This is a genomic window from Mesorhizobium sp. NFR06 (assembly GCF_900115245.1).
Classification (GTDB): Bacteria; Pseudomonadota; Alphaproteobacteria; order Rhizobiales; family Rhizobiaceae; genus Mesorhizobium.
The window spans coordinates 220,865-274,856 of record NZ_FOVT01000006.1 but is presented as its reverse complement, the minus strand read 5'-3'; the positions used below and the strand labels follow the sequence as shown (position 1 = coordinate 274,856).

At 64.8% G+C, this 53,992-nt stretch carries 57 protein-coding genes, 2 tRNA genes and 1 pseudogene (1 of these 60 only partly in view); 31 read left to right on the top strand and 29 right to left on the bottom strand.

Going from position 1 to position 53,992, the window contains the following annotated elements; all coding sequences use genetic code 11:
* Positions 1-53: 53 nt before the first annotated feature.
* A complete protein-coding gene (locus F3H96_RS13990; RefSeq protein WP_149802305.1) occupies positions 54-839 on the top strand; it encodes a GGDEF domain-containing protein in 786 nt (261 codons plus the stop codon).
* Between the two features lie 10 nt (positions 840-849).
* Here the strand turns inward: F3H96_RS13990 and F3H96_RS13985 are convergent, their stop codons facing one another.
* Complete coding sequence (locus F3H96_RS13985) at positions 850-1,269, bottom strand: hypothetical protein (protein WP_149802304.1); 420 nt, start codon at positions 1,267-1,269, stop codon at positions 850-852.
* Between the two features lie 303 nt (positions 1,270-1,572).
* Here F3H96_RS13985 and F3H96_RS13980 point away from each other — a divergent pair, with 303 nt between their 5' ends.
* Positions 1,573-2,385: a sterol desaturase family protein gene (locus F3H96_RS13980; RefSeq protein WP_149802303.1), complete on the top strand. Its 813-nt coding sequence runs from the start codon at positions 1,573-1,575 to the stop codon at positions 2,383-2,385.
* A gap of 266 nt (positions 2,386-2,651) precedes the next feature.
* On the opposite strand, the gene F3H96_RS13975 is transcribed toward F3H96_RS13980, so the two are convergent.
* On the bottom strand, positions 2,652-4,733 hold the full coding sequence (locus F3H96_RS13975) for an ATP-dependent helicase (RefSeq protein WP_149802302.1): 2,082 nt from the start codon (positions 4,731-4,733) through the stop codon (positions 2,652-2,654).
* 71 nt (positions 4,734-4,804) lie between these two features.
* Complete coding sequence (locus F3H96_RS30535; protein ID WP_188131391.1) at positions 4,805-4,972, bottom strand: hypothetical protein; 168 nt, start codon at positions 4,970-4,972, stop codon at positions 4,805-4,807.
* A gap of 141 nt (positions 4,973-5,113) precedes the next feature.
* Between F3H96_RS30535 and F3H96_RS30530 the strand changes: the two genes are divergently transcribed.
* On the top strand, positions 5,114-5,290 hold the full coding sequence (locus F3H96_RS30530; RefSeq protein WP_188131390.1) for a hypothetical protein: 177 nt from the start codon (positions 5,114-5,116) through the stop codon (positions 5,288-5,290).
* Positions 5,291-5,508: 218 nt separating this feature from the next.
* On the opposite strand, the gene F3H96_RS13970 is transcribed toward F3H96_RS30530, so the two are convergent.
* Entirely contained in the window at positions 5,509-6,477 is a 969-nt protein-coding gene (locus tag F3H96_RS13970; protein ID WP_149802301.1) for a LysR substrate-binding domain-containing protein, read from the bottom strand.
* A 112-nt stretch (positions 6,478-6,589) separates the two neighbouring features.
* Here F3H96_RS13970 and F3H96_RS30525 point away from each other — a divergent pair, with 112 nt between their 5' ends.
* From F3H96_RS30525 to F3H96_RS13940, 4 genes are all read left to right on the top strand, one after another.
* Entirely contained in the window at positions 6,590-7,423 is an 834-nt protein-coding gene (locus tag F3H96_RS30525) for a hypothetical protein (protein WP_188131389.1), read from the top strand.
* On the top strand, positions 7,417-8,565 hold the full coding sequence (locus F3H96_RS31105; protein WP_244620004.1) for a DMT family transporter: 1,149 nt from the start codon (positions 7,417-7,419) through the stop codon (positions 8,563-8,565). The genes F3H96_RS30525 and F3H96_RS31105 overlap by 7 nt, the downstream gene beginning before the upstream one ends.
* Complete coding sequence (locus tag F3H96_RS13945) at positions 8,546-8,767, top strand: hypothetical protein (protein WP_149802300.1); 222 nt, start codon at positions 8,546-8,548, stop codon at positions 8,765-8,767. Before F3H96_RS31105 ends, F3H96_RS13945 begins: the two co-directional genes overlap by 20 nt.
* A 353-nt stretch (positions 8,768-9,120) precedes the next feature.
* Positions 9,121-9,564 (top strand): MucR family transcriptional regulator, encoded by a 444-nt coding sequence (locus F3H96_RS13940; RefSeq protein WP_149802299.1) that lies wholly within the window; start codon positions 9,121-9,123, stop codon positions 9,562-9,564.
* 243 nt (positions 9,565-9,807) lie between these two features.
* Here F3H96_RS13940 and F3H96_RS13935 read toward each other — a convergent pair whose 3' ends face one another.
* The 3 genes from F3H96_RS13935 to F3H96_RS13925 all read right to left on the bottom strand — a co-directional run bounded on the left by F3H96_RS13935 (position 9,808) and on the right by F3H96_RS13925 (position 11,582).
* A complete protein-coding gene (locus tag F3H96_RS13935; RefSeq protein WP_149802298.1) occupies positions 9,808-10,008 on the bottom strand; it encodes a hypothetical protein in 201 nt (66 codons plus the stop codon).
* 294 nt (positions 10,009-10,302) lie between these two features.
* Entirely contained in the window at positions 10,303-11,013 is a 711-nt protein-coding gene (locus F3H96_RS13930; protein WP_188131388.1) for a lysozyme inhibitor LprI family protein, read from the bottom strand.
* 224 nt (positions 11,014-11,237) lie between these two features.
* Positions 11,238-11,582: a hypothetical protein gene (locus F3H96_RS13925; RefSeq protein WP_149802296.1), complete on the bottom strand. Its 345-nt coding sequence runs from the start codon at positions 11,580-11,582 to the stop codon at positions 11,238-11,240.
* 50 nt (positions 11,583-11,632) lie between these two features.
* Here F3H96_RS13925 and F3H96_RS13920 point away from each other — a divergent pair, with 50 nt between their 5' ends.
* Together F3H96_RS13920 and F3H96_RS13915 are read left to right on the top strand one after the other, a co-directional pair.
* A complete protein-coding gene (locus F3H96_RS13920; RefSeq protein ID WP_149802295.1) occupies positions 11,633-13,510 on the top strand; it encodes an ABC-F family ATP-binding cassette domain-containing protein in 1,878 nt (625 codons plus the stop codon).
* Between the two features lie 233 nt (positions 13,511-13,743).
* The gene (locus tag F3H96_RS13915) at positions 13,744-15,849 is read left to right on the top strand and encodes a molybdopterin oxidoreductase family protein (RefSeq protein WP_149802294.1); all 2,106 of its coding nucleotides are present in this window, start codon (positions 13,744-13,746) and stop codon (positions 15,847-15,849) included.
* 120 nt (positions 15,850-15,969) lie between these two features.
* Here F3H96_RS13915 and F3H96_RS13910 read toward each other — a convergent pair whose 3' ends face one another.
* On the bottom strand, positions 15,970-18,723 hold the full coding sequence (locus F3H96_RS13910) for a sel1 repeat family protein (protein WP_149802293.1): 2,754 nt from the start codon (positions 18,721-18,723) through the stop codon (positions 15,970-15,972).
* Positions 18,724-18,913: 190 nt separating this feature from the next.
* Between F3H96_RS13910 and dapB the strand changes: the two genes are divergently transcribed.
* From dapB to F3H96_RS13890, 4 genes are all read left to right on the top strand, one after another.
* Positions 18,914-19,690: a 4-hydroxy-tetrahydrodipicolinate reductase gene (dapB, locus tag F3H96_RS13905; RefSeq protein WP_149802292.1), complete on the top strand. Its 777-nt coding sequence runs from the start codon at positions 18,914-18,916 to the stop codon at positions 19,688-19,690.
* Positions 19,691-19,886: 196 nt separating this feature from the next.
* Complete coding sequence (locus F3H96_RS13900; RefSeq protein WP_244620013.1) at positions 19,887-20,873, top strand: ABC transporter substrate-binding protein; 987 nt, start codon at positions 19,887-19,889, stop codon at positions 20,871-20,873.
* Between the two features lie 110 nt (positions 20,874-20,983).
* On the top strand, positions 20,984-21,793 hold the full coding sequence (locus F3H96_RS13895) for an ABC transporter ATP-binding protein (protein ID WP_149802291.1): 810 nt from the start codon (positions 20,984-20,986) through the stop codon (positions 21,791-21,793).
* Positions 21,794-21,803: 10 nt separating this feature from the next.
* On the top strand, positions 21,804-22,682 hold the full coding sequence (locus F3H96_RS13890) for an ABC transporter permease (protein ID WP_149802290.1): 879 nt from the start codon (positions 21,804-21,806) through the stop codon (positions 22,680-22,682).
* Between the two features lie 15 nt (positions 22,683-22,697).
* Here the strand turns inward: F3H96_RS13890 and F3H96_RS13885 are convergent, their stop codons facing one another.
* Positions 22,698-24,062: a sensor histidine kinase gene (locus tag F3H96_RS13885; protein ID WP_149802289.1), complete on the bottom strand. Its 1,365-nt coding sequence runs from the start codon at positions 24,060-24,062 to the stop codon at positions 22,698-22,700.
* Complete coding sequence (locus F3H96_RS13880; RefSeq protein WP_149802288.1) at positions 24,059-24,736, bottom strand: response regulator; 678 nt, start codon at positions 24,734-24,736, stop codon at positions 24,059-24,061. Before F3H96_RS13880 ends, F3H96_RS13885 begins: the two co-directional genes overlap by 4 nt.
* A gap of 471 nt (positions 24,737-25,207) precedes the next feature.
* On the opposite strand from F3H96_RS13880, the gene F3H96_RS13875 reads away from it, so the two are divergent.
* From F3H96_RS13875 to F3H96_RS13860, 4 genes are all read left to right on the top strand, one after another.
* Entirely contained in the window at positions 25,208-25,453 is a 246-nt protein-coding gene (locus F3H96_RS13875) for a DUF680 domain-containing protein (protein ID WP_149802381.1), read from the top strand.
* Positions 25,454-25,501: 48 nt separating this feature from the next.
* A complete protein-coding gene (locus F3H96_RS13870; protein WP_149802287.1) occupies positions 25,502-25,708 on the top strand; it encodes a DUF680 domain-containing protein in 207 nt (68 codons plus the stop codon).
* A 282-nt stretch (positions 25,709-25,990) separates the two neighbouring features.
* A complete protein-coding gene (locus tag F3H96_RS13865; protein ID WP_149802380.1) occupies positions 25,991-26,233 on the top strand; it encodes a DUF680 domain-containing protein in 243 nt (80 codons plus the stop codon).
* 60 nt (positions 26,234-26,293) lie between these two features.
* A complete protein-coding gene (locus tag F3H96_RS13860) occupies positions 26,294-26,536 on the top strand; it encodes a DUF680 domain-containing protein (RefSeq protein WP_149802286.1) in 243 nt (80 codons plus the stop codon).
* Between the two features lie 110 nt (positions 26,537-26,646).
* Here F3H96_RS13860 and F3H96_RS13855 read toward each other — a convergent pair whose 3' ends face one another.
* The 3 genes from F3H96_RS13855 to purM are packed head-to-tail and all read right to left on the bottom strand — an operon-like array spanning position 26,647 to position 28,960.
* Positions 26,647-27,165 carry a histidine phosphatase family protein gene (locus F3H96_RS13855; RefSeq protein ID WP_149802285.1) on the bottom strand — a complete coding sequence of 173 codons (519 nt, stop codon included), beginning with the start codon at positions 27,163-27,165 and terminating at the stop codon, positions 26,647-26,649.
* 8 nt (positions 27,166-27,173) lie between these two features.
* Positions 27,174-27,881, bottom strand: coding sequence for a phosphoribosylglycinamide formyltransferase (gene purN / locus F3H96_RS13850; RefSeq protein WP_149802284.1), 708 nt, complete (start codon positions 27,879-27,881; stop codon positions 27,174-27,176).
* Entirely contained in the window at positions 27,878-28,960 is a 1,083-nt protein-coding gene (gene purM, locus F3H96_RS13845; protein WP_149802283.1) for a phosphoribosylformylglycinamidine cyclo-ligase, read from the bottom strand. Before purM ends, purN begins: the two co-directional genes overlap by 4 nt.
* A gap of 360 nt (positions 28,961-29,320) precedes the next feature.
* Here purM and F3H96_RS13835 point away from each other — a divergent pair, with 360 nt between their 5' ends.
* The 4 genes and pseudogenes from F3H96_RS13835 to F3H96_RS31100 form a co-directional block, all read left to right on the top strand.
* Entirely contained in the window at positions 29,321-29,944 is a 624-nt protein-coding gene (locus F3H96_RS13835) for a CDP-alcohol phosphatidyltransferase family protein (protein WP_149802282.1), read from the top strand.
* Positions 29,850-31,100, top strand: coding sequence for an AI-2E family transporter (locus F3H96_RS13830; protein WP_244620003.1), 1,251 nt, complete (start codon positions 29,850-29,852; stop codon positions 31,098-31,100). The genes F3H96_RS13835 and F3H96_RS13830 overlap by 95 nt, the downstream gene beginning before the upstream one ends.
* 2 nt (positions 31,101-31,102) lie before the next feature.
* Positions 31,103-31,807 (top strand): DnaA regulatory inactivator HdaA, encoded by a 705-nt coding sequence (gene hdaA / locus F3H96_RS13825; RefSeq protein WP_149802281.1) that lies wholly within the window; start codon positions 31,103-31,105, stop codon positions 31,805-31,807.
* Positions 31,808-31,945: pseudogene (locus tag F3H96_RS31100) on the top strand (VapC toxin family PIN domain ribonuclease); the annotation flags it as partial. It lies immediately after the preceding gene.
* Positions 31,946-32,207: 262 nt separating this feature from the next.
* On the opposite strand, the gene F3H96_RS13815 reads toward F3H96_RS31100, so the two are convergent.
* The 4 genes from F3H96_RS13815 to F3H96_RS13800 form a co-directional block, all read right to left on the bottom strand.
* Positions 32,208-32,930: an LCP family protein gene (locus tag F3H96_RS13815; RefSeq protein ID WP_149802280.1), complete on the bottom strand. Its 723-nt coding sequence runs from the start codon at positions 32,928-32,930 to the stop codon at positions 32,208-32,210.
* Between the two features lie 67 nt (positions 32,931-32,997).
* A tRNA-Pro gene (locus F3H96_RS13810) sits at positions 32,998-33,074 on the bottom strand.
* Positions 33,075-33,247: 173 nt separating this feature from the next.
* Entirely contained in the window at positions 33,248-34,423 is a 1,176-nt protein-coding gene (locus F3H96_RS13805) for an NAD(P)/FAD-dependent oxidoreductase (RefSeq protein ID WP_149802378.1), read from the bottom strand.
* Positions 34,424-34,558: 135 nt separating this feature from the next.
* Positions 34,559-35,524, bottom strand: a complete 966-nt coding sequence (locus F3H96_RS13800) for an NAD(P)H-dependent oxidoreductase (protein WP_149802279.1) — start codon at positions 35,522-35,524, stop codon at positions 34,559-34,561.
* Positions 35,525-35,824: 300 nt separating this feature from the next.
* Between F3H96_RS13800 and F3H96_RS13795 the strand changes: the two genes are divergently transcribed.
* Positions 35,825-36,130, top strand: a complete 306-nt coding sequence (locus F3H96_RS13795; RefSeq protein WP_041009755.1) for an ETC complex I subunit — start codon at positions 35,825-35,827, stop codon at positions 36,128-36,130.
* A 44-nt stretch (positions 36,131-36,174) separates the two neighbouring features.
* Positions 36,175-36,251: transfer RNA gene (locus tag F3H96_RS13790), tRNA-Arg, on the top strand.
* Positions 36,252-36,381: 130 nt separating this feature from the next.
* Here the strand turns inward: F3H96_RS13790 and F3H96_RS13785 are convergent.
* Positions 36,382-37,158: a hypothetical protein gene (locus F3H96_RS13785; RefSeq protein WP_244620002.1), complete on the bottom strand. Its 777-nt coding sequence runs from the start codon at positions 37,156-37,158 to the stop codon at positions 36,382-36,384.
* Between the two features lie 256 nt (positions 37,159-37,414).
* Entirely contained in the window at positions 37,415-38,074 is a 660-nt protein-coding gene (locus F3H96_RS13780) for an FkbM family methyltransferase (protein WP_149802277.1), read from the bottom strand.
* A gap of 166 nt (positions 38,075-38,240) precedes the next feature.
* Between F3H96_RS13780 and F3H96_RS31515 the strand changes: the two genes are divergently transcribed.
* Entirely contained in the window at positions 38,241-38,834 is a 594-nt protein-coding gene (locus F3H96_RS31515; RefSeq protein ID WP_149802276.1) for a CatB-related O-acetyltransferase, read from the top strand.
* 10 nt (positions 38,835-38,844) lie between these two features.
* Positions 38,845-39,810, top strand: coding sequence for a glycosyltransferase (locus F3H96_RS13770; protein ID WP_149802275.1), 966 nt, complete (start codon positions 38,845-38,847; stop codon positions 39,808-39,810).
* Positions 39,811-40,108: 298 nt separating this feature from the next.
* Here F3H96_RS13770 and F3H96_RS13765 read toward each other — a convergent pair whose 3' ends face one another.
* The gene (locus tag F3H96_RS13765) at positions 40,109-40,351 is read right to left on the bottom strand and encodes a DUF982 domain-containing protein (RefSeq protein ID WP_149802274.1); all 243 of its coding nucleotides are present in this window, start codon (positions 40,349-40,351) and stop codon (positions 40,109-40,111) included.
* Between the two features lie 280 nt (positions 40,352-40,631).
* Between F3H96_RS13765 and F3H96_RS13760 the strand changes: the two genes are divergently transcribed.
* On the top strand, positions 40,632-40,916 hold the full coding sequence (locus F3H96_RS13760) for a hypothetical protein (RefSeq protein WP_149802273.1): 285 nt from the start codon (positions 40,632-40,634) through the stop codon (positions 40,914-40,916).
* A gap of 26 nt (positions 40,917-40,942) precedes the next feature.
* Here the strand turns inward: F3H96_RS13760 and F3H96_RS13755 are convergent, their stop codons facing one another.
* Together F3H96_RS13755 and F3H96_RS13750 are read right to left on the bottom strand one after the other, a co-directional pair.
* Positions 40,943-41,188, bottom strand: coding sequence for a DUF982 domain-containing protein (locus tag F3H96_RS13755; protein ID WP_149802272.1), 246 nt, complete (start codon positions 41,186-41,188; stop codon positions 40,943-40,945).
* A 114-nt stretch (positions 41,189-41,302) separates the two neighbouring features.
* Positions 41,303-41,497 (bottom strand): hypothetical protein, encoded by a 195-nt coding sequence (locus tag F3H96_RS13750; protein ID WP_149802271.1) that lies wholly within the window; start codon positions 41,495-41,497, stop codon positions 41,303-41,305.
* 424 nt (positions 41,498-41,921) lie between these two features.
* On the opposite strand from F3H96_RS13750, the gene F3H96_RS13745 reads away from it, so the two are divergent.
* Complete coding sequence (locus tag F3H96_RS13745; protein WP_149802377.1) at positions 41,922-42,281, top strand: metalloregulator ArsR/SmtB family transcription factor; 360 nt, start codon at positions 41,922-41,924, stop codon at positions 42,279-42,281.
* A gap of 389 nt (positions 42,282-42,670) precedes the next feature.
* Here the strand turns inward: F3H96_RS13745 and F3H96_RS13740 are convergent, their stop codons facing one another.
* The 5 genes from F3H96_RS13740 to F3H96_RS13720 all read right to left on the bottom strand — a co-directional run bounded on the left by F3H96_RS13740 (position 42,671) and on the right by F3H96_RS13720 (position 47,877).
* Positions 42,671-43,477, bottom strand: a complete 807-nt coding sequence (locus tag F3H96_RS13740) for an ABC transporter permease (protein WP_149802270.1) — start codon at positions 43,475-43,477, stop codon at positions 42,671-42,673.
* Positions 43,478-43,482: 5 nt separating this feature from the next.
* The gene (locus F3H96_RS13735) at positions 43,483-44,316 is read right to left on the bottom strand and encodes an ABC transporter permease (protein WP_149802269.1); all 834 of its coding nucleotides are present in this window, start codon (positions 44,314-44,316) and stop codon (positions 43,483-43,485) included.
* 25 nt (positions 44,317-44,341) lie between these two features.
* Positions 44,342-45,454, bottom strand: coding sequence for an ABC transporter substrate-binding protein (locus F3H96_RS13730; RefSeq protein WP_149802268.1), 1,113 nt, complete (start codon positions 45,452-45,454; stop codon positions 44,342-44,344).
* Positions 45,455-45,526: 72 nt separating this feature from the next.
* On the bottom strand, positions 45,527-46,621 hold the full coding sequence (locus F3H96_RS13725; protein WP_149802267.1) for an ABC transporter ATP-binding protein: 1,095 nt from the start codon (positions 46,619-46,621) through the stop codon (positions 45,527-45,529).
* Between the two features lie 359 nt (positions 46,622-46,980).
* Positions 46,981-47,877 carry a LysR substrate-binding domain-containing protein gene (locus tag F3H96_RS13720; RefSeq protein WP_149802266.1) on the bottom strand — a complete coding sequence of 299 codons (897 nt, stop codon included), beginning with the start codon at positions 47,875-47,877 and terminating at the stop codon, positions 46,981-46,983.
* A gap of 94 nt (positions 47,878-47,971) precedes the next feature.
* On the opposite strand from F3H96_RS13720, the gene F3H96_RS13715 reads away from it, so the two are divergent.
* From F3H96_RS13715 to F3H96_RS13705, 3 genes are all read left to right on the top strand, one after another.
* On the top strand, positions 47,972-49,555 hold the full coding sequence (locus F3H96_RS13715; RefSeq protein ID WP_149802265.1) for an amidohydrolase: 1,584 nt from the start codon (positions 47,972-47,974) through the stop codon (positions 49,553-49,555).
* A 24-nt stretch (positions 49,556-49,579) separates the two neighbouring features.
* Positions 49,580-50,512 (top strand): dimethylarginine dimethylaminohydrolase family protein, encoded by a 933-nt coding sequence (locus tag F3H96_RS13710; protein ID WP_149802264.1) that lies wholly within the window; start codon positions 49,580-49,582, stop codon positions 50,510-50,512.
* A 167-nt stretch (positions 50,513-50,679) separates the two neighbouring features.
* Complete coding sequence (locus F3H96_RS13705) at positions 50,680-51,402, top strand: 3-keto-5-aminohexanoate cleavage protein (protein WP_149802263.1); 723 nt, start codon at positions 50,680-50,682, stop codon at positions 51,400-51,402.
* Positions 51,403-51,449: 47 nt separating this feature from the next.
* On the opposite strand, the gene F3H96_RS13700 is transcribed toward F3H96_RS13705, so the two are convergent.
* On the bottom strand, positions 51,450-52,508 hold the full coding sequence (locus tag F3H96_RS13700) for a Gfo/Idh/MocA family oxidoreductase (protein ID WP_149802262.1): 1,059 nt from the start codon (positions 52,506-52,508) through the stop codon (positions 51,450-51,452).
* Positions 52,509-52,603: 95 nt separating this feature from the next.
* A complete protein-coding gene (locus F3H96_RS13695) occupies positions 52,604-53,386 on the bottom strand; it encodes a ThuA domain-containing protein (RefSeq protein ID WP_149802261.1) in 783 nt (260 codons plus the stop codon).
* Positions 53,387-53,591: 205 nt separating this feature from the next.
* Between F3H96_RS13695 and F3H96_RS13690 the strand changes: the two genes are divergently transcribed.
* Positions 53,592-53,992, top strand: partial view of a DUF4239 domain-containing protein gene (locus tag F3H96_RS13690; RefSeq protein WP_149802260.1) — the 5' portion only. It continues 355 nt past the right edge of the window; the window shows 401 of its 756 coding nt (coding positions 1-401); the start codon lies at positions 53,592-53,594; its stop codon lies off the right edge, out of view.

Here is a 53,992-nt window from a genome sequence, read left to right as displayed (position 1 = left end):
CGGTTCGTTTGCCTTCCCGCGCCAAGATGCCGCCATGCATGGGAGCAAATGACATGCGCATCGATTTATCCCCCACGAGTTGGGGCAGGGTCGTGGTGGTCACCGCCGCCGGCACCGCCTTTTTTATTGCCGCCGCCTTCTTCGTCGATTCCTTCAATTTCCCCTCGCTGTCGCCGCAGGCGCTGCTTTGGGCGCAATTGACGGATCTTTTCCTGCCGCTTGTGCTTGGCGGCTCGTTCCTGTTTTTCCTGATGTGGAAGATGCGCCAGCTGGCGATCACGCAGAAGGAGCTCAGCGTCATTGCCGCGACCGACAGCCTGACGGCGGTCTTCAACCGCGGCGCCTTCTCGATGCTGGTCGAGGCCTATCTCAAGCAGGCGCGCAGCCAAACCGTCGCTCATGCCGGCGCGCTGTTGATCGTCGATGCCGACCATTTCAAGTCGATCAACGACCGCCTCGGCCACGATTGCGGTGACCAGGCGCTCCGCTTGATCGCCGCGACGATCAAGGGGCAACTGCATGGCGCCGACATCGTCGGGCGCATCGGCGGTGAGGAATTCGTGGTCTTCCTGCCCGGTGCCAATGCCGCGCGCTCCTTTCTGGTCGCCGAATCCATCAGGCGCAGCATCCGCGAGGCCGAGTTTGCACCCGGCGGACGGCCCTGGCCGCTTTCGGTGAGCATCGGCGGCATCGCCTTCAGCGGGCCGACAACCTACCACGACATGTTCCAGGTCGCCGACCGCCACCTTTACAAGGCCAAGTCCAACGGCCGCGACCGCGTGAGCTTCGAGAGCCCGCGCAGCATGCTTGGCGGCGACGACGCCGGCACGGTCCACTGAACGATCGAGCTTACCGCCGGCTGCGGTTGAGCAACGGCCTGTGCTGGCGGATCAACTGGCGCTCGATGTCGACATAGGGTCTGATCAGGCCCGCCGCGGTCGGCGTCGGCTCCGGCTGATGCACCACCGCCGTCAGCATGCCGTGCTCGCTGAGCAGGTTGAGCCACTTCAACGCTTCCCATTTCGGCGTTGTGCCGCCGCGGCCGGCAAGGCTGCGGTTGATATAGCCCGGATAGGAAAGCAGCCGCTTGCCGGCCGAGGCGCCGCAGGTGCCGATCCTCACCGGCTTGCCCTCGGCGGTGATCCAGGCATAGACGGCCTCGCCGAGTTCGCAAGCCTTCGGGTCGATTATCGTCACGCGGATCGACGATTTGTCCCGGCTGAGCCGCATTTCGGCCGCCGGCTTGAAACGCTCGCGATCGAGAAACATCCGCCCTCCTTGCCGCGCGTCCGCAAATGGCATGGTGAACGCGAACGGTCCGTGCGGTGTTTCACGCAAGCGGCCGAAAAGTTTCACGCGATTTCCGCGGGGCAGCCCTGCGCCGCTCATGCCTGGAGCATGATGCCGAAAAGTGTGCGGCGGTTCTGACAACGACATGCATCAAAACAAAGATCTGAAAGCGCGTCGGCTGAATCCGTTTTGGCGCGACGCGCTTTAGGCGCGCCATCAACGGTCCGTTCATCCTTTGGCGGCTAGTGTCGGTGGCTGGCCCTACCCGATCCGCGAGCGACCGTGTTCGATCTCATCGACTTCAAGGCGGTGCTGGTTATCGCCCTCATCTTCATCCCGTTGGAGCAGCTCCTGCCGCTGCACGGCGAGCAGTCGGTGACGCGCCGGCATTGGCTGAACGACGTTTTCTATCTGCTGTTCAACGGCATCGTCATCAAATTCGGCATGTTGCTGGTGATCGGCGTGGCGATGCTGCTGATCGAGCGTTTCGTTCCCGTAGGGCTCACCGCGGCCGTCCAGTCGCAACCTGTCTGGCTGCAGGCGATCGAGGCGCTGCTCATCGCCGACATCGGCTTCTACCTCGCCCATCGCGCCTTCCACGCTGTGCCGTTCCTGTGGCGTTTTCACGCCATCCACCACTCAATCGAGGAGATGGACTGGCTGGCCGCCCACCGCGTGCACCCGGTGGACCAGATCCTGACCAAGTCGGCTTCCTTCGTGCCGCTGTTCGCGCTGGGTTTTTCCGCCGAGGCCGTTCTCATCTACGTGCTGATCTATCAATGGCAGTCGGTATTCATCCACTCCAACACGCGCATCGGGTTCCGGCCGCTGAAATGGCTGATCGCCTCGCCGCAGTTCCATCACTGGCACCACGCCAACGAACGCCAGGCCTTTGACAAGAATTTTGCCGCCCAGCTGCCCTTTCTCGACCTCATCGCCGGCACCTTGTTCATGCCGCCGCGAATGCCGGAAAAATACGGCGTCGACCAGCCGGTGCCCCAACTCTACCACCAGCAGTTCGTCCATCCCTTCGTCGCCGCGGCCGAGCCGGTCGCGCCGATCGGTGAAGCCACGCCCGCCGCCAAGCCGGATTGAAGACATAAAATCGGAAAACTCCGGAGAGGCTTTCTTCGGCGAGTCCCGTCGTGGGCAATCCTAGCGCATTTTCGCCGTTTCACGGAAATGGCGAAGCGCTCTATCTCTTTGTTTTGACGCAATTCCTGACGGAAAACCGTGTCACACTTTCCTGGAACTGCGCTAAGGCGCGTCGCGCTGAAACGGATTTCAGACGACGCGCTTCAGGTTTTGTGATGATGCTTGTCGTTGTCCCAGAACCGCGTCGCACTTCTGAGCGGCATGCATTATTTCCACATGCCTCGCATGCGGGCGCCGAGATCGACCTTGACGCCCGGCCGCTGGCGCGGGTCGTCCTTGATCGCGGCGCTTGCCCAGGACGACTGCTCGAAGGCCGAAAGCATCGAGGCCGGGATGAAGCGGGTGCGCGAGGCATAGACGTGGCGGTCGCCGCGCGCCGGCTGGTTGTGCGGATAAAAGCGCTGCGGCACGATGAGATGCAGGCTGTCCTTGGCCCGCGTCATCGCCACATAGAGCAGCCGGCGCTCCTCCTCGATGTCCTCCTTCGTGCCGACGCCGAGATCTGCCGGGATGCAGCCATCGACGGTGTTGAGCACGAACACGTTCTTCCACTCCTGGCCCTTGGCAGAATGGATGGTCGACAGGATGAGGTAATCCTCGTCGCGATGCGGCGGACCGGCCTGGTCGCTGGTGGCGTCGGGCGGGTCGAGCGTCAGTTCGGTGAGAAAGCGCTCGCGCGAGGGATAGGTCGACGCGATCTGCTCGAGCTGTATGAGGTCGGCCCGGCGCGTGATGGCGTCTTCATGAATGCGCTCCAGGTGCGGCTCGTACCAGAGCCTGATCCGCTCGAGATCGGCCGGCCATTTGGCGCCGGCGCGCAGCCCGCTATAAATGTCGAGGAAAACCGGCCAGTCTTGCGCCGCGCGTTGCGGCGGCCGGAAGCGGGCAAGGCCCAGCGTCTCGTCCAGCGACGTCGCCATCGCGTCGACGATCTGCGAGGCGGCGGACGGCCCGATACCCGGCATCAGTTGCAGCACGCGGAAGCCGGCGACGCGGTCGCGCGGGTTCTCGGCGAAGCGCAGCATCGCCAGCATGTCCTTCACATGCGCGGCGTCCAGGAATTTCAAGCCGCCGAATTTGACGAACGGGATGTTGCGGCGCGTCAGCTCGACCTCGAGCGGCCCGCTGTGATGCGAGGCGCGGAACAGCACGGCCTGCGCCTTCAGCGCCGTGCCGGCCTCGCGTTCGGCGAGGATCGCCTGGCAGACATAATTGGCCTGCTCCGCTTCGTCGCGCACGCTGACCAGTTGCGGCTTGTGCGAGGACCTGCGCTCGGTCCACAGGTTCTTGGTGAATCGCTCGCTGGCCTCGCCGATCACCTTGTTGGCGGCGGCCAGGATCGTTTCGGTCGAGCGATAGTTGCGCTCCAGCATGACGACCTCGGCGGGCTTTGCGAATTGTTTCGGGAAATCGAGGATGTTGCGCACTTCCGCGGCGCGGAAGGAATAGATCGACTGCGCGTCGTCGCCGACAACGGTCAAGCCCGCGCCGTCCGGCTTGAGCGCCAGCAGGATGGAGGCCTGCAGCCGGTTGGTGTCCTGGTATTCGTCGACCAGAACATGGTCGAAGCGGGAGGAAAGATGCGCCGCGATCTCGGGCTCGGCCGCCATCTGTGCCCAGTAGAGCAGAAGGTCGTCGTAATCGAGCACGCTTTGCGCCTGCTTGGCCTCGACGTAAGCGGCGAACAGCTCTTTCAGCTGTTCTGCCCAGCCTGAGCACCAGGGAAAGGCCGAGCCCAGCACTTCGCCGAGCGGCGCCTGCGCATTCACCGCGCGGGAATAGATCTGCAGGCAGGTGCTTTTCGTGGGGAAGCGGCTTTCGGTTTTCGAAAAACCCAGCTCGTGCCGGGCAAGGTTCATCAGGTCGGCGGAGTCCTCGCGGTCGTGGATGGTGAAGGCCGGATCGAGGCCGATCTGCTCGGCATAGTCGCGCAGCAGCCTGGCGCCGATGCCGTGAAACGTGCCGGCCCAGGCGAGCGCGTCGGCGATGATCGCCGCGTCGCGTCCCAGCACCTCGCCGGCAATGCGTTCGACGCGCTTGGCCATCTCCGAAGCAGCACGCCGCGAGAAGGTCATCAACAGAATGCGGCGCGGATCGGCGCCCTTGACGATGAGATGCGCGACGCGGTGCGCCAGCGTGTTGGTCTTGCCCGAGCCCGCGCCGGCGATCACCAGAAGCGGCGCCGCCACCTTGCCGTCGCCATGCACCACCGCCAGCCGCTGTTCCTCGTTCAGCCGGGCAAGATAGGCGGGCGTCTCGAAGGACGAATCACGGGCGGCGATGTTCATCGCCCATCAAGCATCGTTTCCGCTTTGTTCGCAACGGGGTTGACCTCCCCTCAAGGGGAGATTGGCTGTCGTTACCTTTTCGGCTCGACCCCCATCTTCGCCGACTGACGCCGCAGCGTGCGCCGTTCATCGCCCGGCATGTCCAGCGGCGCGACATCGCCGGGCACCTCGTCGATGATCCTCACGGCGACGCGATAGGCGGTGTAGGCCAACAGTCCCGTAAGCAGCAGGCGGATCATGGCCATCTCCTTATACGTTCGATTGGCTCTCAACCGGACGCGGGCCGGATGGTTCCCCCAACCAACCAAACCGCGCCACGCAACCAAACCGCCGCCGTCTCGTTTGCCCTGCATGAAAGGGGCGAACGAGAGGAGGTCGTCATGAAGAAACTTCCTGTGCTGCTGGCTGCCGCGGCAGGGCTCGTGCTCGCCGCGTGCGACAACAGCGTGCCGCCGACCAAGGCGCCCGCGGTCGACCAGAACCCGCAGGTCGACAAGAACCCGGTGCCGAAATCGACCACCGGCGGCGACCAGCCCGGCACCCCGCCGAAGCAATAGCGCCGAGGCCGGCCCGATCGACTATTGTTCGGCTGAACGAAGAAGGCCGGCGCTGCTTGGGAGGAAGCTCGATAGCGCCGGCCAAGCGGGAAAATCAGGCCCGCCGCACGATCCAAGATAGCTGAGTCTTGCCGCCGCGTCATGGTGTGATCGCGGTAGCCGGCCATAGCGGAAAGATTATCGGAAAATGCCGACATTCGGCGCGGGGACGCCGGTCTTCACGCGATCGCCGCCAGCCTCACCGGCACGCCGGCGATCTCGAGGTCGAGCTGGCGCTGCGTCAGCGCCGCCTCGGCCATGATCCACTGCTTGAACAACTCCACCTTGCGGGCGCCGACCGCCTTGATCGGGTTGACGAAATACCACCCGGCAGTATTGGGGTGGTGGACCGCGAACGGCGCCACCAGGCGCTCGGCGCGGATGTCGCTTGCCATATAGGCGCGGTTGGCGACGGCAAAGCCCATGCCGGCATTGGCCGCCTCGTAGGCCATCATGCAGGAATCGAAATAGGCGCTCCTGGCCTCGCCGAGCACGAAGCTCGCGCCGGCAAAGCCCAGCCACGACTGCCAGTTCTGGGTGCAGGTGTCGGAGTGGAGCAGCGTGAAATAGCGCAGGTCCTCCGGCGTCACCTTCGACAGCGGCTTTTCGCCCAGCACCTCGTGGAACAGCTTGCGGCTGCACACCGGCGTCAGATCCTCCTTGAACAACAGCTCCGACAGCAAGCCGGGGAAATTGCCGTCGCCATAGCGGATCTCGACGTCGTATTCCGATGTCGAGAATTCATGCGTGGCGTAGGAGGTCGACACCCGCATCTCGATGTCGGGATATTGCCGCTGGAAAGCCATCAGCCTGGGAAACAGCCAGCGTGCCGCGAAGGTCGGCAAAACGCAGATGCGAAGCACGTGCGCCTGCGACTGGCCGGTGGCCTCCATGCTTGCCGCCACGATCCGCTCCAGCGCCTCGCGCACGCGCGCCACATAGGTCTCGCCTTCCGGCGTCAGCGACACCGCATTGCCGCCGCGCTCGAAGATCTTGAAGCGCAGCTGATCCTCCAGGCTCTTCACGCGCTGGCTGACGGCCGAAGCGGTGATAAACTGCTCTTCGCCGGCGCGTGTGAAATTCTTGTGCCTCGCGGCGCTTTCCACGATTTTCAGCGAGTTGAGATTGACCTGACTGAGCAGACGCACGGGGTTTCGACCTTAAGCTGGGCTTACGCTAGCACCAGCATTCCTAAATTTACAGGGGGAGGTGAATTAATCGACTGTTTACCAAGTGTTGCCCCCACCTTGGAGAAGTAGAATGAACGCTCATTCAATTCCCGATCTGCGCTGTGCGATGAGCCGCGAGGCCATCATTGGTCATGAGACGTCCTGGAAAGTGTCGAGCTTCGGCGTCGCCCAGTATCGTCACGGTTACGATCCCGCGCTGCTTGCCGCCATTGAGGAAGCCGCCCTGAAACTGAAGGCCAGCCATGCCGTGCGCAAGCATCTGGATCTCACCTTCATCACCGGCGCCGACCGCTTCATCCCCGAGATCAAGGAGCTCTTGCACGACAAGCTGCGCCTGGAGAGGCTGTCCGACATGATGGGAACCAAGCTCGAGCCGTATCCGCTGTCGATCGTCGGCTCGACCGTCACCTTCATGAACCCCAGGGATGGCGCGGTCGAATGGCATTGCGATGGCGTTCCGGTGACGGAGCTCATCCCGCTGTCGATCAGCGACCCGCTCATCGGCGGTCATCTCGAAATCTATTGCGACGATTCCGAGACCGGCCGCTCGATCCTGGAATCCGGCCGCGACCTGCCGCGCAACAAGATCATGCGCATCGACCACAAGATGAACTACGCCACGCTCGGCCAGTTCCTGGGCGTGCTTCACCGCACCGCCCCGATCCAGCTCGGCGAGCGCGTCACGCTGGTGCTCAACCAGCGCTCGGCGACCAAACCCTATGTCGACGACAACCGCATGTTCTACCTTGCCGCCGACAACGACCATGACCGAGCGTGGGTGAACGAGCTGGCCGAGGACGTCTGGGCCAACCAACTGCCCGCCTATCGCCGCCATGCCGAGGAGCATCCCATGCCGCAGCCGGGTGCCGAACCCGTCCCCGGCGGGGCCAGGGAGTCATGGTAGCCAGCCATGATCCAGCCGGGCCGCAGCCGCCTTTTGCGCCGCTGAACCCGAGGCTGGTCATAACCGCCGAGCAGGAAGGGCGGAGGTCCGGAGCCGCCTTGAAGGCGGCGCTGGCCTTCGCCCTGGGCGCGGTGGCGTTGTGGGCGACCAACGCCCTTGTCGGCAAGACGCTGCTTGCCACCCATCCGGTGTCGCAAGTGCAGTTCCTGCAGTTCTGCGGCGCGGCCCTGGTCTTCGCGCTGATCCGGCTGGCTGGCGCCTTTCCTTCTCCCCTCGCGGGGTCCGCAGGACCGGGCGAGACCCGCGGCTCGCCCCCGGGCGGTGGATCGGCGCCTAGCGCCGGGACGGATGAAGGGCGTTCCAGCGAAGTAAAACGTTGGCGTTCCCTGGAACACCCCCCATCCGACTTCGCTTTGCGACGCCACCTTCTCCCACCAGGGGAGAAGGGGAATGTTGCGCTCGCCTACGTCGTCGGCTTCATCGGCCTGGTCGGCACCATGGTGCTGCAATATGTCGGCTTCGCCTCGATGCCGGTCATCGAGGCGAACCTCATCGCCTATACCTGGCCGCTGATGACTGCCGCGGGCGTCATCCTGCTTGGCCGCCCGCGGCGTCCGCTGCTGCTCGGTCTGGCTGCCGCGCTCGGCTTCGCCGGCGTGGCGCTGGTCATTTCCGGCGGCCGCACGCAGGCCTGGTTCGAAGGCGGCCTCGTCGGCTACCTCGCCGCTTTCGGCTCGGCGCTCTGCATGGCCTTCTACTCGCTCACCGTCGGCCGCCTTGCCGTGTCGCCCGAGCGCCTGCTTTTGCCGTCGGCGCTGATCGGCGTCGCGCTCACCTTGGCCTGGTGCCTGCATGATGGCGTCGCGCCCCCCAACGGCGCGCATCTTCTGCTCGGCCTCTATCTCGGCGCCGGTCCGATGGGGCTCGGCTACTATTTCTGGTCGCGCGCGGCAAAGCTCGATCACGGCGGCCGCATAGCGGTCGTCGCCTATCTGACGCCGATCGCTTCCACGTTTCTGCTGACCCTGTCGGGCGAAAGCCTGACGATGACGGCGGTTGCCGGCGCCGTCCTCGTCATTGGCAGCTGCCTTGCGGTCGGCATCGAAGGTACGGAGATCCGGGATGTCCAAAATTGCAGTTGACGAAGACGAACGCCGCGCCAGGCAGGAGGCACACTGGCTGGTCAGGGAGTTCGGCGCGGAGGCGCCGCTCTATGCGGCCATGAAGGCGGAAAAGGCCATCGAGCAAAAGGATTTCGGCCGCTGCGCGCGCTGGAAGCGCGTGCTGGAAATCCTGGCCGACAAGCCGCCGGTGGACCTCAGGCACGATGTCGCCGCCAACTGAGCGGTTTGCCACAGGATTGCCGAATCGCGCATGCTCGACCGCTCGGCGGCGGATTGTCGTTGCGCGCCGCAACTTGGCCTGGACTTCGATTTTTCAGCAACTTCCATGGAAAATCGAAGTGCTTTAGCGCCTTTTATGCATCCAGGCGGACCGCCAGTGCTATAAAACGTTAGCTATAGCTATTAGAATTCCTAACTTGCGTGTTTGCAGTCCGTGTAGAAACATCAGTCTGGTATCGAGTCTCGTGCGTTTACTGACTATCGGCGGTCCGTTGGGGGACTAGTCCGACACGATAACTAGACCAAAGTCTTAAAAGCAGCCGGTCACTTGAGAGCCGGCAGAAGGTGAAAAAATTGTCCAATATCGACGACAAGACTGCAATCGAACTGACCGCCGACATTGTCTCGGCCTATGTCGGCAACAATCCGCTCCCTGCCTCCGGCCTGCCCGATCTGATCGCCAGCGTCAGCGCGTCGGTGCGCAAGCTCGCCGGTGGCAACATGGTCAAGGAGGCGGTCGCGCAGACGCCCGCCGTCAACCCGAAGCGCTCGGTTTTTCCCGACTACATCGTCTGCCTGGAAGACGGAAAAAAGTTCAAGTCGTTGAAGCGCCACCTCGCGACCGATCACGGCCTGACGCCGGACGAATACCGCGCGAAATGGGGCCTGCCCGCCGACTATCCGATGGTGGCGCCGAGCTATTCGGCCACCCGCTCCGCGCTGGCCAAATCGTCCGGCCTCGGCCGCAAGCCGGCCGCCGGCGACGCAGGCAAGGGCAAGCGCAAGGCCAAGGCCTGAGGCGGGCTGCCCGCAACGGATGATGGCGCGCCATCGCCGTGGCGCGACCATCTGGCTGCCCTGGGCGGTTGCGCCGCAGGGTGGCCGCCCGGTCTTCGGTGGACGCGGCCGACGGGCGCGGCGCATCCTGTTATCGCGGGGCAAGCCGTCCGGCGCCTGCTTGCCGTGCTCGAAGCGCTCCGCAGGCCGTCGAGGCGCGACGGCTGAAATGCGTTGCCGTTCTGGCCCCCCTGCGGCGGGCGATCAGCCGCGTGCCTGAGGTGATTTGGACGCCCGGCGTTGCTCGGGATCCTGTTCGTCGGCCAGGCTCTCTGCTTCCACCGCAGTCATTTCAAGAAAATAGGCGAGCATCTGGTAGCGCGTGCGCGAGAGCATCTTCGCCAGCCTGCGCGTGATCTCCGCGACATATCTCAGCGTGCGTAGATCGTTGGGCGCTCCGTCCATCGCGGGCTCCTGAATTGGCCAAACTGTTTGGGCCAAGCAACCTGGACCAAGTTATCGTTGGCGCCCACTCACGACTCACGGCGCATCCACAAGATTGCAGGTTTGCGACAAAAACTGGAACCAATTTTTGCCAAGCATCATGGCCGGGAGAGAAGATTTGCTGTCTTTTTTTGGTGGTATCGTCTCTGCTTGCGCTAATATTGGCCCCAAAGGCGAACTTACTGTTGTCTTGCTATGCAGGGTTGATCTTCCGCTTGGAATGTTGATCGCGCCAGGTCAACGGGGGGCAGCGGGTCAATCCTTGTAGGCGGAACAGAAGGCCGGCGGATTGTCGTTGCCGATCATGGCACAGCCGCGCTTGATCTCCTCGATCATCATGCCGCACGCATTCTGCCCGTTGCAGGGCGGGTGCGTCGCCGGCGACACCTGAATGCACTGCGAGACATATTGGTCCGATTTCGCCTTGCCCGCCGACTGCAGGCATGGCCTCGTATCGTTCTGGCTAGCCTGGGCAGGCGTCGCAGGCGCGGCGCCAGCCGTCGCAGGCGCGGCCTTCGGCGTCGCAGGCGCGGCCTTCGCCGTCGCAGGCGCGGCCTTTGCCGTCGCGACGCTGGTTTGCGGCACGCAGGAGAGGTCGCCTTCCGGACATTGCAGCTGGTGTTGCAACTGCACCAGCCGCGCCTTGGTCAACTCCGCTTTGCAAACCCCGACCAGGCTCGAATACACGGTGCCATCGCTATAGGGCCGGGTGCGGAAGGCGCACTCCTTGTCGCGGAACGGGATCCAGGCGCGCTGCGCGTCGCGCAGGCGCTCGAGGTCGGCGGGTGCGAGCCGCGCCGCCAGCGCCTTGTAGACGGCATTCAGCGCTGCGTCGGCCGAGACCGCGTCCTTGGCCGTGCAGGTGGCAAGGTCGGCTTGCGTGCTGGCCGCCGCGCAGTCGATGGCTGCCGCATGGGCCGCCGGCGCGGCGAGAAGCAGGGTGGCGGCGAAAAGCAATCGCTTCATCGAAGATACCTCGTATGTCTCTAACCCGCCGCGCGCCAGCATAGGTTGAGACAATAGCGGCGATCAACGTCAAACCGGTGACGTGGCAAGCAAAGTGTGACGATTGAATAGTAACTAGCGAAGTCGCGAAGCTGCCAATCGCCCTCCTTGTGGGGGAGATGCCCGGTCCACCCTCCGCAACTGCTGCGGGGCAGGGCAGAGGGGGGCGCCGGCCCGCTGGCCTCTCAGTCGTTCATAGGCGAAACCTGAGATTGCTTTCGGGTATCAATTTGGATCAGCAGGTGTTCCGTCACGCCCCCCTCTGGCCTGCCAGCCGTCTCCCCCACGAGTGGGGAGATCGGCTGCGTCGACGCCGCGCTTGCCGGCCCAATTGGGGAGAGCGCACCATCGGACTCGTCTTCGAACAGAACCACTTGCGTCGCCAACGCGGCTGTCGTGGCGACCTGGAAGAAGATGAAAGCGAGGACAAGATAGCGGATCACGGGCTGCAGAACGTTCCGGCGGGCAACTGGTTCCAGTCCGTCGCGCTTTTTGCCGAATGATCCGCGCTCGCGCGCGGCGGGCCTCATCCAGGCCCTGGCTCTTGCGAAGCGCCGATGTCCCGTGCAAAAGCCCGCTTATGCTTATCATCAACGATCTTACGCTGCGCATGGCGGGGCGGCTGCTTCTCGATCATGCCTCGCTGACCCTGCCGGCCGGCACCAAGGCTGGTCTCGTCGGCCGCAACGGCACCGGCAAGACCACCTTGTTCAAGGCCATCACCGGCGATTTTCCGTCCGAGACCGGCTCGATCAGCCTGCCGAAGAACACCCGCATCGGCCAGGTGGCGCAGGAGGCGCCCGGCACCGAGGAGCCGCTGATCGAGATCGTGCTCAAGGCCGATGCCGAGCGCCAGGCCTTGCTCGAAGAAGAGAAGAGCGCGACCGATCCGCACCGCATCGCTGAGATCCACACGCGGCTCGCCGATATCGACGCGCATTCGGCCGAGTCCCGGGCCGCCACCATTCTCGCCGGCCTCGGCTTCGACGACGCCGCGCAGAGGCGGCCGGCCTCGTCCTTCTCCGGCGGCTGGCGCATGCGCGTGGCTTTGGCCGCCGTGCTGTTTTCCGAGCCCGACCTTCTGCTGCTCGACGAGCCGACCAACTATCTCGACCTCGAAGGCACGCTCTGGCTGGAAAACTACGTGTCGAAATATCCGCACACGGTTTTACTGATCTCGCACGACCGCGATCTGCTCAACCGCGCCGTCAATTCGATCGTCCATCTCGACCAGAAGAAGCTGACCTTCTGGCGCGGCGGCTACGACCAGTTCGAGCGCCAGCTCAGCGAGCAGCGCGAATTGCAGGAGAAGAGCCGCGTCAAGCAGGAGACGCAGCGCAAGCATATGGAGTCCTTCGTCGAGCGTTTCCGCGCCAAGGCCTCGAAGGCGAGGCAGGCGCAGTCACGCCTGAAGGCGCTGGAGAAGCTGAAACCGATCGCCGCCATCGTGAACGACACGGTCCGGCCGTTCTCCTTCCCCGAGCCGGTGAAGACGGTGGCTTCGCCGATCGTGGCGCTGAACGGCGTCAATGTCGGCTACACCGAGGGCAATCCGATTCTGAAGAAGATGACGCTGCGCATCGATGCCGACGACCGCATCGCGCTGCTCGGCGCCAACGGCAACGGCAAATCGACCTTCGCCAAATTGCTCGCCGGCCGGCTGAAGGCCGAGACCGGCTCCGTGACGCTCGCGCCGGGGCTTAAAGTTGCGATCTTCGCCCAGCATCAGCTCGACGATCTGCGTCCCGAGGAAAGCGCCTATGAACATGTGCGCCGGCTGATGCCGGACACGCCGGAAGCCAAGGTGCGTGCGCGCGTCGCCCGGTTCGGCCTGTCGACCGAGAAGATGAACACGGCCGCCAAGGACCTGTCCGGCGGCGAGAAGGCGCGGCTTTTGATGGGCCTCTCGGCCTTCGAGGGTCCGAACCTGTTCATCCTCGACGAGCCGACCAACCATCTCGACATCGACAGTCGCGAATCGCTGATCCACGCGCTCAACGATTTTCCGGGCGCCGTGATCCTGATCTCGCACGACCGGCATCTCCTGGAGGCGACGGCCGACCGGCTGTGGCTGGTCAAGGACGGCGCGGTCAATCCCTATGAGGGCGACCTGGAGGATTATAAGACGCTGGTCACCGGCGTCTCCTCCAACCGCCGCGAGCAGAAGGAAGCGGACAGGGCGTCCAAGGCCGACCGCCGCCGCGAGGCCGCGCAACGCCGCGCCGCCTTGGAGCCGCTTGCAAAGGAAATCCGCGCCACCGAGGCGCTTATGGACCGCATCCGCAAGCGCATCGACCTGATCGAGGACGAGCTCGCCAATCCGGCGATTTACGAGAAGGACCCTTCGACCGCCACGCGTCTCGCCAAGGAGCGCTCGCAGCTGGCGCACACGCTGGCGCAGAACGAGGACAAGTGGCTGACCATGTCGGCGGAGTACGAGGAAGGGATCGCGGAGTGACTAGCTGATCTCCCCCCTTGTGGGGGAGATGCCCGGCAGGGCAGAGGGGGGCGCTGTCCCGCCAGCCTGTCAGCTTGTTACGCGATCAACTTCCATTGGCCAGAGTAGGCGTCTCCAAAGCCGCGTTCCTTCGCGCCCCCCTCTGTCCTGCCGGACATCTCCCCCACAAGGGGGGAGATTAGCTAGTTGTCTGGCCCTACACCTCTCCCGCAAAACCCGCTACACACCGCGTCATGAACCAGCACGCCAAGCTCCGGATCGGTTATTCCGCCTGTCCGCATGACTGTCCCTCCACTTGCGCGCTCGAGGTCGAGTTGCTCGACGAAGACCGCATCGGCCGCGTCCACGGCGCCAAGACAAACAGCTACACGGGGGGTGTCGTCTGCGCCAAGGTCGCCCGCTATGCCGACCGTGTACACCATCCCGATCGCCTGCTGAAGCCGCTGGTGCGCGCAGGCGCCAAGGGGGAGGGCGTCTGGAAGGAATCCAGCTGGGAAGCGGCGCTCGACCTCGTCGCGGAAAGGTTCATCGCCGCCGAGGCGAGGTATGGCTCGGAGACCGTCTGGCCCTATTACTATGCTGGCACCATGGGGTTGGTGCAGCGCGACGGCATCGAGCGGCTGCGGCACGCCAAGAAATACTCAGGCTTCTTTGGCTCGATCTGCACCAATCTCGCCTGGACCGGCTGGATGATGGGCGCGGGCGCCTTGCGCGGTCCCGATCCGCGCGAGATGGCGAAATCCGACTGCGTGGTGATCTGGGGCACCAATGCCGTTGTCACGCAGGTCAATGTCATGACCCACGCGACCAAGGCACGCAAAGAACGCGGCGCCAAGATCGTCGTCGTCGACATCTATGACAACGCCACCATGAAGCAGGCCGATCTCGGCCTGGTGCTGCGTCCCGGCACCGACGGCGCGCTCGCCTGCGCGGTCATGCATGTGGTGTTCCGCGATGGGCTCGCCGATCGCGCCTATCTCGAAAAATACACCGACGACCCGCGCGGGCTGGAAGAGCATCTGCGGAGCAAAACACCGGAATGGGCCGCAGCCATCACCGGGCTCAGCGTCGCCGAGATCGAGACTTTCGCGCGGCTCGTCGGCACGACGAAGAAGACTTACTTTCGCCTCGGCTATGGCTTTGCCCGCCAGCGCAACGGCTCGGTCAACATGCATGCCGTCTCCTGCATCGCCGCCGTCACCGGCGCCTGGCAGTATGAGGGCGGCGGCGCCTTTCACTCCAACTCCGGCATCTTCAAGCTGAACCAGGACGTGCTCGAAGGGACCGCGATGCGCGACCCGAACATCCGCTATCTCGACCATTCGCGCATTGGCCCGGTGCTGACCGGTGCCGAGGACGCGCTCTATGGCGGCCCGCCGGTCACCGCGATGCTGATCCAGAACACCAATCCGGCGAATGTCGCACCGGAGCAGCGCCTGGTGAGAAAGGGGTTTCTGCGCGAGGACCTGTTCACCTGCGTGCACGAGCAGTTCATGACCGATACGGCCAGGCTCGCCGATGTGGTGCTGCCGGCGACGATGTTCCTGGAGCATGACGACATCTACAAGGGCGGCGGCAACCAGCACATCACGCTCGGCCCCAAGCTGATCGAGCCGCCGGAAGGCCCGCGCACGAACCACTATGTCAATGAGGAACTGGGCAGGCGGCTGGGGGTCGGCGGCCGGCCGGGCTTCGGCCTGACCGAGCGGGAGCATATCGACATCATCCTCGGCAAGCGCGGGCTTGGCGGCTTCGACAGCCTCAAAGAACAGAAATGGGTCGACCTGCAGCCCGATTTCGACGACGCGCATTTCATCAACGGCTTCGGCCATGCCGACAGGAAATTCCATTTCCGGGCCAACTGGACCGGACAGTCGGCGCCCAACCGGCCGCCGAAGAGCATGGGCCTGTTCGGGCCTGTCGAGCGGCTGCCGGAGTTCCCCGACCATGTCGACCTGATCGAGGTGGCGGATGAGGAGCATCCGTTCCGGCTGACCACCTCGCCGGCGCGCAATTTTCTGAACTCCACCTTTGCCGAGACGCCGGTGTCGATAGTCAAGGAAGGCAGGCCGGAATTGCTGCTTCATCCCGAGGACGCGGCGGCGCTCGGCATCGAGGATGGCGGCCGCGTCGAGGTCGGCAACCGGCGCGGCGACCTCGTGCTGCACGCCAGGTTCTTCAAGGGTGTGAAGCGTGGCGTGGTGGTCGCCGAAGGCATCTGGCCAAACAGCGCGCATGAGCGCGGCGAAGGCATCAATGTGCTGACCGGCGCCGACGCGCCGGCGCCCTATGGCGGCGCCGCCTTCCACGACAACAAGGTCTGGCTCAGGGCGCTCTAAAAGCAATTCCAGGAAAAGTGCGCAGCGGTTTTCCGTTCCGGAATTGCGACAGAACAAGAGCAATTCCAGGAAAAGTGCGCAGCGGTTTTCCGTTCCGGAATTGCCTAAAAAAACAAGAAGCTACTTCGCCGCCTGCGCGTCCAGCGTCTTGATCTCGTCCGCAGCCGCCTTGCGCGCCGCGGCATCGACACCCGAAGTGCCCTTTTCCTTGGCGAAGGCAATGAGGGCAGTGCGCGTGTCCTCGTCGCATCCGTCCGAACCCATGCCGTCGACGTCGGCTTTCTTGGCAGCGGCGAGCACGGAGTCGCAGGCGTCGGGCGCGAAGGCGAACTGGCCCATGATGGCGCCGAGCGTCAGCGGGTCTTGCAGGCGCGGATCGTCGCGGATTGCCTGAAGCGTGGCGCTGCCCACGGCCTTGGATTTCCGGTCCTGCGCTATCTGCGTCAGGTCGAAGATGAATTCGAACTCCGGCTTGTCGACGCCGTCGGGCTTCGACACCAGAATGTCCAGCGCATAGCGTGTGACTTCCTCGGGCGTGACCACCGCACGCACGACCTTTGCCTGATGGTAGTTGCGCACCAGCGCCCAGCGCGACGGCAGGTCGCCATAGCGGGCGAGCAAATCGAGCCGCTTGATGGCGGCAAGCTTCTGCTTGTCCGTCTTGGCCGCCTGCGCCTGGGCGAAGACCTTCTTGCCGACGCGGTCGAGAATTTCGCTGGCCAGCAGGCCCGGAGCCGGCGCGGACTGCTGCGTCGCCGTGGCCTGCGGGCTGGCGGCATCCGCGAGCGGTTCTTTCGCGTCGACCCAGGCGGCGAGCGCCTTGCGCGCGTCCGGACCGAAATAGCCCTTCGGCTCGCCGGCATAAAAACCCTCGTTCTTCAGCGCCGTCTCGATCGCGACGCGGATTTCGTCGGGCAGCGCTTTGCCGACGCTGACCAGGTTCTCCTCGTCGAGCCCCGCCGGCGCCTCGCGAAACGCGTCCATGACAGCGGCCGCGACCGCCGCCGTTCCGGCGCTGGAGGCCGGTCCGGAAAACAGGCCGCTCAGTTCCATGCCGGCGTCGCCGCCGAACACGCCGGCGCCCATCCGGCCGATGCCGTCATTGTAAAGCGCGATGCGGTCGGTGATGCCTTCGCGCAGCGTCATAAGGTGGTCGAAACTGTCGAAGGTGAACGCGTTGGCGAGTTTGCTCTTCGCCTTGAGCGAGCCGAGCCGCGCCGCCTCGCGCCACGCATGCAGGCGCTCGCGCGGGTTCTTGTCGATGCCCAGACCCTCGTCATAGGCGTCGCCGAGCAGGACCATCGCCTCGACGCTGCCGAGATTGGCGGCGTTGATCAGCATCGCGGTCGCTTTCGCGTCGTCCTGCTCGTAAACCACGCCGCGACGCAGGAGCTTCGCCTGCAGCAGATAGGCCTGTGCCTCCTTCCTGCCTTCGCCTTCGGCGATCAGCGCTTTCAATTGATCGTCGCTCAGCCCGCCGTCGCGGCGCGACGGCCGATAGCTGGTCGAATCGAGATTGGCGTATTGCGTTGCGGCATAGAGCCAGAGCGCGTCGCGGTCGCCGGCGTCCGCCAGCGGCTTCAACATGGCGCGCGCCACTTCTTCGTTCTTGAACCGCTGGTCGCCCGAAAGCTCGAGCCGCGCCAGCGCCAGCGCCGCACCGGGCTCGCCGGCATCCGCGGCGTCGCTCAGCCGCTCGATCAGCCAGCCGGGATTGTCGATCTGGACGCCGTCATAATCGGGAAGCAGGCCCGCAAGCCTGATGCCGGCGTCGAGATCCCAGGCGGCGTTGAGCAACTGCATCGCCTCGCGCGGCTGGCGACCGACCAGCTTGCCGTCCAGCAGCAGGCCAGCCAGCAACGGCCCGGCGTCGGCGACGTTCTTGATGGCGGCGCGCAGCATGGCGATGGCGCGCTTGCCGTCCGCTGGGCCGCCTTCGCCCTTGGCCAGCATGTCGGCCAGCATCGGTGCTGCATACTGATCATTGCCGACGCGCGCTTCCAGCAACTGCCTGGCCTTCGCCGCATCCTGCGGCGTCCCGCGGCCGAGCCGCAGCGCCTTGATATAGGCGAGCACGGACGGTTCAGGGCCATTGGTCCCGGCCTTGGAATCCGCGTCGACGGCGTGAAAGGCCTTCTGCTGCTCCTCGCTGGTGAAACCGCCCCTCTCCAGCATCGTTTGCGCGATCAACAGCGGCATCGCCGCGCGCAGCTGGCGATCCCATTCGCCCGGCGCCTGGCCCTGGGCCGGCGCGTCGATGATGCGCTGCGCGGTCTCGACCAGCTTGTGCGGGTCGCGGCGCAGCAGCGGCCCCTGGGTGTATTGCCGCAGCAGCGTCACCAGGGCTGTCAGGTGACCTGAGGCGCCGGCTTTCTGCAAGGCATCGAGCGCCATTACCCGCGTGACGGGCGCCGGACCGGCATCGGCGCTGTCGTGCCGATGTACCGAATAGAACTCGTAGAGGAGATAATTCGCCTCGGGACTGCCGCCGTCGGCGAGCAGCTCGATCTGTGGGAGGAGAAAAGACAGCCCCGCCTGGTTTAGCGCGACCTGCGCCCGCAGCCATTGCAGCGTAAGCCGCTTTTCCTGAGGCGCGCCGAGCATCGCTGCCTGACATTTTTCGGCCAGGGCCTTGAGCTTGCTGAAGTCGAAATCCTGCGGGAAGAGCTCGCCATACTGGACAGGCGGGGCCTTGGCTTCAGGGTCGAGCGGCACGGAAGCGCCCCGGTCGCAGACGCCGATCGCCTCGGCCAGCGCTGCCTTTTTCGCCGCATCGTCGGGTTTGTCGGAAGATGCCTGGGCCGCGAAGGCCCCGCCGGCAAACGGCGCCAATGCGAGGCAGGAAAGAACCAGGACATGCATTGGCCGCGGCATCGGAGCCCCCCTCGGACACGGTCCGGGCAGTCGGACCCCGGGCGCTAAATTAGCACATTGCATGAGTGCTGATGAGTGTGGCGCTTCACATTCACGCGCCCCGCTTTCGCCTGCGACACCCGGCTTGAATCACTTTGGCAAGGCGGCGTGATAGAGGGTTGTTCCGACTCGCCTTTCAACAGGGAAAGCCATGCCGCAGCCGCTCAGGATAGCCATCGCCGGCGCGCTCGGCCGCATGGGCCGGCAGATGGCTCAGACGATCGCGGCCGAGCCGCGGCTGGAGCTCGTCGCCCGCTTCCACAGGCCGGACAGCACTGGCGAGGGACTGGTCGAGCCGGATGAGGCGCTGGCGCTCGCCGATGTGGTGATCGACTTCACCACGCCCTTGGCTTCCGCCGAGCTGGCAAGGACCTGCGCCGCGCGCGGCCGCCCGGCGCTGGTCATCGGCTCGACCGGCTTCGACGCTTCGGAGTTGGCCGCGATCGCCGAGGCGGCAAAGAAAATCGCCATCGTGCGTTCCGGCAGCTACTCGCTGGGGCTCAACATGCTGACCGGCCTGGTGGAGCAGGCGGCGAGGGCGCTTGGGCGCGATGACTGCGATATCGAGATCCTTGAAGCTCATCACCGCTTCAAGGTCGACGCGCCTTCGGGCACCGCGCTGATGCTGGGCGAGGCGGCCGCGCGCGGACGCGGCGTCGCACTAAGCGAGATTGCCAAGCGTGCCCGTGATGGCGTCACCGGTCCGCGCCCCGCCGGCGAGATCGGCTTTGCCGTGTTGCGCGGAGGCAGCATTGTCGGCGAGCACGGCGTGAGCTTCCTCAGCGAAGGTGAGACGCTCACGCTCTCGCATAGCGCCGGCGACCGCTCGATGTTCGCGCGCGGGGCGATTGCCGCGGCGCTCTGGGTCGCCGGACAGTCGCCCGGCGAATACGATATGCGCGACGTGCTGGGTTTTGGCGCTGGGTGAAAGGCAAATTCCATTTCAATGGTCGCTAAAAAAGGCTGAAAGCCAGCTGAAAGCTTGGCCGTGCAATGACAGTTTTGCGGCTTTCGTCGCGTGACCGGTTCGGGAGCGGCCGGCAGGGAGGAAATGCGGTGCAGCCCGATGGCGCGCCGCCAAATTTGGAGGAAGTTACGTGACCGGTTTCATCTCGAAGTGCGCCTTGCGTTCGGCGGCGCTGACGCTTGCCTTGGTTGCCGCAGGCGCAACGACGGCCTCGGCGGCCGACAAGATCTCGATCATGGTCGGCGGCTACGAAAAACAGATCTACCTGCCGGCGAAGCTCGCCGAGGCGCTCGGCTATTTCAAGGACGAGGGCCTCGACGTCGAGTTGCTCAACGAGCCGGCGGGCGTCGACGCCGAGAACGAGATGCTGGCCGGCGCCGTGCAGGGCGTGGTCGGCTTCTACGACCACTGCATCGACCTGCAGGCCAAGGGCAAGTTCGTCGAATCCGTCGTTCAGTTCAGCCAGGCGCCGGGTGAGGTCGAGCTGGTCTCGGCCAAGCATCCGGAGATCAAGTCGCCCGCCGACTTCAAGGGCATGAGCCTCGGCGTCACCGGGCTCGGCTCCTCGACCAACTTCTTGACCGAGTATCTCGCGGTGAAGAACGGCCTCAAGCTCGGCGAGTTCACCTCGGTGCCGGTCGGCGCCGGCAACACCTTCATCGCCGCCATGCAGCAGGACAAGATCCAGGCCGGCATGACGACCGAGCCGACGATCACCCGCCTGCTCAAGACCGGCGAGGCCAAGGTCCTCATCGACATGCGCACGATAGAAGGCACCAAGGCAGCGCTTGGCGGCACCTATCCGGCCGCGTCCCTCTACATGCAGACCGAATGGGCCGACGCCCATAAAGAAACGGTTCAGAAGCTCGCCAACGCCTTCGTCAAGACACTGAAGTTCATCAGCACCCATAGCGGCGCCGAGATCGCGGAAAAAATGCCGAAGGATTACTATGTCGGCGACCAGGAAGGCTATGTGAAGGCGCTTGACGCCGGCAAGGCGATGTTCACCCCCGACGGCGTGATGCCGCAGGGTGGACCGGAGACGGTTCTGACCGTGCTCTCGGCCTTCAAGAAGGAACTGCAGGGCAAGCAGATCGACCTTTCCAAGACCTACACCACGGAATTCGTGAAGAACGTGAAATAGCGGACGACGATGCCTGCGCGAGGTCGCGACCCCGCGCAGGCACCCCGATCCTTTTGCCACGTCCGGCGATCTCCCGCGCGGCGGTCGCCTTCTATTGGAGTATGCACACCATGGCTGTTGAAAAGACCGCTCCGGCGATCGAGCTGATCAATGTCAGCCGCCGCTTCCTTTCGCCCACCGGCAAATCGCTGACCGCGATCCGCGATTTCACCATGACGGTCGAGCGCGGCGAGTTCGTCGCCGTCGTCGGCCCGACCGGTTGCGGCAAGTCGACGACGCTCAACCTGGTTACCGGGCTCGCCAGCCCGAGCGCCGGCGAGGTCCGCGTCATGGGCGCGCCGGTCAAGGGCATCGATCCGCGCATCGGCTTCGTGTTCCAGACCGACGCGCTGTTTCCCTGGCGCACGGTGATCGAAAACGTCATGGCCGGGCCGCTGTTTCGCGCCAAGCCCAAGGCCGAGGCCCAGGCATCGGCGCGCGATTGGCTGGCGCGCGTCGGCCTGGCACGCTTCGAGCAGCACTATCCGCACCAGCTTTCCGGCGGCATGCGCAAGCGCGTTGCGCTGGCCCAGACATTCATCAACGGACCCGAGATCCTGTTGATGGACGAACCGTTCTCGGCGCTCGACGTGCAGACGCGCGTGCTCATGCATGAGGAACTCTTGCGCCTCTGGTCCGAGGCCAAGGCTTCCGTGGTCTTCGTCACCCACGACCTCGAGGAAGCGATCGCGCTGGCCGACAAGGTTTATGTGCTCACCGCCGGACCGGCGACCGTGAAATCCGTCTACACGATCGACCTGCCGCGCCCGCGCGTCGTCGCCGACATCCGCTACGAGCAGAGCTTCATCGATTATTCGCGCACCATCTGGGCCAACCTCAAGGAAGAGGTCGAGACCAGCTATGCCCGCGCGGCGGCATGAGGAGGCCGACATGACAGACGCTACCGTCAACATCTCGGCCGCAAGCTTCAGGCCGGGAACCTCGGACGCCGAGATAGAGGCGGCCGCCGCCAAGGCAGCCGTGAATCGCCGCCGCACCGTCATCTTCTGGCGGCTCGCCATCCTGATCGCCTTCCTCGGCCTGTGGGAAATCGCCGGCCGCATGGCCTGGATCGATCCCTTCTTCTACGCCATGCCGAGCGCGATCGCCGGGCGGCTCTACGAATGGATGACGGAAGGCACCTCCGAAGGCCCGCTCTGGTACCACCTCTATGTCACCATGGAGGAGTCGGTGCTGGGCTTCGTCACCGGTTCGGTTGCCGGCATCATCATCGGCGTCGCGCTCGGCCGCAACCGCATGGCCGCCGACATCTTCTCCATCTACATCAAGGTGATCAACTCGATCCCGCGCGTGGTGCTGGCGCCGATCTTCATCATGATCCTCGGCCTTGGACTTGCCTCCAAGGTGGCGCTGGCCTTCGTCATGGTGTTCTTCGTCGTCTTCCACAACGCCTTCCAGGGCGTGCGCGAGGCCGACCGCGCGATGATCGCCAACGCCCGCATCCTCGGCGCCTCCGACTGGCAGCTGACGCGCTCGGTGATCGTGCCGTCGGCGATGAGCTGGATCTTCGCCAGCCTGCATGTCAGCTTCGGCTTCGCCATCATCGGCGCCATCGTCGGCGAATTCGTCGGCTCGCGCTATGGCATCGGGCTGTTGATCAACATTGCCAAAGGCTCGTTCGACGCGGCCGGCATGTATGCCGCGATCGTCATCGTCATGGTGGTGGCGCTGGGCGCCGAATATCTGATGACGCTGGTCGAGAACCGGCTGGCGAAATGGCGGCCGCAGCCGCTGCATGAAACGCAGTGAGCGGCAATGTGGTGGTTAGTCTTCAATCGAACTTAGCGGCAGGCGCACCTCGACCTTGAGGCCGCCGGAGGCGGCGTCGCCAAGCGTGACGCTGCCGCCGGCATTCTCGACCACTTCGCGCACGATTGCCAAGCCGAGCCCGCTGCCTTCCTCGCTCGCGCCGGCGATGCGGTAGAAGCGCTCGAAGACGTGTTCGCGCTCCTCCGCCGGAATCCCGGGCCCGTCGTCGATGACCGTGAGCTCGGCCTCGCCGTCCGAAGCGGCGAGCTTTACCGTGACGCTGCCGCCGGGCCTGGAGTAGCGCAGCGCGTTGTCGACCAGGTTGACGATCATCTCGCGCAGCATCGTGCCGTCGCCGATCACCGGGACCGGCCCGGTCTCCTCGAGCCCGAGGTCGATGTTGCGTTCGATTGCCTTCGGCGCTTGGCCCTCCAGCACCTGGCGGGCGGCGTCGGTGAGGTCGATGCGGTCGGATCGCGGCCGCCGGCTGCCGGGCTCGGCGCGCGACAAGGTCAAGAGCTGTTCGGCGAGCCGCGCCAGCCGACCGGAGCTGGCCTGCAGCGCCACCAACGCTTCCCGGCGTTGGTCGGCGGCGGTTTCGCGAAGCGCGTAGCTCGCCTGCGTCGACAGGAGCGCCAGCGGCGTGCGCAGCTGATGCGCGGCATTGGCGATGAAGCGGCGCTGCGCCGCCATCTGCGCCCTCACGCGCGCCATATAGGCGTTGAGCGCGTCGATCAGCGGCCGGATCTCGCTTTGCGCGCCCGGCACCTCGACCGGGTCGAGGTCGCTGCGGTCCGGAGAGCGTACCGTGTCGCGCAGGCGGATCAGCGGCGCCAGCCCCCGACGCAGTCCAAGCAGCACGAACACGCCGGCGATCGCCACCAGGGCCAACTGCTGGGCGAAGTCGCTGAACCACAGCCGCTTCACCATCGCGTCATGCCCGGCGAGCGTGACGCCCACCGTGACCTTGATTGGTGAGTCCGCGCCGGCGCCGATCACCGCTTGGCTGAGGCTCAAAAGGCGGAGCCGGCGACCGCGATAGGAAGCCTCGATGCTGCCGCGCTGCGACGCCTTGGGCAGGTCGGGGTAGCCGGTCAGCAGCCGGCCGCCGGCGGTCTCGACCCGATAGAAGACGCTGTCGCGGTCGCCGGTGTCGAACATCTCGATCGCGGCCGGCGGGATGGTGGCGTCCAGTACGCCGTCGGCCATCGCCACCTGCTCGGCGATCGCGCGCGCCGATCCGACCAGCATTCGGTCGGTGACAAGGTCCGCGGTCGCCAGCGCGTTGCGCTGGCTGGTCCACAGGTTGATGGTCACCAGCGCGGCCAGAGGCAGTACCACCCAGGCCAGCAATTGCAGGCGAAGGCTGCTGATCCTCATGGCGCCGGATCGTCGTGTCGCAACAGATAGCCGAGGCCGCGCAAGGTGGCGATCTGCACGCGCGAGCCTTCCAGCTTCTTGCGCAGGCGATGCACATAGATCTCGATGGCGCTGGGGTCGGCGTCGGTCTCGAAATCGTAGATCGCCGCCGACAGCGCCGCCTTGCTCACCGTGCGTCCGGCCTTGACCACCAGTTGTTCCAGCACCGCATGTTCGCGCGGCGTCAGCGACAGCGTCTCGCCGCCGAGCGCGAACAGCCTGGTATTGGTGTCGAAGACCAGGTCGCCGCAGGAAATGACGGGCGCCGTCCGGTCGTTGGCGCGGCGCAACTGGACGCGGATGCGCGCTTCCAGCTCCTCGATCTGGAACGGCTTGGCCAGGTAGTCGTCGGCGCCTTCGTTGAGGCCCTTGACGCGGCCGTCGAGGCTGGCGTTGGCGGTGAGCACGATCACCGGAACCGCATTGCCGCGCGCCCTCAGCCGCTTCAGCACCTCCATGCCGCCCATGCGGGGCAGGGCAAGGTCGAGGATGATCAAAGCATGGTCGCCGGCGGCAAGCGCATGCTCGACGTCCTCGCCGTCATGGACGACGTCGACCACATAGCTCGCCTGGCGCAGCGTCTTGCTCAGCCAATCGGCCAGTTCGCGATTGTCCTCGACAAGCAGCAGTCGCATCGTTGATCACTGTTCAGGAATACTGTCCGCCGCGCATCGGCGAATGCGGCGAAATGCATTCGAATGGGCATTTTCCAACACCGATAGTATCGATCCGCCCGCAAGGCAAACGCCAGCCGGGTGTGCCCGTCGCGGCAACTGAGCCGTCTAATTGTCCGCGATTGAGACGAAACCGAACCGTTCGGTTCAATTTATGTTGACGGATCGTGCAATTCAGGTGAACGCCGGCTCGCTCAGGCTGACCTCATGCCGCGCAGACACTTCGGCAAGTCATTGATATTGAACAGAAAGAATGTGGAAACCGCGCTGCTCACAGGATTTCAAGATCGAACTGATTGGTTCGATTTGCACTTTTTCGTGATTGGAAACGGCAGCGGGGCGGACCCATTTCGGGGTGGTCCGGGCGACGCGATTTCAGATGTGGACACGCCACTTGACGGACAGGTCTTTGAAAAATTTGGAGTGCTTAGAATGACCAAGATTGCTCTTACCGCCGCTGCCTTCCTGGTTGCCACGAGCGGCGCATTTGCCGCCAGCGACCATTATGGTTCCGACAACGTCAACCAGCCGGCGGTCACCCAGTCGGCCGCGCCTCAGTCTGGCGACAACATCGATCGCAGCATCACCGGCTCGATCCGCAAATTCGAGCAGCGCGATCTCAAGATCACCCCCGATCAGAACCAGCGGGAATCCGGCCAGGGTATCTGGGGCCGCTAAGTCGGCTCCCGTCCCGAACCACCTCACAACCAAATCTGGAGTAGCCAAATGACCAAGATCGCTCTTGCCGCCGCCGTCCTTGTCGTTGCCAGCGGTGCCGCTTTCGCCGGCTCGGACAACTACCGCTCGGCCAACGCCAACCAGCCGGCCGCTTCGGTCGACACCTCATTCACCGCTTCGATCAAGAAGTCGGATGCGAATGTCCAGAAGCCGCTGACCCAGGGCAGCGACCGCGACCTGTTCGGCAACCACTGAACGGTCCTGTCTCCGAGGGATTTCAAAGCGGCGGGCTTGTCCCGCCGCTTTGCGTTTCTGAAAGCCGGCTACCGGCATGATGAAATCACCTTACCAGTGTTTGTATCGCAAGCTTTTGTAATCGTTTGTCTTTGTTCGAGCGAAGTCTGGCCCGAAATCGTTGTGGCCGCTGAAAGGCGAAGGCGCGCGGGGAATAAATTCGGCACGCCGCGGGTCTTCTCGGCAGCGGGGCCATCCTCCCAAGGGCCGCCGCCCAACACAACGAAACAAGGAACCAATGACATGACCAGGACCGCTCTTGCTGCGGCCGCGATGCTTGTTGTCTGCGGCAGTGCTTTCGCCGGCAGCGACAACTATGGCGCCAACGGCGCCAGCCAGCCGGCTGTCGACGTCGATCAAACACCCACCGCTTCGTTCCAGGCCCAAAAAATGGCCCATCACCAGCCGCCGGCGCCTTCCGCTTCCAGCCAGACGGCCGCCGATATCATCGCCCGCCACAATGACGACAGCCTCTGGGGGCGCTGACCGCTCGGCGACCTTTCTCGAAACGTCCATTCCACACCAGACGACAAGGAACATCTGAAAATGACCAGGATCGCTCTCACCGCTGCCGCCCTGCTGATCGCCATCGGCACTGCCTTCGCCGGCAGCGACCACTACGGCGCCGACAACGCCAATCAGCCGGCCGCCGGCGTCGATCGCGGCCTCACCGCCTCGGTTCGCAAGCACGAAGTGGCCAAGCCGGCCAATGTCGACACCGACATGACCACCGGACCAGCTCCGTCGCAGAATTCGTCGGATCCGGGCCAGGGCATCTGGGGCAATTGAGTTCGCCTTACGAACTGCCGAAGGCGGTGGGCCCGTCCCACCGCCTTTCGTTTGCAGCGAGGCGATGACGCGCCAACCTCCATCTCGACGGGGGATCGGCAGCTTCGACGCTATTCCAAATCCTTCGGCCTGACGAAATGCGTCAGCCTGGCGCCGCCGAAATCGAGGTCTGCCCAATCGTCGTCGAGCGTGAACCGCGCAAGTGCGGCCGTCGGGAACTTCGCTTCGATTTTCTTGAAGACGCCTTCGTCCGATCCGGCACCGGCCAACCGCAGCGCAAATTGCTGCAGGCCGGGATTGTGGCCGATCACCAGCAGGCTCGTCGCCTTGGCCTGCCGCACCCGCGTAAGGATCGCGCTGGCCGCCGCCTCGTAGAGCTCCTCGGCAAACTGCGCCGGCACGGGCTTCGGCAGCTCCTGCGCGACCAGGCGCCAGGTGTCGCGGGTGCGCAGCGCCGGCGACACCAGCGCCAGGTCCGGCAGCCACCCGCGCCGCGTCAGCTCGCGTCCCATCAGCGGCGCCGTCTTCAACCCGCGCGGGGCCAGCGGCCGGTCGAAATCGGCAAGCTTGGGATCGTCCCAGCTCGACTTGGCGTGGCGCAGCACAAGCAATTGTCTAAGCGTCGCCATTGCAGTCCTTACGGTGTGATCCGCGCCAGTTGCTCGAGGTCTCTCTCCTCGCGCAGCGGGTCGGGCGCCATCACCACCGAGGCGGCGTTGTCGGCGTCGTCGGCGAAATGGGCAAGCACGGTGTGGCCCTTTTCCATGCGCGCCTTGCCTTCGGCGACCAGCCCCAGCGCCAGTGGGTAGAGCCGGTGCTCGACCTTCAGCACCCGCGCGGCCAGCGTGTCCTCATTGTCGCCGACCATCACCGGCACGGCGGCCTGTGCGATGATCGGTCCGTCGTCCATCTCGGGCGTGACGAAATGCACGGAGCAGCCATGGATGCGCACGCCGGCGCGCAATGCCCGCGCATGCGTGTCCAGCCCTTTGAAGGCCGGCAGCAGGGCAGGGTGGATGTTGACCATGCGCCCCTGCCATTTCTCGACCAGGCCACGGCCGAGGATGCGCATATAGCCGGCCAGGGCAACGATGTCGGCGCCGAAGCCGGCGAGCGCGGCATCGAGCGCGGCGTCATATGCATCCTTGTCCGGATGGTCGGCGCGCTGGATCACTTTGGTGGCGATGCCGCGCGATTGCGCGATGGTGAGGCCGGCGGCGTTGGCGCGGTCGGAGATGACGCCGACGATTTCCGCCGGATAGATGGGGTCGGCGGCCGCCGCGATCAGCGCCGTCATGTTCGAGCCGCGCCCCGAGATCAGGACGACCGTGCGTTTCCTGCTCATAGACCGATCGAGCCCCGATAGATGACGCCGGCGTCGCGGCGCGGCACGATGCGGCCGATCGGCGTCACCGTCTCGCCCGCTTCCTGCAGCACCGCCGCCACTTGCGCCGCTTGGCCGGAAGCGACAGCGAGGATCATGCCGATGCCGCAGTTGAAGGTGCGCATCATCTCTTCCGGTGCGACGCCGCCGGTCTTCGCCAGCCAGGAGAACACCGGCGGCACGTCGATCGCCTCGAGGTCGAGCTCGGCCGAAAAGTCCTTGGGCAGCACGCGCGGGATGTTTTCCGGAAAACCGCCGCCTGTGATGTGGGCCAGCGCCTTGATGCCATGCGTGTTGCGGATCGCCTTGAGGATCGACTTCACATAGATGCGCGTCGGCTCGAGCAGCGCCTCGGCGAGGCTGAGCTCCTCGTTGAACGGCGCCGGATCGCCCCAGCCAAGCCCGCTCGCGGCGACGATGCGGCGCACCAGCGAAAAGCCGTTGGAATGCAAGCCCGACGAGGCCAGCCCAAGCAGCACGTCGCCCTCGACGATGTCGTCGGTCGGCAGCAGCTGGCCGCGCTCGGCCGCGCCCACGGCAAAGCCGGCGAGGTCGTAGTCCTTGTCGTGATACATGCCGGGCATTTCCGCCGTCTCGCCGCCGATCAGCGCGCAGCCGGCCTGCCGGCAGCCTTGCGCGATGCCGCCGACGATCGAAGCGCCCTGGTCGGGGTCGAGCTTGCCGGTGGCGAAATAGTCGAGGAAGAACAGCGGCTCGGCGCCCTGCACGACGATGTCGTTGACGCACATGGCGACCAGGTCGATGCCGATCGTGTCGTGCTTTCCGGCGTCGATGGCGATCTTGAGCTTGGTGCCGACGCCGTCATTGGCTGCGACCAGCACCGGGTCGGTGAAGCCGGCGGCCTTCAAGTCGAACAACCCGCCGAAGCCGCCGATCTCGCCGTCGGCGCCCGGCCGGCGCGTGGCGCGCACCAGCGGCTTGATCTTCTCGACCATCAGATTGCCGGCATCGATATCGACGCCCGCCTCGGCATAGGTGAGCCCGTTCTTGCGCCTGGCCCGATCGCCGCCCTTGCTCATGTCCGGCTCGTCGTTGTTTCCATTGCGGGCTCTTCGCATGAATGGTTTCGAGGAGCAAGGATGACGCGCGGGTCAGGGAGCTTTGCCCCAGGGAAAAAGGCGGCAACGTCGGCGGGACAGCACCCCCCTCTGGCCTGCCGGCCATCTCCCCCTCAAGGGGGGAGATCAGATGTCGCGCCCGCTTTCGCCAATCGCCAAGGTCGCAAGAAGAGCGCCGACACCGAAACAGCCAATCTCCCCCCTCGGGGGAGATGCCCGGCAGGGCAGAGGGGGTGCCTCGCGCAACCCTTCATCGTTCCTCCCTTGCGTCCATCCGCCATCTCGCTCATCTATTGCTCAAAAGCCACGACGGGACATCACGTGACCATCCCCAACATGATCACGATCATGCGGCTCCTTTTGGTGCCCGCCGTGGTGCTGGCGCTGCTCGACGCGCGTTGGGACTGGGCCTTTGCCGGCTTTCTCGTCGCCGGCATCTCGGATGGCGTCGACGGCTTCATCGCGCGCCGCTGGAACCAGTCGTCCCGGCTCGGCGCCTATCTCGATCCGGTCGCCGACAAGCTTTTGCTGGTCTCGGTGTTCGTGGTCATGGGCTTTGCCGGCGAACTGCCGCTCTGGCTGGTGGTGACCATGGTCTCGCGTGACGGGCTGATCGTCTGCGCCGTGCTGTTGTCGAGCGTCATGAGCCATCCGGTCGAGGTGAAGCCGCTGTTTGTGTCCAAGGCCAACACCGCCGCGCAGATCGTGCTGGCGGCGCTGGTGCTGGGCGAGCTGGCCGTTTCCGTGCATCTGGGCACGCTGCGGACCGCGCTCATATTGCTGACCGGGGTCTTGACCGTGGCTTCGGCCGCGGCCTATCTCGTGGCTTGGCTAAGGCATATGAGCGGCTATGGCGAAGGCTCCCAGACGAGCGACTCCCAGATCGGCGACACCAAGTCGGGCAACATCAGGTCGGGCGGCTCCAGCGGGGGCGCCCGACGATGACGCCGCGGCGATCGCGGCTGACGGCGGCTCGGGTGCGCTCCGCCGCCAGGTCTTCTTCTGGCTGGCAACGGCTGTCCTGCTGGCGCTGTTCCTCTACATCTTCTCGGGCATCCTCTTGCCCTTCGTCGCCGGCATGGTGCTCGCCTATTTCCTCGATCCGGTCGCCGACTGGCTGCAGCGGCTCGGCCTCTCGCGCCTGATGGCGACGGTGGTGATCCTCATCGCCTTCATCATCGTGGTGGTGCTGGCCTTCGTCATCCTGGTGCCGGTGCTGGCCACCCAGATGGCCGATTTCGCCCGCAAGCTGCCGGAATATCTCACCCGCTTGCAGTCGCTGATCACCAGCTTCGATCCGAAATGGCTGGAGCAGCGTTTTGGCGTCAACGCCGCCAGCCTGCGCGACGGGTTGAACTCGCTGTTGACCTCCGGCTTCAGCCTGCTCACCACGGTCTTCACCTCGATCTGGAGCTCCGGCGTGGCGCTGGTCTCGGTGGTGAGCCTGTTCGTCGTCACCCCGGTCGTCGCCTTCTACATGCTGCTCGACTGGGACCGCATGGTGGCCAAGGTCGACGGCTGGGTGCCGCGCGACCATGTCGAAACCGTGCGCGCGCTTGCCCGCGACATCAACACCGCCACCGCCGGCTTCGTGCGCGGGCAGGGCACGCTCTGCCTGGTGCTCGGTGCCATGTACGCTTCCGGCCTGACGCTGACCGGCTTGAACTTCGCCATCCTCATCGGCTTCTTCGCCGGGCTGATCTCCTTCATCCCCTATGTCGGCTCGCTGACTGGCCTGGTGCTCGCCGTTGGCGTCGCCTTCGTCCAGTTCTGGCCGGACTGGACCATGGTGTTGGCGGTCGCCAGCGTGTTTTTCGTCGGCCAGTTCATCGAGGGCAACATCCTGCAGCCCCGGCTGGTCGGCAAGAGCGTCGGCCTGCATCCGGTGTGGCTGATGTTCGCGCTGTTTGCCTTCGGAGCGCTGTTCGGCTTCGTCGGCCTGTTGATCGCGGTGCCGGCCTCGGCGGCGATTGCCGTGCTGGTGCGCTTCGCCATCGGCCGCTACCTCCAATCGCCGCTTTACAAGGGCCAGGGCACCGAGCCCGTGCCGGCGTTGCCGGCCGATCGCGGCGGCGGCCATCGCTCCAAGCCGCGAGGCTGAACGTGCCCGCAGAGCGCTCCGACCCGCCGCGCCAGCTGCCGCTCGATCTCGGCCACGGCACCGGCTATTCGCGTGACGAGCTCGTCGTCTCGGGCACCAATGCGCAGGCGGCATCACTGATCGACCGCTGGCCAGACTGGCCGTCGCCCGTCGTGGTGCTGGCCGGGCCCCCCGGCTCCGGCAAGACGCATCTTGCCCGGATCTGGCAGGACCGGGCGCACGCCGTCGCCATCGACCCCGGCCGGATCGGCGAGCACATCGCCGGGCTGGGCGCCAGGCCGGCGCTCATCGACGACATCGACAAGACGGCGATCGACGAGCAGGGCCTGTTCCACCTGATCAACGCCGTGCGCGGCGCCGGCTCGACGCTGCTTTTGACCGCGAAGCGTTTCCCCTCGGCCTGGCGGGTCGCGCTGCCCGACCTCATCTCGCGGCTGAAGGCGGCCGCGACCATCGAGATCCACGAGCCCGACGACCTTTTGCTTGCCGGCGTCATCACAAAGCTGTTCGCCGACCGCCAGGTCGAGGTCGAGCCGCATGTGGTGCAGTATCTGGTGCGGCGCATCGAGCGCTCGCTCGGCACCGCCATGCGCGTCGTCGAGCGCCTCGACCGCGCCGCGTTGGAGCGCAAGACGCCGATCACCCGCGCGCTCGCGGCCGAGACCGTCGGCGCCATGGACGAAGGCCAAGGTGAGTTCGATATTTAGAGCGGAAAGGGATTTCCCGTGCCTGATGGATACATCGCAGCCATTGCCGCCGCCAAGGGCTTTCAGGTCGCGTCGCGCGATGCGGCGTCGTTCCGGGCGGCAGGCGTGTCTGTGATCGATCCGTGGGATGCGCTATAGCCGTGCCATTCTGGGACGGTCTTTCCGGCATCTTCCTTGCAACGCGACCAGCGCCGGCTAACCCCGGTCCCGGTCGCGTTCCTGATCGGGTTGTAGGCTCGCCGGGCTCGAGGTGTTGGGGTTCTCGCCCGGCGGGTTTACCGTCCCTCCCGGGCGCTGGTTTGGCTAGACTAGAGCATTTCACCGTTTCACGGAAACGGCGAAACGTCCTATTTGACGCAATTCCTAACGGAAACCGTGTCGCACTTTTCCTGGAATTGCTCTAACTCCGCTTGCCCTTGAACCTGTCGCGCAGCCGGCGCAATTGCCGCCGCCACCATGGCTTCGGCTTGCGCGGAACCAGGACCATCTTGCCGTCGACGATCGCGTCGTCCACCCAGTCATGCACCCGCATGCGCCAACCGGCCGTGACGCGGGCAAGCACGGGCCGCGGATTCTCGCCGGTGATCCGCACCAGCTCCGGATCCGTCAGCGCGGCGCGGAAATCGAAGCCTTGGGCGATGAGCGCGCGCAGGAACGCGATCTGGCGGCGCATGCGGTGGAAGTCGGTACCCTTGCCGTCGACCGTGGTGCGGGCGCCGATCCACTGGTGCAACCGTTCGCCGGACAGCGTTTCGGTGGGCGGGCGAAAGGAAACCTGTCGGCGCCCGTCCTCGAGGCGACTAGTCGGCGTCAGCGGATACCAGAAATCGAACGGCTCTCGGATCGGCACTTTGACGCTGGCGTCGGCTAGCGCGGCTTCGGTCGCGCCCCGCCGGAGGCAGATTGCGCTCTCAGCCGTAAATCCCAGTTCCGCGAGCGCATCGAGCAGCAGCCTGCCGCCGCCGATGGCGAAGGCCGCATTGACGCGGTCGCTTATGAGGGGAGACCACAAGTCGCGCGGGACCCAAGTCAGGCTCCGCCTGGAAACGTCCACGACGACGATGATGTCGGTGTTGGCGTCCCAATTGTCCCTGTCGAGGATCGCTACGACAACGGCTGCCAAGATACGAGCCCTTCTGGCCAGGATCCCGGGCCGCGAGACCGGCCTGGTCGTTTCTGGGAAGAAGCGATGGTCGGAGTGGCGTGATTCGAACACGCGACCCCCTGATCCCAAATCAGGTGCGCTACCAGGCTGCGCTACACTCCGACGTCCCGCGGCGTATAGGGGGCGCACGCCAGGAAGGCAACACAAAAACGGCAGTGCCCCAATCCGGGACGATGCCGCGGTGTTGAACAGCGCCGGCCCTCGGTTTCGTGGACAAGCAACGGCGCACTGCGGCCGATACTTTCGCGGCTTCATGCGGAAATAGCCGACCCGGCTCAGCGCTTTTGGCCGGCGACCTTCCTGGCGATCGCCGCGGCCTGGATCCTTGCATTGGCAAAGCAGCCGCGAATGCTCGGCCGCATGCCGGTGAACCAGAGCCCGGGCAGCTTCGGGTCGTTCGCAGCGCCGTTGAACAGCGGCACGCCCTTGGCGTCGAGCACGCCGAGCCGGCCCAGCATCGTCTCCAATCCGGTGCGGTAGCCGGTGGCGGCGATGACGATGTCGGGCGCGATCGCCTGGCCATTGTCGAGCACGACGTCGTCGCGCCTGAACTCGCGCAGTTGTGGCACGACGATGATGCGCCCGGCCTTGATGGCCGCGACCGCGCCGTCGTCGGCGGCGATCGCCGTGTAGTCGGAGCCGAGCCGGCTGGCGCCGCCCGACGCGGCGGGGGGCAGGCCGTATTTCGTCAGGTCCCCGAACACCAGGCGCTGCGTTGCCGCCATGGCCGCGTCCGCGACCCTTGTGGGCAGCCTCGCCATGACCGGCGACAGCCGGTGCACCGCGATCTTGCCGATACGTTTGGGCAGCAGCGAGGGCCCGTTGCGCGCCGAAAGCCACATCTGGCCGGTCTCGGCGCGGGAAAGATGGTTGAGCGCATCGAAGCCGGAATTGCCGGCGCCGACCACCAGCACCTTCTTGTCGGCATAGTCGCTCGCCCGGCCGAAATCGGCCGAATGGATGATCCTGCCGGAAAAATCCTTCATGCCTTTCCAGGCCGGGATGAAGGGTTGCCGGTCGCGCCCGGTGGCGATCACCACATATCGCGCCGCCTTCGGGCCCTCGCTTGTCCGCAGCAGCCAGTGGTCGCCGCGAAATTCGATCTCCTCGACCTCGATGCCAAAGGTGATCGGCAGCCGGTGCGTCTCGGCAAAGTCGTTGAGATGGCCGATGACGGTGCTGCGATGCGGGAAGGCCGGCGTTCCGGCCGGATAGGATACGCCGGGCAGCGAAGAGAGGTCGCGATGCGTGTTGAGGTGCAGATTGTCGTGGCGGCGGTGCCAGGGCTCGGCCAGCCGCTGCTCGCGTTCCAGGATTTGCGTCGTCACACCGGCCTTGGTCAGTGCGTGCGAGACAGCGAGCCCCGCGGCGCCCGCGCCGATGACAATCGCGCCGTCCAATATCGCTGGCTCGCCGACCCCCGACGGCAAGGCTTTCGCTTCCGCGCCCATTCGTGTCTTTATCGCCGTCGTCATGCCTTCTAGTGGCACGACCATGTATCTGACATATGCCGCCCACGGGCCAAAAGGAATAGGGGCCCGTTGCAAAGACCTTCGGCATTGTGTCGCGGATTTTATGAACGCCGGCTAATGAGCGGGGTCGGCGTGGCGATGCGCCAGCTTGAACGCGCCATCCTCCAGCCGGAACACCTCAGTCACCCGCAAGGTCATCTCGGTTGGCTCGCCGTTCTTGCCCATGCGCGCCCTGGCATGCTGCAGGCCGGTCCAGAACGCCAGCTCGCCGCTTGCCGACGCCTGCAGCACCTCGAGGTCGGTGCTGCCGCCCTCGTGGAAGCTCGTGGCGTCGCGCTCGTAGCGGCCGGCGACCGTATCGGCGCCTTCGAGATGGTCGCCCCGCGGCGAAAAGAATGTCGCCGGCTCGGAATGCGTCACGATCGCCTTCAACGATGTCGCATCGCCGTTCACGTAATCCTCGGCGATCTTTTCGCGTTGCTTCATGAAGGCGTCGAAGGATGAGCCGCCGGGCCGCGTCGTCTTGATCCAGGTCTCGAATGCGCCCATGAAGTTCTCCAGGAAGGCGGCGGTATCGCTGCTCTTCACCGCGCCATTGGCGTCGAGCAGTTCGGCGGCATTGCCGATATAGGCTTCCGGCTGCTGCATCACCGGCATGTCGAGGAAGACGAAGGTCTGCCTCAGCGCATGGTTGGCGCCGAAGGCGCCGAGCTTGTTCGGAGTGACGCTGACGACGCCGGCGGGAAGGCCCTTGAAGACGCTCTTGCCGAACGGCCGCGAGCCGACATCCAGCGCATTCTTCAGGCAGCCGGGAATCGAGCGGTTGTATTCCGGTGTGACGAAAAGGACGGCATCGCACTCGCGTATTGCGGCGCGAAACGCCGACCATGCGGCCGGCGGGTCGCCCTCCAGATCCTCGTTGTATAAGGGCAATTCGCCGATCTCGATGAAGCGGCAGCGCAGCGAATCCGGGGCGCGGGCGGTCAGCGCCTTGGCGATCTTGCGGCTGAAGGATTGCGCGCGCAGGCTGCCTACGAGCACGGCGAGCTGCAGGACGGCTTGTTCGGTTGCATTGGTCATGGCGAACGTCCGGTTTGATGATGGCAAGGATCGGCCTGGGCCGGCCGATATTTCGATAATGTCGTCAGCCGGGCGAGGTTCCCTGCGCCCGAGGGTCGCTGCGCCCGAGGTTCGCTGGGCCCGAGGTTCCCTGGGCCTGAGGTTCCCTGAGCAATGGCGGGCAGCACGCCGCTTGCGGCCTTGCCGCCGCGGCCATTGCACAGTAATGACGGGTTGGCGCGAGATTTCGGGCTCCCGACAGGATCTCGGAGACGGCGCCGAACAAGAATGCCCGGATTGTCGGGCGGCAAAGAGGTGGTCATGTCCGCGCGTATTTTCAGTCCAGCCAAAACCGCGATGCAGTCCGGCAAGGCCAAGACCGGATATTGGGTGCTGGAGTTCGATCCCGCCCAGCGCAAGAAGATCGATCCGCTGATGGGCTACACCACCTCGGGCGACATGCTGAGCCAGGTGAAGCTCACCTTCGACACGAAGGAAGAGGCGGTAGCCTACGCCGAAAAGGAAAAGATCGCCTATCGCGTCGAAGAGCCGAAGGAAGCCAAGCGCCGGCAGATTTCCTATTCGGACAATTTCCGCTATGACCGCAGGACGCCCTGGACGCACTGACGTCGAGTCTGGTGTAACCCGCATCGGCCGGCTCGGCCGCCGACGGTCCCGTAGCTCAGCTGGATAGAGCACCGGCCTTCTAAGCCGATGGTCGCAGGTTCGAATCCTGCCGGGATCGCCAATCTATTCAATGGCTTGTGAGATCCGGTTGACTATGGATCTAAGCCTTCGCGAAGCGATCAACCACCAAGCCCACGACCCATTGGCGGTGTGTTATTGCCGCGAGGGCCAGACCGCGTGGAAGCCACCGGTCAGAAGTCGCTCACGCCCTGTCCGGCCGGGCCGCCCAGATAAGTGTTCCAGACATAGTCGCGAAGCATTTGCCGATGCTCCGCGGTTCGATGATGATAGCCAGGCCTTTCGGGGTATGACACGCCGGCGAGGTGAAAGAAGGCGCCGTCGATGACCTCGTGGTGCCCGACCGCGCCCGCCATCGTCATCGGCCGCTGCTCCAGCGTCGCGACGGCGACCTCCGTCTCGGCGAGCTTCGAGTAGAGGGCCGCCCAGTTTGCGCCGCCGGTGTCGAGGCCAAGGCTCAAGCGGGGGTCGAAATTCAGTTTGCAGGCGGCCACCGCGGAGAACCGGTAGAAGCAGTAGCCTGCCCACAGGTTCCAGTGCCGATCATCCGGCCCGGCCTTGTAGACGTGGTTTTCGCTGCCGTATGCCCTGCGTCCATACACGGTTTTGCCGGCCAGCTTGGACGGGATGTCGAACGGCGCGACCGGGAAGCAGTCGTGATCGATGAAGCCGAAAAGCTCCGGCTTCAAGTGGCGCACGATGTTGTGGAACGCCCATGTGATCGCCGTTCCGTGCGACCTCGACAGGTGCTTTTCGACCCGCATCGGCAGGGCAAGGTAGGGCACGCCGCGCATTTTGCAGACGCGCGCAATAGCTTGCCTGGCCTCGACCTTCGTTGAGTTGTCGACGACGACCAGCGTCATGCCAGGCGACTGCATTTCCCACGCTTTCGTCAAGGCGTCGATCACCCACGGCGTGTTGAATGCGATCGTGATGCACACGCGGGACACGCCGGCTTCCTGGAGTTGCTTGGCAAGCAGGCGGCCGGATGCCCGTCCTCGATATTCGAAAATCTTGTAAACGAATTGGTTTCTGAGCGTCTTTACCCGGATGACGGCCCGGTTTTTGCTCAATCCGTCCACTATTGGTTTGAATGCCAACGCTGCCTCGCATGAATGGCAACCCCGACGTTCTCTTTGCTCGGGGCCTCTGAAAAATCAAACGGCTTCAAGTTGGCCGCTTGAGCAGTCGCCTGGCGACTTGGGATCATCCCCAATCCAGGTCGATGTTGGCTATACCCTCGCGGAAAATTCGCTGGCGCAGCGCTCCGATCCTGGCGGCCAAGTCCGGCGACAGCCTTTCATGAGTCTCGACGAGGATGCGACCGATCGAGCGATGGACGCCGTCGTCCAGCATCGCTTCGATGCATTCCGCCTCGGCGCCCTCGATGTCCATTTTGACGATGGCAATAGGGTCGCGAATTCCTTTCAGGTAATCCACCAGGTCGACCACTTCGACTTCAAAAGCGCTCCCTTTCGCATGCGCGGGTACCTCGAATAGGGATGACCACTCTGTCATGCGGATGTTCTGCGCATCCGGCCTTTGATGCAGGGTGGCCTTTCGTGCCGACCCGCCGACTGCTTTCGGGATGATCGTGACCCGCTCGTCGTTGCGGAAACGGCGCCTCAGCACCTCAAGCGCGGTAGGATCCGGTTCGAAGGCGATGACCCTCATGCCATAGCTCAAGGCATGACGGGTAACATCCCCGATATTGGCGCCTAGATCGATGAACAGGCCATTTGCCGGGGTGGCTTTCATCAACTGATGGAAATTGAATTCGGCCTGCCTCTTCGGGCGCTGCGGACGATGCCATCGGCGGTACAAATGCCAGCGCAGTATGAATTCGAGATAGCTTTCCTGTAACACTGTCCACCCGCCTTCTGACCGATGTGGCGGGTATAGTCTTGGCCTGATCGCGTATCAACCGGTGCTTCCATGGTCGCTTCGACGGGAAGTTTCGGAACGTCCTGGGCTTGCTGCTTCGACTGATCTGCGGCTATGTCGCCCGAGGGCTGAGGGGGGAGGATTGCGAATGTCGACATTTTCCAAATGGCTGAAGGATGTCCGCTCCAAAATACCGGAGCATGTGACCGTTGGCCGTCACACCTACGGCGTGACATGGCGAAAGGTGTTGTTTCCTTCGAAAGAGGCTCCGCTGGAAGTCGGTGCCTTCTGCTCGGTCGCCGGCCAGATGCTCTTCATGTGCTCCGGCCAGCATCAGATCGGCAGCGCAACCTCGTTCCCGATTTACAGCCGACTGCTCAAGCAGCCCGAGCCGATCGCAAATGGCGGCAGACCGGGTGGCATCATTGTCGGCAATGATGTCTGGATAGGCCATGGCGCAATAATTTTGCCGGGCGTTCAAATCGGCGATGGCGCCGTCGTCGGGGCAGGAGCTGTGGTCACCAGGAACGTGCCGTCCTACGCGATCGTGGGTGGCTCCCCGGCAAGGTTGATCAGATACCGCTTCCCCGAAGAGATCATTTCGAAGCTGCTGGCAATCCAGTGGTGGCATTGGAACGACGATAAGATCAAGGACGAGGCGGCCGCGCTTTCCGGTCCCATTGAAACTTTCGTAGCTCGGCATTTTGTGGCAGGCACCGCCAGCAAATCGGTCCGGGGGTAGATGACGGCGAATGACGAAATCATGTTTTTTCGTAGCGGCTGATGCCAGGTACTTTCCCTATGCCTGTCTTGCAGCGCGCCGGATATTGGATGTTTCACAAAAACCGACGGACGGTTTCATTCTTCATCTAGGAGCGAGCGACGCCGACAAAAGCGTCGCCGATCGTCTGTTGAAGGATCGCATTCAGGTGGTTGATGTTGCGGGATTCATGGCCGCGTCAGGTTACCGCTTTCGCCCCGGCAGCGTCGCGACGTTCGTCCGGCTCTTTGTCGATCAGCTTGCGGAGTTCGCGCCTTACGACCGCATTGCGCATGTCGACTGCGACGTTCTTTTCAACCGGGACATAGCCGACCTGGTGGGACAGCCGGTTCATGCGCCGTTGCTCGCTGCGCATGATGACTACATGTATTTCCGGCCAGCTTACCGGGAAAAAATGTCCATGCAGCCGGGCGCCCCCTACTTCAACGCCGGCATCATCGTGTTCAACATGGCGCCGGTGCGCGAACAACAGCTTATGAAGGAAGCCCGCAAGCTCGCTGTCGAAGGTCAGATGAACGATCAAAATGCCCTCAACGTCGTCTTCGAGGGCAAATGGCAGACAATGCATCCAAACTGGAATCTCCAATCGCTTGGCACGAGGGAATTCCGCTTCTCGCAAGCCTGGGCCAGGCATTTCGCGGGCGGCAAGCCGTGGGGCAACCAGGTCGGGGTCGAACTCGAAGCGCTCAGCGTCTGGCGCGATCTGGCCAGGGACACGCCCTGGGGCAAACCCTTCGAGCAGCGCATACCTTTCGAACGCGGCATGACGAAGCGCTTCCTCCGGCGCTTTGACGCCCTTGCCGGCCTTTTCGGCAAGGACGTGCAGCGCCGCCGGGCCAGATATGACGGCACGAAGATGCACCGCATCTACGCCAGGCAAGCGGACGAAGGAGCGATGGCGGTCCAGTTTCCGGAGGTGCTCGGCGGGTTCGCCTGATCGGGCCGCGCCCGGCCGACCGGCCGGTACCTGTGGATAGTAACCGCCCGTTTACCACGTCGCGGCGCTTGCGTTGCAGTCCGCGGCCCGACTCGCCCAAATGGAACGGCCTGAACCCGTCAGGCAACCCTGAAGCCCAGCGGCCGGCGTTTTCATGTACCCCACCGGATGCGTTCCAACGCAATCCTGCGTATGCGTCGGCCGTCACTTCGCCTGCCCAAAAGCACAGGCCCGCCGCGGCAATGGGAAACCGCGACGGGCCTGGCGGCGCCCCCGTGGGCACCATGGATACTTTAGGCTAGGCGAGCAGGCCGGCGACCTTGGCCGCTTTGCGCAGCGTCTTGCGGGCTTCCACAGGGCTGCGCAGGCCGTCTAGCGCATCGCGGCATACGCGGCTCGCGGAGCGCCAGGCGCGGTCGCGCGCCTTTCTCGGCCAGCGTTGGTCCAGGCATTCCATCGCCTCGAAGCAGGTTGAGACTTTGCGACGGCCGTTTGGCTGGAAATCGATCACCACCGGTTCGGAAAACCAGACATCGTTCATCACTTTCTCCGTTCTTATGATCGTCTTTTGAGCAAGCAATCGGCGCCGGACGGCGCCCGATGCGGGTCCGCTTCGAGGGACCCGCGCGTTAACCATCTATCGGGCGTTAGGTTCCGAAGTTTTTTGAGACGCCGATGCCCCGCGTTCGGACCGGCTCATCGTCACCCGCGAACCCGCGATCCGAGCACCTCAAAGATCACGTGACCAAAGTCACTGGTCTCGCCCTCGCGGCCGACGCTAGTCAATCGGGACGCGCCGTTGAAACGCGGGAACACCTCTCATGCTGATCGCCGTGCTTGCGTCCACCATGACCGCCGCCACGCCGATCGCGACCGCTTTCGGGCTTTTTGAGGAGGCTGAGCGCAGCTGTTTGCCGCTGAAGCGGGTCGCAAGCATCGGTTCCGGCCGGCGCGCCGGCTTCCGGCCAATTGCCGCCATCGATAGGGGCCGGCTCGCGGGCATGTCCACTCCGCTCCACCTTGCCATGTGCGTTTTGCGGGCCGCGATCCTGCTCTCGCCGGCAGCGTTCGCCGTCACGGTGCTTTTATTGCTCTTCTACCGATAGCCCGGTCGTCAGGTGCCGCCTTGGGTCTATTCGACCAGCACATGCGCCTCGCGCGCGGCGACGATGAAGGCCTCCCTGGCGTTGTCCGCCGAGACGTCGCCGCGGATCGCCCGGCGGCAGGCGCGCAAGGCCGCGCCATGCTGCGCGCTGCCGGCGTCGCGCCATTGGCCGGTCAGCAGCTCGATGGCTTGCTCAGCGTTGGATATGTGGCGGATCGAGCCGGAAACGCCGACGGCCACTTCTACCGGCTTGGAAAACCATCCCTGCATCATCGCGAAAACCCCGCTGCTTGCCGAACGCATTGGAACACGAGGTTTTTCAGGAAGTTCCATTCCGGACTGTCAATTTTGCGTGAAACCGGCTCATGACGATCCAAGTACACCCGCTCATCTCCCGAGCGGCTTCCGCGACAGTTCGATCAGTTCCGCCTCATCAGTGATGCCGGCCATGTAATTGGCGATGATGCGCGAGGCGCGTGCTTCCTTCTGCTCGGCGGTTTCGCCCTCGACAGCGCCTTTCTGATAGACACGGCCAAGCATGGCCGTTTCATCGGGGTTGAAAGTGCTGCGTACGGCGGACATGGCTTCCTCCTCTGCCCGGCCCTCGTGCCCGGCCAATATTAGCATGCTTTCAAGTTGGGGGTGAGTCGCGGCGACATCGCGGCAGGTGTCTTCAGGCCGGCACGGCGGCTGGTATGCTTCTTCGCCTGCGGCCGGCCGTTGTTTTGCCGGCCTCGTTATGTTCTTGATGAAGGAGCGCTGCGCTGATACGCATTAGCAGTGCGGAATTTTTCCGAGTCTGCATCGACTTGCGCCTGGAAAAGCGCCGCGCTTTTGTCCGAGACCAGCATCCCCGTCGTGGTGGCAACCGGGTTACGAAGGGGTTCTGGTCGAAAAGAAGCAGGGTCGGTCCCGTATCCAAACCGGGGCAGACCCACCAACGCTCTGGAACTCTGAAGCCATCGCCCCCATGGCCTTCGGAAGAGCATGAAGCATGGGGAAATCGATGGTCACCAAGAAACTTACCGCCAACGCAGAAAGCGCGGCAGCCTTTCTCGCGGTGATGGGCAACGAGAAGCGTCTGCTCATCATGAACTATCTCGCCGAGGGCGAACTCTCTGTCGGCGTGCTCGCCGACAAGGTCGAACTCAGCCAGTCGGCGCTGTCGCAACACCTGGCCAAACTGCGCAGGTTTGGCCTGGTGGAAACCCGCCGCGATCGTCAAATGGTCTATTATTCGTGCAAGTCATCGGCAGCGCGCGAGCTTCTGGCGCTGCTCGACGGCTTGCTGGCCACGGGCAAGCCGCTTGCCGGGCCGGCAAGGCAGGCTTTTGTCGAGAGGATGCGGCGGCCGCAGGCCGCCTGAACCGCCTGCTACGCACGGACGAGGCCGGGGGGCCTTCGTCCGGCGCGGCGCCTCGACGACGCGGAACCGCGAGCACACAGGCCGCATGGCGCCGCCGCTCATGTTCCGGCGCGTCCTGAAGCCGACGCTGTCAGGCAGCCTGTCACATTTGCTTGAGAGGCCGTGCTTCGAATATCGGCCGACGACTTCAAACCTTTGATAGGGCAGGCTTTTTTCGTATGGCCGGCCGACTCGTCCGGGCGAAGATTACGGATTTGTAAGTCGCGCGGCCGAGCCCCGTTGGCTAACCTCCGAGGAGATCCACACCCCCGGATCATGACGGCGCCGAACTTCCACTTCGGCTCCACAAGAGGCTCGCCGCTGCCGGCGGGCCTCTTTCGTTTCGGGCGTCATGGCGTGGGTTGCCGCCGTGCGATCAGGCTGCGCGCGATGAGCACCAGCACGGTGATGATGATCAGGATAACCGAAAGCGCCGCGATCGCCGGGTCGATGTTGTCGCGCAGGCCCATCCACATCAGGCGCGGCAGCGTGATCGCGTTGACCGAGGTGATGAACAGCGTGACGCCGATCTCCTCCCAGGACAGCACGAAGGAAAGCAGCGCGGCGGTGACGATGCCGAACTTGATGTTGGGCATGATGATGCGCGTCGCGCGCTCCCACACGCTGGCGCCGAGCCCGCGCGCGGCGAGGTCGATGCGGCGGTCGAGCTGGCTGAGCGACACCAAAATGAGCACCGTGGCGAAGGGCACCGTCATCACCGAATGCGCCATGGCGACACCCAGCCATGTGTCGTAGCCGAAGAAGGACGAGATGCCGGAAACCGAGGTGAGCAGGAAATAGAGCGTCACCGCCGAGACCACCGGCGGCACCACCATCGGCAACAGCACGAAGCCGACGAGGGCTGCGGTGAAGCGCGGCTGGAACATCCACACGCCAAGGCTGAAGGTGAGCGCGAGCAGCGTCGAGAAGGCGCTGCTGACCACGCCGATCCGCAACGAGAGCAGGATCGAGTCCAGCCAGCGCGGGTCCTCGATCAGCGAGCGGTAGTGGCGCAGCGACAACTCACCCGTCGGCATCGTCAGCATGCGGCTCGGCGTCAGCGACACCGGGATGACGGCAAGCAGCGGCATGAGCAGGAACAGCGCCACCACGACGGCGAGGACGAGCGAGACGGGACCGGGGCGGTAGGTCGGCATCTCGGCTACACCAGTTGCTTCGGTTTGACGTAGCGGAACAACAGCGCCATCAGCGCGCCGACGAACACCACCAGCACGACACTGATCGCCGCGCCCAATCCCCAGTCCGGGCTCTGGAAGATGCGCAGATAAATGAGCTCCGCGATCATGACGCTGCGGCCGCCGCCGAGGATCGCCGGCGTAACGAAGAAGCCGAGCGAGAAGACGAAGACGATCAGCGCCGAGCCGATGATGCCGGAGCGCGTCATCGGCACGAACACGGTCCAGAAGGTGCGCATGCGGCTGGAGCCCAGGCCGCGTGCGGCAAGCAGCACGCGCTCGTCGAGGCTGCGCATCGCCGACGCCAGCGGGAACACCGCGAAGGGGATGAGGAAATGCGACATGCCGACGATGACGCCGAACTCGTTGCGCACCAGGGTCAGCGGCTCGGAGATGAAGCCGATCGATTGCAGCCAGGTGTTGATCAGGCCGCGGTTGGACAAAAGCGCCACCCAGCCGAAGGCGCGCGTCAAGACCGAGATCCAGAACGGCACCAGGATGCAGAATTCGGCGAGCACGCGCTGCACCGGGCTGCCGCGCACCCACACCACGGTGATCGCATAGGCCGCCGTGACCGAAACGACGGTAACGATGGCCGCGATGCGCAGCGTGCGGATGAACACCGACTGCACCAGGTCGTCGGTGAGCAGCGCATGGTACTGACCGAGGCCCGGCGTGGGGAGCGTAAAACTCCACTTCACCACGCCGAGGAACGGCCAGGCATAGGCAAGGATCAGGAACAGGAGCAGCGGCGCCATCAACAGCGCCGCGCCTATCCTGTCGGAGAGGATGCCTCTCATGTCAGGGTCGCATCTCGGCCTTGGATCAGGCCGAGATGATCTTGGTGTATTCGTCGAGCGCGGCGCCGTAGTTCTTGGCGTACCACTCCATGTCGAGCGGGATCTGCTTCTTCATGTTGTCCGGGTCGACCGGGTTGATGCGCTTCTTGTCGGCCGGGATCAGCGCGTCGGCGGCCGGGTTCGCCGGGCCCTGGCCGAGCTTGTCGAACATGACGAGCTCCTTTTGCGGATCCTGCGTGCTGGCGATGAACTTCATCGCCGCGTCCTTGCCGCCGGGATTGTTCTTCAGCACCGCCAGCGCGCCGGGCGAGATCAGGCCCTGGTCCCAGATGAACTTGATCTGGCCGCCGGAGTCCTGCTCGATCAGCGAGGCGCGCGTCGACCACACGATCGCCATCGAGGCCTCGCCGTTGAGCAGCACGCTCTGGCTTTCGGCGCCGCCGCCCCAATAGGAGACGACGTTTTCCTTGAAGGCGGCGATCTTGTCATGCGCGCGCTTGAGGTCCAGCGGATAGAGCGAGGCGGGTGCCACGCCGTCGGCCAGAAGCGCCGCTTCCCAGCTCGACACGCCCCATTTGTAGAGCGAGCGCTTGCCGGGGAATTTCTTGACGTCGAAGAAATCGGCCATGCCGGTCGGCGCGTTGGAGCCGAATTTCTGCGAGTCGTAGGCGATCACATAGGAGAAGAAATAGGTCGACGCCGCGTATTCCCAGCCGAAGCCCGGCCGCATCTTGCTCTTGTCGACGATCTTGTAGTCGATCGGCTCCAGCATGCCCTGGCCGCCGAGCGTGATGGCCGAAAACGGGTCGACGTCGACCAGGTCCCAGGTCGGCGCGCCGCTCTTGAACTGCGCGGCAATCGCGCCTTCGGTCGGGCCTGAGCCGTCCATCTTGACCGGAATGCCGGTTTCCTTGGTGAAGGCCTGGCCGTAGGCGGCGTCGTAGGCGGTGATGGCGTCGCCGCCCCAGTTCACCAGCACCAGCCCCTTGGTCTCGGCGAAAGCGCCGGTGGAGCGCATCAGCAGTGGCGTGCCGGCAAGCACGAGGCCGGCAAGCTGCGCGAACTGGCGGCGCGAGATCTCGCCGCTCTTTGTCCTCTCGGCGAGGGATTCGATCGTCTGTTTCTTCGTATCGTTCATGTCAGTTCCCCTTTGTTGTCGTTGATTTGATCCGGAAGCCGGCGCGGCGATCTCAGGCCGCGGCGGCGCTGCTTATTGTCCTCCGTCCGGAAGGAGGAAACCCTTTTCCGCCGGCCAGGTCAGCCAGACGGAATTGCCTTTGCTCAAAGCCGCCGCCGCAACCTCGTTCGGCACCGAGACGGTGACCTTGGCGCCCTGGCGCGTGGTGAGGTCGAGCTTCGTGGCGGCGCCCAGATAGGTCGAGGCGACGGCCGTCGCCGCAATGCCGTTCTCGTTGGCCGAAGCCTCCGGCGCGATCGACATGTCCTCGGGGCGGATGGCGAGGATCGCGTCGCCCTTGATCGCCTCGGCCTTGCAGCGCATGTTGACCGCGCGGTCCTCGCAGAGCCCGGTGGCGCCATGGTCGGCGGGGCGCACGCCCTTCACCGGCAGCATGTTGATCTCGCCCAGGAACTCGGCGACGAAGCGGTTGGCCGGCCTGTCATAGACCTCATCCGGCCTGCCGACCTGCAACAGCTTGCCGTGGTTGAAGATGGCGACACGCGACGACAGCGCCAGCGCCTCGCTCTGGTCGTGGGTGACGAAGACGAAGGTGGTGCCCGTCTCCTGGTGCAGCCGCTTCATCTCGGCCTGCATCTGGCCGCGCAGGCTCTTGTCCAGCGCCGAGAACGGCTCGTCGAGCAGGAGCACGCCCGGCTCGAACACCAGCGCGCGGGCCAGCGCCACGCGCTGCTGCTGGCCGCCGGAAAGCTGCGCCGGCAGTTTCTTCTCATGGCCTTTCAGCCCGACGCGCTCGACCATTTCGCCGATGCGCCGCTTGATTTCGGAAGCAGTTTTCTTGCGCACCTTGAGCGGGAAGGCGATGTTCTGTTCCACGCTCATATGCGGGAACAGCGCATAGCCCTGGAACACCATGCCGGCGGCGCGCTGCTCGGCCGGGCGATCGGTGATGTCTATACCGTCGCTGAAAAGCCTGCCTTCGCTCGGCTGCACGAAGCCGGCCAGGATCATCAGGAAGGTGGTTTTGCCGGAACCGGACGGCCCGAGCAGCGTCAGGAACTCGCCACGGCCGATATCGAGCGTGAGATCATCCAGCGCCCGGAACGAGCCGAAGCTCTTGCCGATCCCGTTCGCCTTGATCTCTGCGGCCCGGCCGGGTTGCTGCATCCTGCCTCTGTCCTTGCTGTTGGTTCAAATCGTAGGCAGCGCCGCCGCTCACCGCAACCGAATAGTTTTCGCCTGATCGGCAAATTTGATTCACGGGTGGGTGGTGGCGCGCATGAAAAGCGCTGGCGGCAGCGCGCTCACCCACGCGGTCGTCATTCTAGGGCGGAGCAAGGAGCGAAGCGACGCGCGCAGACCCTAGAATCCATGCCGTGACCTCCAGGCGCTGCAACGGTGCAGAATTCTGATAGGCCTCGCCTCGCGACCATCACGGCATTGGATCCTCGGGTCAAGCCGGTCAAGCCCGAGGATGACGAACGGAAGATTGGCGCTCCGTCGTACACCCTCCGGCTGTGATTGCCTCAATACTTCGCCAGCCTGTTCTCCGACAGCTTCGCCCTCAGCCAGTCGCTGAAGGCGTTGAGCACCGGGTGCCCGGCCTTGGCATGCTCGAAGACCAGGAAATAGGCGCGCGGCGAGGGCACCGACGCCTCGAACGGCTTGACCAATCGGCCTTCGCTCAGCGCCCGCCGGCCGAGCAACTCGTCGCCCATGGCGATGCCTTGGCCGGCGATCGCCGCCGAAAAGACGAGGTTCATGTCGGAAAAGAAGATGCCGCCCTCGGTATCGGGATTTTCCACTTTGGACAGCGCCAGCCAGCGCGCCCAGTCCTCGGTGTCGGAGAGATGCAGCAGATTGGCGCGCAGCACGTCGGCGGGTTTGGAAAAGCCGCTGACCTTGTTGAGCAGCGTCGGGCTGCAGAGCGGCGTGAAGGCGACTTCGCAGAGCAGCTCGACCGCCCGGTTCGGCCAGTTGCCGACGCCGAAGGCGATGAAGGCGTCAGCCTCCGGATTGCTGACGTCGTCGAGCCGGCGCGGCGTCAGGATCGAGAGCGCCACGTCCGGATACATCTGTTGGAACTCGCCGATATGCGTGCACAGGAACATCGAGGCGAAGCCCGGCGCACAGGAGATGCCGAAGGAGCCGCCGACGCCGGCGCCACTGTTCTGCGTCCCCGCGTCGCCGAGCACGGTCAGCGCCTTTCTGACATCGGCCGCGTAGCGCTGGCCGCGCGGCGTCAGCGCCACGCCCTTGCCGATGCGCTGCAACAGGTCGAAGCCGAGATCGCGCTCGAGCAGCCTCAGCTGATGCGAGACGGCACTTCGGGTGATGTGGAGTTCGTCGGCGGCGCGCCACACGCTGCCGTGGCGGGCGAAGCTGTCGAGGGCGCGCAGCGCCTGCGTGGAAGGTATTCGCAAGAGGCCTCAGGTGAACCGAATTTGCACGAGCCGGGAAAACATATCACTTTTTGATGAGCCGCTTCACTGCTTTCTTTGCGGCATGGACAAACCGATGACGACTTCCGCGCAACAAACCGCGCTTGCCTGCATCGACAGCATCCAGCCACTGCTGTCGGCCTGGACGCGCACCATCTTCGATTTCGGCGAGACCGCCTGGCGCGAATACCAGTCGGCGGCCTGGTATGTGGAGCGGCTGAAGCGCGAAGGCTTTTCGGTCGAGGAAGGCTCCGGCGGCATGCCGACCGCCTTCTGCGCCCACTGGACGAATGGCGACGGCCCGGTGATCGGCATGTATGGCGAGTACGACGCCGTGCCCGGCAATTGCCAGGATGCAGCGACGGTCAAGCGCACGCGGCCAGGCCTGGGCACCGAAGCCGGCGGCCACACCGATCCGCATTCCGGCCTCGGCATCGGCAGCCTCGGCGGCCTGCTCGCTACCAAGGCGGCGATGCTGGAGCACGGCATCAAGTGCACTCTGCGTTTCACCGGCGAGCCGGCCGAGAAGGTGAGGGGCTCGAAGCCGATCCATGCGGCGAAGGGCTATTATGACGGCCTCGCCGGCATGATCTCCTTCCATCCCTTCTATATGCTGCCGCTGTGCAACACCGCGCGCTGGGATACGCATTGCGGCGCGGCTTACGCGATGATCTACCGCTTCATCTGCGACGAGCCGCAAAACTGGGGACGCGCCGCGGGCGACGCAGCCCCCATCCCGCAGGCGCATTCGGCGGTCCGCGCCCCCGGCTCCAACGACGCGCTGATGATGATGTACATGGCCTCGAAGGCGCTGCGCGATTCCATGCTGACGCATCAGGGCGGCTGGTCGATCAGCGAGGCGATCCTGACGGCGGGTCAGGCGACCGCGGACAATCTGCCGGCGGGGCTCGCCGAGATCCAGTATATGATCCGCGTGCCGACCATCGCCATGGCCGAGCAGGTCACCGCCGTGCTCGACCGCAACGCGGAAGCGGCCGCGACAATGAGCGGCTGCCGCTACGAGCGCCACTGGGTGTCGAAATCGCGCCCGGGGCTGGCCAACCATGCCATGGCCGACATCACCTATCAGGCGCTGTCGAGCGTCGGCGCGCCACGCTGGGGCGAAGAGGCGAGGGCGATTGCCCGCGAGGTTCAGGTCAACGCCGGCGGCGAGGCGACGGAAAATCCGTTCATCGACGAGCTGGAGCGGCTGATCGCCCCGCAGGACGCCGAGGCGATACTGCGCCGCGACCTGCCGCCGTCGCAGGTGAATTCCACCTCCGACGACTACACCGACATGAGCTGGCACGCGCCGACCTCGCGCTTCTATGTCGCCCGCCCGGCGCTGCGCTCGGCCAACGGCCACGCCTATCCGGCCTGGGTGATGAACGCGCTGGGCGGCATTCCCGCCACCATCGATCCGATGGTGACCTGCGCTGCCAAGACGGTTGCGCTCACCGCGCTGCGCCTGCTCGAGGACAAGGCCGCGCGCGAGGCCGCCATGGACGAGTTCGTCGCCAGAACCGGCGGCGGCGTCGGCGGCTCGAACTGGATCGCGCCGCTCTGCGACTACGACCCCCCGATCCATTTCCGCTGGCCGGAATATGTCACCACGCCGCGCGGCCGCGACTGGTGGATCCCGGCTGCCTCCACTGCCTGACAAATATCAATCGAGGAGAACCCCATGACCGCCCATGACCGCATCGTCGCCGAGCCGTTCTCGCTGCAGCGCCGCAACCCCGCCGGCGGCACCAAGCCGCTGACCGCCTGGGGCTTCGCCAACGAGACCGATGTGCTGACCGACGTGCTGCTCGGCTCGCCCAACTTCCTGCGCCATCTGTCGACCAGCTCGTTGTCGCGCAAACATCTGCGCGAGGCGCCCTGCAACATCCAGATCGCCCAGGCCCAGCACAAGGACCTCGTTGCCGCCTATGAGCATTTCGGCGTCAACATCCACTGGCACGAGCCGACGCCGGAACTGCCGATGCAGGTCTATTCGCGCGACTCCAGCGTCATGACGCCTTACGGCGCCATCATCACCGCCATGGCCAACTGGTGGCGGCGCGGCGAGAACTATGCCGCCATCCGCACCTATGAGAAGCTCGGCATCCCGATCTACGACATGGTCACCGCCGGCACCTTCGAGGGCGGCGACTTCAATGTCATCGAGGAGGGCGTGGTGCTGATCGGCTGCGGCGGCGCCCGCACGCAGGAAGAGGGCGCGCGCCAGGTGCAGGCCTGGTTCGACAAGGAAGGCTGGGAGACGCGCATCGCCTTCATCGACGAGTACTACGTCCATATCGACCTGATGGTGGTGCCGATCGCCGAGAAGCTCACCGCGGTATGCCTCGCCTGCACCGAACCCGGCATCGTCGACTGGCTGAAGGGCAAGGGCCACGAGATCATCGACGTGCCCTTCCAGGACACGATGGCCCTCGGCTGCAACTTCATGTCGCTCGGCAAGGATCGGGTGATCGCGCCGACGTCGAGCAAGACGCTGATCGAAAAGCTGAAGGCGCAGGGCTTCGAGGTCGCCGCCGTCGACATGAGCGAGATCTCCAAGACCGGCGGCGGCATCCACTGCATGGCGCAGGCGCTGAAGCGGGTGCCGGCGTAACGGGCTTTCCGAAGTTCGGCAAACGCTGGACAGTGCGTGTTCCCCAGGCCGGCCGGGGGACATCGCCGTTGCACTGTCGCGGCCTGTCAGGAGAGTTCACCGCATCGGTTCCGACCATCCTGGCCCTGCGCTAGGCTTCCTTCAGCCGAAACAGGATTGCCGCAAAGATGATCGTCCAGGCCTGCCTCAACGGCGCCCGCGCCGGCGATTTCCACCCGGCATTGCCGCTCGATGCCGAAGCCATGGCGCGCGACGCGGCTGCCTCGATCGCGGCGGGTGCAGCCGAGCTGCATGTCCACGCGCGCGGCACCGATGGCGCGGAGAGCCTGGCGCCGGAAGCGATGGACAGGACGGTCGCAGCGCTGCGCCGCGCCTGCCCAGGCACGCTGATCGGCGTTTCCACCGGCGCCTGGATCGAGAAGGACGACCTGCGCACCCTGGTCGCCATCTCCGGCTGGCGCGAGCTGCCCGACTACGCCTCGGTCAATCTCAGCGAGACGGCGGCGCCCGTCGTCATGGAAAGCCTGCGCCAGCGCGGCATCGGCATCGAGGCCGGCCTGGCCTCCATCGCCGACGCCGAGCGGCTCGCCGGCCTCGACCATGGCGGTCGGGTGCTGCGCGTGCTGATCGAGATTTCCGAACAGACGCTGGACGACGCCTTCGCTGTCGCCGACGGCATCGAACAAGTGCTGGAACGCGCCGGCATCAGGCGCTCGATCCTGCTGCATGGCGAGAACGCGACGGTGTGGCCGTTCGTCGAGCGGGCGGCGGCGCGGACCTTTTCGACGCGGGTCGGACTGGAGGATGGCAAGGCGCTTCCGGACGGCAGCGTCGCGGATGGCAATGCCGCGCTGGTCGCGGCGGCGGTCGGGATTTATCGGGGGGCGTAGAAACAGCCAATCTCCCCCGCAAGGGGGGAGATCAGCAGTCTCAAGCCTCACTGCGTTTCCGCGTTGGCCCTCAACTCCGCCCGCTTCTCGTCCGACACCACCGCCAGATCGAGCACCTTCTGCAGGCCCGCCGCGTGGCGGAAGGTCGGCTCGGTCTGCGCGCCGCTCTTCACCGCCTCGACGAAGCGCTGGTAGTTGGTCGGCACCGTGCCGGCGTCGAGCTCCTCCCATTTGGCGTTCTCGACATTGGCGCCAACACAGGCTCTCAGCAGCGAGCCGTCGAGATTGTGCACCACCTCGATGCCGCCCTTGTCGCCATAGATGCGCAGGCGCAGCTCGTTGATATGGCCGGTGGCCCATCGGCTGGCGTGCACCACGCCGAAGGCGCCGTTGGCGAAGTCGAGTGTCATGGCGAAACTGTCGTTGGCGTCGAGCTGGTACTCGCCGATGCGGTTGTCCGGCGCCTTGTCGAAGGCGCGCAGTCGACAAAACACATGGTCGATGTCTAGCGCCGCGCCGTAGCTGGCGAAATCGAGGATGTGGATGCCGACATCGCCGAGCACGCCGTTCGAGCCATGGCCGCGCGACAGCCGCCACAGCCATTTCGGGTCGGTGCGCCAGTCGCCCCAGAATTTCGAAACCAGCCAGCTCTGCAGGTAGGATGCCTCGACATGGCGCACCGTGCCGATCTCGCCGGCCTGCACCATCTGGCGCGCCTTCTGCAAAGGCGCGACGTTGCGGTAGGTGAGGTTGACCATGTTGACGACACCGGCGGCTTCCGCCGCATCGGCCATTTCGCTTGCCTTGCCGAAATTTTCCGCCAGCGGCTTCTCGCACAGCACCGGCTTGCCGGCGGCGACCAGCGCCATGGTGGTAGGGTGGTGGATGCGGTCGGGCGTGACATTGGCGACGGCGTCGAAATCGCCCCAGTCGAGCGCCGCCTCCAGCGAGGCGAAGCGCTTCGGAATCTTGTAGGCGTCGGCGAATTCGCCGACGCGCGTCGCGTCGAGATCGACGGCCGCCGCCAGCTCGACGCCCTCAATGGCGCCGAAGCGGCGCGCATGCTCCTGCGCCATCCAGCCGGTACCGAGTATCAAAAGCCGCATTTTTGCTCCTCTAAACGGATTGGTTCGATTCAATGTATGAGGTGAATTCCACGCGTGCGCAATTGCGAGCCCGAAACCGCTGCGTACTTTTCTGTTTAGCGGAAGCCGGCCTCGCCATGCGCGTGCAGCTTGGGTCCGCGCTCCTCGATCGGCTCCAGCGCCTTCTCGACCGACACGTTCGGTGCGTCGAGGATCTTGGCCTTGCCCTGCGGGTTGTGCGCCCATTTGACCGCGTTGCGCAGCACCTTGTGCACGGTCGCGTCATGATAGGTCGGATAGGTCTCGTGTCCCGGCCGGAAGTAGAACACATTGCCGGCGCCGCGCCGGTAGGTGAGCCCGGAGCGGAACACCTCGCCGCCCTGGAACCAGGAGATGAACACCGTTTCCAGCGGCTCCGGCACGGCGAACTGCTCGCCATACATCTCCTCGTTCTCAAGCTCGAAGAACTCGCCGATGCCTTCGGCGATCGGATGGTTGGGGCTGGTCACCCAGAGCCGCTCTCGCTCGCCCGCCTCGCGCCATTTCAGCGTGCAGGGCGTGCCCATCAAGCGCTTGAATATCTTCGAGAAATGGCCGGAATGGAGCACGATCAGCCCCATTCCTTCCCATACCCGGCGCGCTACGCGTTCGACCACATCGTCGGCCACCGCGCCGTGATCCTTGTGGCCCCACCAGACAAGCACGTCGGTTTCGGCGAGGCGCGAATCCGGCAGGCCATGCTCCGGCTGCTCCAGTGTCGCGGTCGAGGCGGCGATTGCCTTGTCGGCGCTCAGCGCCTTGGCGATGGTGGTGTGCATGCCTTCCGGATAGATGCCGGCAACCACTTCATTGGTCCGCTCATGGATGTTCTCGCCCCAGACGACAGCGCGAATTGTCATGGATAGCCTCGTGAATGATTGGGAGCCGCCCCGCGCCATTGATAGCGCCTTCGCCCGGCATTGAAAGCCGTTTTCGAGCGCCGCTTGCGCAAGGCCTTCAACCTCGTCATTCAGGGTCTCCACTCCGCTTCACGTCGCTCCGCCCTGGAATGACCAACTCAAGAAGCCGATTGGCAAGCTTCCTTTCCCGTGCGCAATATTGGCCATGGGCGAAGTGCTTGTAGGGGCAGCGATCTTTGCTTGTCTGGCCGGGGCTTCGCTGGTCAGCCTGATGGTGCACGAGCGATTTCCCGCTCACCACCTCGGGGACGACACCAGCGCGGTAGTGCGGCTTGCCGCGAACCTGTTCGTGGTGATGTCGTCACTGGTGCTCGGCTTGATGATCAATTCGGCCAAGAACACATTCGAGGCCATCGACGGCAACGTCCACACCTTCGCCACCGATATCATTCTGCTCGACCGAACGCTCCGGCATTACGGACCGGAGGCGGACAGCGCCCGGCAGTCGCTCGCCGCATACGTCCAGCGCGTCGTCGACACCTCCACCGCCGACAGCGACACAACCGTCGTCCCGAACAGGCTCTCGGAACTGCTGCTCAATCAGGT

What these genes read in the sequence shown, in the direction of transcription:
- F3H96_RS31515 (WP_149802276.1), top strand. Translation starts at nt 38,241, where the DNA reads ATGTCGACATTTTCCAAATGGCTGAAGGATGTCCGCTCCAAAATACCG.
- F3H96_RS13755 (WP_149802272.1), bottom strand. Translation starts at nt 41,188, where the DNA reads ATGATGCAGGGATGGTTTTCCAAGCCGGTAGAAGTGGCCGTCGGCGTT.
- F3H96_RS13770 (WP_149802275.1), top strand. Translation starts at nt 38,845, where the DNA reads ATGACGAAATCATGTTTTTTCGTAGCGGCTGATGCCAGGTACTTTCCC.
- F3H96_RS13935 (WP_149802298.1), bottom strand. Translation starts at nt 10,008, where the DNA reads ATGGACGGAGCGCCCAACGATCTACGCACGCTGAGATATGTCGCGGAG.
- F3H96_RS13715 (WP_149802265.1), top strand. Translation starts at nt 47,972, where the DNA reads ATGACGACTTCCGCGCAACAAACCGCGCTTGCCTGCATCGACAGCATC.
- F3H96_RS13890 (WP_149802290.1), top strand. Translation starts at nt 21,804, where the DNA reads ATGACAGACGCTACCGTCAACATCTCGGCCGCAAGCTTCAGGCCGGGA.
- F3H96_RS13725 (WP_149802267.1), bottom strand. Translation starts at nt 46,621, where the DNA reads ATGCAGCAACCCGGCCGGGCCGCAGAGATCAAGGCGAACGGGATCGGC.
- F3H96_RS13985 (WP_149802304.1), bottom strand. Translation starts at nt 1,269, where the DNA reads ATGTTTCTCGATCGCGAGCGTTTCAAGCCGGCGGCCGAAATGCGGCTC.
- F3H96_RS13740 (WP_149802270.1), bottom strand. Translation starts at nt 43,477, where the DNA reads ATGCCGACCTACCGCCCCGGTCCCGTCTCGCTCGTCCTCGCCGTCGTG.
- F3H96_RS13855 (WP_149802285.1), bottom strand. Translation starts at nt 27,165, where the DNA reads ATGGCGACGCTTAGACAATTGCTTGTGCTGCGCCACGCCAAGTCGAGC.
- F3H96_RS13875 (WP_149802381.1), top strand. Translation starts at nt 25,208, where the DNA reads ATGACCAAGATTGCTCTTACCGCCGCTGCCTTCCTGGTTGCCACGAGC.
- F3H96_RS13760 (WP_149802273.1), top strand. Translation starts at nt 40,632, where the DNA reads ATGCTGATCGCCGTGCTTGCGTCCACCATGACCGCCGCCACGCCGATC.
- F3H96_RS13805 (WP_149802378.1), bottom strand. Translation starts at nt 34,423, where the DNA reads ATGGGCGCGGAAGCGAAAGCCTTGCCGTCGGGGGTCGGCGAGCCAGCG.
- F3H96_RS13705 (WP_149802263.1), top strand. Translation starts at nt 50,680, where the DNA reads ATGATCGTCCAGGCCTGCCTCAACGGCGCCCGCGCCGGCGATTTCCAC.
- F3H96_RS30530 (WP_188131390.1), top strand. Translation starts at nt 5,114, where the DNA reads ATGAAGAAACTTCCTGTGCTGCTGGCTGCCGCGGCAGGGCTCGTGCTC.
- F3H96_RS13880 (WP_149802288.1), bottom strand. Translation starts at nt 24,736, where the DNA reads ATGCGACTGCTGCTTGTCGAGGACAATCGCGAACTGGCCGATTGGCTG.
- F3H96_RS13975 (WP_149802302.1), bottom strand. Translation starts at nt 4,733, where the DNA reads ATGAACATCGCCGCCCGTGATTCGTCCTTCGAGACGCCCGCCTATCTT.
- F3H96_RS13945 (WP_149802300.1), top strand. Translation starts at nt 8,546, where the DNA reads ATGTCCAAAATTGCAGTTGACGAAGACGAACGCCGCGCCAGGCAGGAG.
- F3H96_RS13870 (WP_149802287.1), top strand. Translation starts at nt 25,502, where the DNA reads ATGACCAAGATCGCTCTTGCCGCCGCCGTCCTTGTCGTTGCCAGCGGT.
- F3H96_RS13700 (WP_149802262.1), bottom strand. Translation starts at nt 52,508, where the DNA reads ATGCGGCTTTTGATACTCGGTACCGGCTGGATGGCGCAGGAGCATGCG.
- F3H96_RS13695 (WP_149802261.1), bottom strand. Translation starts at nt 53,386, where the DNA reads ATGACAATTCGCGCTGTCGTCTGGGGCGAGAACATCCATGAGCGGACC.
- F3H96_RS30535 (WP_188131391.1), bottom strand. Translation starts at nt 4,972, where the DNA reads ATGATCCGCCTGCTGCTTACGGGACTGTTGGCCTACACCGCCTATCGC.
- F3H96_RS30525 (WP_188131389.1), top strand. Translation starts at nt 6,590, where the DNA reads ATGAACGCTCATTCAATTCCCGATCTGCGCTGTGCGATGAGCCGCGAG.
- F3H96_RS13930 (WP_188131388.1), bottom strand. Translation starts at nt 11,013, where the DNA reads ATGAAGCGATTGCTTTTCGCCGCCACCCTGCTTCTCGCCGCGCCGGCG.
- F3H96_RS13910 (WP_149802293.1), bottom strand. Translation starts at nt 18,723, where the DNA reads ATGCCGCGGCCAATGCATGTCCTGGTTCTTTCCTGCCTCGCATTGGCG.
- F3H96_RS13750 (WP_149802271.1), bottom strand. Translation starts at nt 41,497, where the DNA reads ATGTCCGCCGTACGCAGCACTTTCAACCCCGATGAAACGGCCATGCTT.
- F3H96_RS13795 (WP_041009755.1), top strand. Translation starts at nt 35,825, where the DNA reads ATGTCCGCGCGTATTTTCAGTCCAGCCAAAACCGCGATGCAGTCCGGC.
- F3H96_RS13830 (WP_244620003.1), top strand. Translation starts at nt 29,850, where the DNA reads ATGGCGAAGGCTCCCAGACGAGCGACTCCCAGATCGGCGACACCAAGT.
- F3H96_RS13885 (WP_149802289.1), bottom strand. Translation starts at nt 24,062, where the DNA reads ATGAGGATCAGCAGCCTTCGCCTGCAATTGCTGGCCTGGGTGGTACTG.
- F3H96_RS13865 (WP_149802380.1), top strand. Translation starts at nt 25,991, where the DNA reads ATGACCAGGACCGCTCTTGCTGCGGCCGCGATGCTTGTTGTCTGCGGC.
- F3H96_RS13710 (WP_149802264.1), top strand. Translation starts at nt 49,580, where the DNA reads ATGACCGCCCATGACCGCATCGTCGCCGAGCCGTTCTCGCTGCAGCGC.
- F3H96_RS13895 (WP_149802291.1), top strand. Translation starts at nt 20,984, where the DNA reads ATGGCTGTTGAAAAGACCGCTCCGGCGATCGAGCTGATCAATGTCAGC.
- purM (WP_149802283.1), bottom strand. Translation starts at nt 28,960, where the DNA reads ATGAGCAAGGGCGGCGATCGGGCCAGGCGCAAGAACGGGCTCACCTAT.
- F3H96_RS13915 (WP_149802294.1), top strand. Translation starts at nt 13,744, where the DNA reads ATGAACCAGCACGCCAAGCTCCGGATCGGTTATTCCGCCTGTCCGCAT.
- F3H96_RS13765 (WP_149802274.1), bottom strand. Translation starts at nt 40,351, where the DNA reads ATGAACGATGTCTGGTTTTCCGAACCGGTGGTGATCGATTTCCAGCCA.
- F3H96_RS13990 (WP_149802305.1), top strand. Translation starts at nt 54, where the DNA reads ATGCGCATCGATTTATCCCCCACGAGTTGGGGCAGGGTCGTGGTGGTC.
- dapB (WP_149802292.1), top strand. Translation starts at nt 18,914, where the DNA reads ATGCCGCAGCCGCTCAGGATAGCCATCGCCGGCGCGCTCGGCCGCATG.
- F3H96_RS13800 (WP_149802279.1), bottom strand. Translation starts at nt 35,524, where the DNA reads ATGACCAATGCAACCGAACAAGCCGTCCTGCAGCTCGCCGTGCTCGTA.
- F3H96_RS13925 (WP_149802296.1), bottom strand. Translation starts at nt 11,582, where the DNA reads ATGAGGCCCGCCGCGCGCGAGCGCGGATCATTCGGCAAAAAGCGCGAC.
- F3H96_RS13860 (WP_149802286.1), top strand. Translation starts at nt 26,294, where the DNA reads ATGACCAGGATCGCTCTCACCGCTGCCGCCCTGCTGATCGCCATCGGC.
- F3H96_RS13920 (WP_149802295.1), top strand. Translation starts at nt 11,633, where the DNA reads ATGCTTATCATCAACGATCTTACGCTGCGCATGGCGGGGCGGCTGCTT.
- F3H96_RS31105 (WP_244620004.1), top strand. Translation starts at nt 7,417, where the DNA reads ATGGTAGCCAGCCATGATCCAGCCGGGCCGCAGCCGCCTTTTGCGCCG.
- F3H96_RS13730 (WP_149802268.1), bottom strand. Translation starts at nt 45,454, where the DNA reads ATGAACGATACGAAGAAACAGACGATCGAATCCCTCGCCGAGAGGACA.
- F3H96_RS13735 (WP_149802269.1), bottom strand. Translation starts at nt 44,316, where the DNA reads ATGAGAGGCATCCTCTCCGACAGGATAGGCGCGGCGCTGTTGATGGCG.
- F3H96_RS13745 (WP_149802377.1), top strand. Translation starts at nt 41,922, where the DNA reads ATGGTCACCAAGAAACTTACCGCCAACGCAGAAAGCGCGGCAGCCTTT.
- purN (WP_149802284.1), bottom strand. Translation starts at nt 27,881, where the DNA reads ATGAGCAGGAAACGCACGGTCGTCCTGATCTCGGGGCGCGGCTCGAAC.